The sequence below is a fragment of the Pseudomonas yangonensis genome, from assembly GCF_009932725.1.
GTDB classification, from domain to species: Bacteria; Pseudomonadota; Gammaproteobacteria; order Pseudomonadales; family Pseudomonadaceae; genus Aquipseudomonas; species Aquipseudomonas yangonensis.
On sequence record NZ_BLJU01000003.1, the window covers coordinates 509363 to 564955 of the forward strand.

Annotated in this window: 52 protein-coding genes and 1 CRISPR repeat array (2 of these 53 only partly in view); of the genes, 20 read left to right on the forward strand and 32 right to left on the reverse strand. The window is 64.7% G+C overall.

The annotated features are described in order from the left end of the window. The 4 genes in view from GYB81_RS07900 to GYB81_RS07915 are tightly spaced (at most 1 nt apart) and all read left to right on the forward strand, a layout consistent with a single transcriptional unit that may run on beyond the window. Positions 1-433, forward strand: partial view of a hypothetical protein gene (locus GYB81_RS07900; RefSeq protein ID WP_233787502.1) — the 3' portion only. The gene continues 1286 nt to the left of window position 1, outside the view; only the last 433 of its 1719 coding nucleotides appear in the window; its start codon lies off the left edge, out of view; the stop codon is at positions 431-433. A gap of 1 nt (position 434) precedes the next feature. Next, positions 435-884 (forward strand): hypothetical protein, encoded by a 450-nt coding sequence (locus GYB81_RS07905; protein WP_161864347.1) that lies wholly within the window; start codon positions 435-437, stop codon positions 882-884. Further along, on the forward strand, positions 878-2206 hold the full coding sequence (locus GYB81_RS07910) for a hypothetical protein (protein WP_233787503.1): 1329 nt from the start codon (positions 878-880) through the stop codon (positions 2204-2206). Before GYB81_RS07905 ends, GYB81_RS07910 begins: the two co-directional genes overlap by 7 nt. Beyond that, on the forward strand, positions 2206-2670 hold the full coding sequence (locus GYB81_RS07915; RefSeq protein WP_438810702.1) for a GNAT family N-acetyltransferase: 465 nt from the start codon (positions 2206-2208) through the stop codon (positions 2668-2670). Before GYB81_RS07910 ends, GYB81_RS07915 begins: the two co-directional genes overlap by 1 nt. A gap of 99 nt (positions 2671-2769) precedes the next feature. On the opposite strand, the gene GYB81_RS07920 is transcribed toward GYB81_RS07915, so the two are convergent. From GYB81_RS07920 to uvrD, 5 genes are all read right to left on the reverse strand, one after another. Further along, the gene (locus tag GYB81_RS07920; RefSeq protein WP_161864377.1) at positions 2770-3624 is read right to left on the reverse strand and encodes a Tim44 domain-containing protein; all 855 of its coding nucleotides are present in this window, start codon (positions 3622-3624) and stop codon (positions 2770-2772) included. A 175-nt stretch (positions 3625-3799) separates the two neighbouring features. Further along, on the reverse strand, positions 3800-4381 hold the full coding sequence (locus GYB81_RS07925) for a TetR/AcrR family transcriptional regulator (RefSeq protein WP_161864349.1): 582 nt from the start codon (positions 4379-4381) through the stop codon (positions 3800-3802). Between the two features lie 178 nt (positions 4382-4559). Further along, positions 4560-5642 carry a TRAP transporter substrate-binding protein gene (locus GYB81_RS07930; RefSeq protein ID WP_161864350.1) on the reverse strand — a complete coding sequence of 361 codons (1083 nt, stop codon included), beginning with the start codon at positions 5640-5642 and terminating at the stop codon, positions 4560-4562. Between the two features lie 121 nt (positions 5643-5763). Further along, positions 5764-6858, reverse strand: a complete 1095-nt coding sequence (locus tag GYB81_RS07935) for a TRAP transporter substrate-binding protein (protein WP_161864351.1) — start codon at positions 6856-6858, stop codon at positions 5764-5766. A gap of 23 nt (positions 6859-6881) precedes the next feature. Then, positions 6882-9065: a DNA helicase II gene (gene uvrD / locus GYB81_RS07940; protein ID WP_161864352.1), complete on the reverse strand. Its 2184-nt coding sequence runs from the start codon at positions 9063-9065 to the stop codon at positions 6882-6884. A 291-nt stretch (positions 9066-9356) separates the two neighbouring features. Here uvrD and GYB81_RS07945 point away from each other — a divergent pair, with 291 nt between their 5' ends. Next, positions 9357-12239 carry an EAL domain-containing protein gene (locus tag GYB81_RS07945; RefSeq protein WP_161864353.1) on the forward strand — a complete coding sequence of 961 codons (2883 nt, stop codon included), beginning with the start codon at positions 9357-9359 and terminating at the stop codon, positions 12237-12239. A gap of 24 nt (positions 12240-12263) precedes the next feature. Here GYB81_RS07945 and GYB81_RS07950 read toward each other — a convergent pair whose 3' ends face one another. The 8 genes from GYB81_RS07950 to zur form a co-directional block, all read right to left on the reverse strand. Continuing rightward, a complete protein-coding gene (locus GYB81_RS07950; RefSeq protein ID WP_161864354.1) occupies positions 12264-12689 on the reverse strand; it encodes a VOC family protein in 426 nt (141 codons plus the stop codon). A 217-nt stretch (positions 12690-12906) separates the two neighbouring features. Then, entirely contained in the window at positions 12907-13677 is a 771-nt protein-coding gene (locus GYB81_RS07955) for a MetQ/NlpA family ABC transporter substrate-binding protein (RefSeq protein WP_161864355.1), read from the reverse strand. Between the two features lie 64 nt (positions 13678-13741). Beyond that, positions 13742-14410, reverse strand: coding sequence for a methionine ABC transporter permease (locus GYB81_RS07960; protein WP_161864356.1), 669 nt, complete (start codon positions 14408-14410; stop codon positions 13742-13744). Beyond that, entirely contained in the window at positions 14410-15417 is a 1008-nt protein-coding gene (locus tag GYB81_RS07965) for a methionine ABC transporter ATP-binding protein (RefSeq protein ID WP_161864357.1), read from the reverse strand. The genes GYB81_RS07960 and GYB81_RS07965 overlap by 1 nt, the downstream gene beginning before the upstream one ends. A 182-nt stretch (positions 15418-15599) precedes the next feature. Further along, a complete protein-coding gene (locus GYB81_RS07970; protein WP_161864358.1) occupies positions 15600-16439 on the reverse strand; it encodes a PA5502 family lipoprotein in 840 nt (279 codons plus the stop codon). A 153-nt stretch (positions 16440-16592) separates the two neighbouring features. Further along, a complete protein-coding gene (gene znuB / locus GYB81_RS07975; RefSeq protein WP_161864359.1) occupies positions 16593-17381 on the reverse strand; it encodes a zinc ABC transporter permease subunit ZnuB in 789 nt (262 codons plus the stop codon). Further along, positions 17381-18169, reverse strand: coding sequence for a zinc ABC transporter ATP-binding protein ZnuC (gene znuC, locus GYB81_RS07980; RefSeq protein WP_161864360.1), 789 nt, complete (start codon positions 18167-18169; stop codon positions 17381-17383). Before znuC ends, znuB begins: the two co-directional genes overlap by 1 nt. Then, positions 18166-18651: a zinc uptake transcriptional repressor Zur gene (gene zur / locus GYB81_RS07985; protein WP_161864361.1), complete on the reverse strand. Its 486-nt coding sequence runs from the start codon at positions 18649-18651 to the stop codon at positions 18166-18168. Before zur ends, znuC begins: the two co-directional genes overlap by 4 nt. A 66-nt stretch (positions 18652-18717) precedes the next feature. On the opposite strand from zur, the gene znuA reads away from it, so the two are divergent. After that, positions 18718-19662 (forward strand): zinc ABC transporter substrate-binding protein ZnuA, encoded by a 945-nt coding sequence (gene znuA, locus GYB81_RS07990; RefSeq protein ID WP_161864362.1) that lies wholly within the window; start codon positions 18718-18720, stop codon positions 19660-19662. Between the two features lie 261 nt (positions 19663-19923). After that, positions 19924-21171, forward strand: a complete 1248-nt coding sequence (locus GYB81_RS07995; RefSeq protein ID WP_161866760.1) for an MFS transporter — start codon at positions 19924-19926, stop codon at positions 21169-21171. 68 nt (positions 21172-21239) lie between these two features. Here the strand turns inward: GYB81_RS07995 and zwf are convergent, their stop codons facing one another. Then, the gene (zwf, locus tag GYB81_RS08000; RefSeq protein WP_218573840.1) at positions 21240-22661 is read right to left on the reverse strand and encodes a glucose-6-phosphate dehydrogenase; all 1422 of its coding nucleotides are present in this window, start codon (positions 22659-22661) and stop codon (positions 21240-21242) included. A 290-nt stretch (positions 22662-22951) separates the two neighbouring features. Between zwf and hexR the strand changes: the two genes are divergently transcribed. From hexR to GYB81_RS08025, 5 genes are all read left to right on the forward strand, one after another. Further along, positions 22952-23818 (forward strand): transcriptional regulator HexR, encoded by an 867-nt coding sequence (gene hexR, locus GYB81_RS08005; protein ID WP_161866758.1) that lies wholly within the window; start codon positions 22952-22954, stop codon positions 23816-23818. A 17-nt stretch (positions 23819-23835) separates the two neighbouring features. Then, on the forward strand, positions 23836-24147 hold the full coding sequence (locus tag GYB81_RS08010; RefSeq protein WP_161866757.1) for a YceK/YidQ family lipoprotein: 312 nt from the start codon (positions 23836-23838) through the stop codon (positions 24145-24147). A 69-nt stretch (positions 24148-24216) separates the two neighbouring features. After that, positions 24217-24429 (forward strand): PA3496 family putative envelope integrity protein, encoded by a 213-nt coding sequence (locus tag GYB81_RS08015; RefSeq protein WP_024310139.1) that lies wholly within the window; start codon positions 24217-24219, stop codon positions 24427-24429. A gap of 210 nt (positions 24430-24639) precedes the next feature. Next, complete coding sequence (locus GYB81_RS08020) at positions 24640-25098, forward strand: (2Fe-2S)-binding protein (RefSeq protein WP_161866756.1); 459 nt, start codon at positions 24640-24642, stop codon at positions 25096-25098. A gap of 14 nt (positions 25099-25112) precedes the next feature. Beyond that, complete coding sequence (locus GYB81_RS08025) at positions 25113-27350, forward strand: xanthine dehydrogenase family protein molybdopterin-binding subunit (RefSeq protein ID WP_161866755.1); 2238 nt, start codon at positions 25113-25115, stop codon at positions 27348-27350. A gap of 272 nt (positions 27351-27622) precedes the next feature. Here the strand turns inward: GYB81_RS08025 and GYB81_RS08030 are convergent, their stop codons facing one another. Both GYB81_RS08030 and GYB81_RS08035 read right to left on the reverse strand, forming a co-directional pair. After that, positions 27623-28810 carry an XdhC family protein gene (locus GYB81_RS08030; RefSeq protein ID WP_161866754.1) on the reverse strand — a complete coding sequence of 396 codons (1188 nt, stop codon included), beginning with the start codon at positions 28808-28810 and terminating at the stop codon, positions 27623-27625. Between the two features lie 73 nt (positions 28811-28883). Then, positions 28884-29858, reverse strand: a complete 975-nt coding sequence (locus GYB81_RS08035; protein ID WP_161866753.1) for a LysR family transcriptional regulator — start codon at positions 29856-29858, stop codon at positions 28884-28886. 155 nt (positions 29859-30013) lie between these two features. Between GYB81_RS08035 and GYB81_RS08040 the strand changes: the two genes are divergently transcribed. The 4 genes from GYB81_RS08040 to GYB81_RS08055 all read left to right on the forward strand — a co-directional run bounded on the left by GYB81_RS08040 (position 30014) and on the right by GYB81_RS08055 (position 34834). After that, complete coding sequence (locus GYB81_RS08040) at positions 30014-31429, forward strand: acetyl-CoA carboxylase biotin carboxylase subunit (protein ID WP_017363443.1); 1416 nt, start codon at positions 30014-30016, stop codon at positions 31427-31429. An 8-nt stretch (positions 31430-31437) separates the two neighbouring features. After that, positions 31438-33249: a sodium-extruding oxaloacetate decarboxylase subunit alpha gene (oadA, locus tag GYB81_RS08045; RefSeq protein WP_161866752.1), complete on the forward strand. Its 1812-nt coding sequence runs from the start codon at positions 31438-31440 to the stop codon at positions 33247-33249. Between the two features lie 339 nt (positions 33250-33588). After that, positions 33589-34530: a sodium-dependent bicarbonate transport family permease gene (locus GYB81_RS08050; protein WP_161866751.1), complete on the forward strand. Its 942-nt coding sequence runs from the start codon at positions 33589-33591 to the stop codon at positions 34528-34530. A 1-nt stretch (position 34531) separates the two neighbouring features. Then, positions 34532-34834 carry a P-II family nitrogen regulator gene (locus GYB81_RS08055; protein WP_161866750.1) on the forward strand — a complete coding sequence of 101 codons (303 nt, stop codon included), beginning with the start codon at positions 34532-34534 and terminating at the stop codon, positions 34832-34834. Positions 34835-34941: 107 nt separating this feature from the next. Here the strand turns inward: GYB81_RS08055 and GYB81_RS08060 are convergent, their stop codons facing one another. The 11 genes from GYB81_RS08060 to GYB81_RS08110 all read right to left on the reverse strand — a co-directional run bounded on the left by GYB81_RS08060 (position 34942) and on the right by GYB81_RS08110 (position 47738). Further along, positions 34942-35670 carry a carbonic anhydrase gene (locus tag GYB81_RS08060; RefSeq protein WP_161866749.1) on the reverse strand — a complete coding sequence of 243 codons (729 nt, stop codon included), beginning with the start codon at positions 35668-35670 and terminating at the stop codon, positions 34942-34944. 179 nt (positions 35671-35849) lie between these two features. After that, positions 35850-36803: a carbohydrate kinase family protein gene (locus GYB81_RS08065; protein WP_161866748.1), complete on the reverse strand. Its 954-nt coding sequence runs from the start codon at positions 36801-36803 to the stop codon at positions 35850-35852. A gap of 187 nt (positions 36804-36990) precedes the next feature. Beyond that, entirely contained in the window at positions 36991-38490 is a 1500-nt protein-coding gene (gene xylB, locus GYB81_RS08070) for a xylulokinase (protein ID WP_161866747.1), read from the reverse strand. A gap of 3 nt (positions 38491-38493) precedes the next feature. Beyond that, positions 38494-39969 carry a mannitol dehydrogenase family protein gene (locus tag GYB81_RS08075; RefSeq protein ID WP_161866746.1) on the reverse strand — a complete coding sequence of 492 codons (1476 nt, stop codon included), beginning with the start codon at positions 39967-39969 and terminating at the stop codon, positions 38494-38496. A gap of 28 nt (positions 39970-39997) precedes the next feature. Beyond that, complete coding sequence (locus GYB81_RS08080) at positions 39998-41101, reverse strand: ABC transporter ATP-binding protein (protein WP_161866745.1); 1104 nt, start codon at positions 41099-41101, stop codon at positions 39998-40000. A 15-nt stretch (positions 41102-41116) separates the two neighbouring features. Next, the gene (locus GYB81_RS08085) at positions 41117-41950 is read right to left on the reverse strand and encodes a carbohydrate ABC transporter permease (protein WP_161866744.1); all 834 of its coding nucleotides are present in this window, start codon (positions 41948-41950) and stop codon (positions 41117-41119) included. A 9-nt stretch (positions 41951-41959) separates the two neighbouring features. Continuing rightward, positions 41960-42892 (reverse strand): carbohydrate ABC transporter permease, encoded by a 933-nt coding sequence (locus GYB81_RS08090; protein ID WP_161866743.1) that lies wholly within the window; start codon positions 42890-42892, stop codon positions 41960-41962. Between the two features lie 219 nt (positions 42893-43111). Further along, positions 43112-44422 carry an ABC transporter substrate-binding protein gene (locus tag GYB81_RS08095; protein ID WP_161866742.1) on the reverse strand — a complete coding sequence of 437 codons (1311 nt, stop codon included), beginning with the start codon at positions 44420-44422 and terminating at the stop codon, positions 43112-43114. A gap of 226 nt (positions 44423-44648) precedes the next feature. Next, a complete protein-coding gene (locus GYB81_RS08100) occupies positions 44649-45554 on the reverse strand; it encodes an AraC family transcriptional regulator (protein WP_161866741.1) in 906 nt (301 codons plus the stop codon). 59 nt (positions 45555-45613) lie between these two features. Further along, positions 45614-46675, reverse strand: a complete 1062-nt coding sequence (locus tag GYB81_RS08105; protein ID WP_161866740.1) for a PA0069 family radical SAM protein — start codon at positions 46673-46675, stop codon at positions 45614-45616. 76 nt (positions 46676-46751) lie between these two features. Then, positions 46752-47738 (reverse strand): bile acid:sodium symporter family protein, encoded by a 987-nt coding sequence (locus GYB81_RS08110; protein ID WP_161866739.1) that lies wholly within the window; start codon positions 47736-47738, stop codon positions 46752-46754. Positions 47739-47819: 81 nt separating this feature from the next. Here GYB81_RS08110 and GYB81_RS08115 point away from each other — a divergent pair, with 81 nt between their 5' ends. Then, a complete protein-coding gene (locus GYB81_RS08115) occupies positions 47820-48611 on the forward strand; it encodes an AraC family transcriptional regulator (protein WP_161866738.1) in 792 nt (263 codons plus the stop codon). 15 nt (positions 48612-48626) lie between these two features. Here the strand turns inward: GYB81_RS08115 and GYB81_RS08120 are convergent, their stop codons facing one another. Genes GYB81_RS08120 through prlC form a run of 3 tightly spaced genes read right to left on the reverse strand, consistent with a single transcriptional unit; the run spans position 48627 to position 52074 of the window. Continuing rightward, positions 48627-49715, reverse strand: coding sequence for a DUF3298 domain-containing protein (locus tag GYB81_RS08120; RefSeq protein ID WP_161866737.1), 1089 nt, complete (start codon positions 49713-49715; stop codon positions 48627-48629). Between the two features lie 26 nt (positions 49716-49741). Further along, entirely contained in the window at positions 49742-50029 is a 288-nt protein-coding gene (locus GYB81_RS08125; protein ID WP_003241128.1) for a YheV family putative zinc ribbon protein, read from the reverse strand. Further along, a complete protein-coding gene (prlC, locus tag GYB81_RS08130; RefSeq protein WP_161866736.1) occupies positions 50026-52074 on the reverse strand; it encodes an oligopeptidase A in 2049 nt (682 codons plus the stop codon). Before prlC ends, GYB81_RS08125 begins: the two co-directional genes overlap by 4 nt. Before the next feature lie 121 nt (positions 52075-52195). Here prlC and GYB81_RS08135 point away from each other — a divergent pair, with 121 nt between their 5' ends. The 3 genes from GYB81_RS08135 (at position 52196) to GYB81_RS08145 (ending at position 54734) form a co-directional block, all read left to right on the forward strand. Further along, on the forward strand, positions 52196-52738 hold the full coding sequence (locus GYB81_RS08135) for a gamma carbonic anhydrase family protein (RefSeq protein ID WP_161866735.1): 543 nt from the start codon (positions 52196-52198) through the stop codon (positions 52736-52738). After that, a complete protein-coding gene (locus GYB81_RS08140; protein WP_178101867.1) occupies positions 52735-53235 on the forward strand; it encodes a GNAT family N-acetyltransferase in 501 nt (166 codons plus the stop codon). Before GYB81_RS08135 ends, GYB81_RS08140 begins: the two co-directional genes overlap by 4 nt. A gap of 60 nt (positions 53236-53295) precedes the next feature. Then, a CRISPR array of direct repeats spans positions 53296-53684; the repeat unit is 28 nt; unit sequence TTTCTGAGCTGCCTACACGGCAGTGAAG. A gap of 402 nt (positions 53685-54086) precedes the next feature. Then, positions 54087-54734 carry an HAD family hydrolase gene (locus GYB81_RS08145; protein ID WP_161897780.1) on the forward strand — a complete coding sequence of 216 codons (648 nt, stop codon included), beginning with the start codon at positions 54087-54089 and terminating at the stop codon, positions 54732-54734. A 78-nt stretch (positions 54735-54812) separates the two neighbouring features. Here GYB81_RS08145 and GYB81_RS08150 read toward each other — a convergent pair whose 3' ends face one another. After that, on the reverse strand, positions 54813-55043 hold the full coding sequence (locus GYB81_RS08150; protein ID WP_161866733.1) for a DUF1161 domain-containing protein: 231 nt from the start codon (positions 55041-55043) through the stop codon (positions 54813-54815). Between the two features lie 63 nt (positions 55044-55106). Next, on the reverse strand, positions 55107-55593 hold the end of the coding sequence (locus GYB81_RS08155; protein WP_161897781.1) for an aminopeptidase. 572 nt of this gene lie beyond the right edge of the window; 487 of the gene's 1059 nt are visible here — the last part of the coding sequence; the start codon falls outside the window, past its right edge; the stop codon is at positions 55107-55109.

A 55593-nucleotide genomic window follows, 5' to 3' on the forward strand; every position in this document is an offset into this window, starting at 1 on the left:
AGCGGAGCAGCTCGATCAGGTGCGCTGGGAGCTGCAGAGCAGCGATGGTGAGCTGCGCTTCCTCCACGACGCTCAGGTCGAGAGCGAGCTGTCCTGCCCGGCCGGCGTGGCCTGGCAGGCATTGCCTCATCAGCCTGGCGAAACGCCCTGGCTGGTTGCGGCCGGCGCCTTGCCGAGCGCGGTGGTGCAGCCCGGGCAGCCGGCGCGCGAGTTGTTCGGCCGGCTGCGCTTTCTCGATGCCAATGGACAGGCGTTGATGCCGGTTGCCCGTTCTGCCGACCTTGATGAGCCGACAGTCGATGACTTCCTGTTCCCCGGTGATGTGTTCAAGTTTCACGGCGAGGTCAGGCGTATCGAGCAGTTGATCACCCTCGATGCCACGCCGCGCACGGTGCGCTGGACGTATCGCTTCATGCAGCTGGAGGGCGACTGATATGCGCGTGCTCACCCTGACCCTGATGCTGCTGGCTTCTTCCGCGGTCGCCTTCGAGCGGGTGCCCCAGCGCCTGCTGAACGAGCTTGCGCCACCTGAGCTGGATGGCGACGGCTGTGTGCGCAGCACGGATGAGATTCACAAGGAAATCGTAGACGGCGAGGTCGTCGCTTGCGGTGCGCAAACCAACGGCCAGCGCAGCGGTTACTGGGTCGCGCAAACCAACGGCGGATTCATCGTGCATGGCTGGTATCGCGACGCTAAGAGTGTCGGAACCTGGCTGGCCCTGAGCGCTGCCGGCAATCTGGTCGGTGTCTGGCGGTACGACGCTGCGGGCGCCGAGCATGGCGTTTCCTACGGGTTGGAAAAGGACGGCCGGCTGGCCTGGAAACAGATTCACGTACATGGCCGACGGGTATTCAACTGCGAGGGATGGGAGTGGCCATGCTAGAGATGATGGCGTCGCCCGATTGGGTCCGCTGGGTAAGCCTGGCACTGGTAGTGTCGAGCGCGGCGGTGCTGGTGCCGGGCATCATCCGAGGCTGGGCTGCGACTGCGCTGGCGTTCGGGCTGTTGTGTGCGGTCTTGGCGGTGCTCGCCAGCAGCCACTACCTGTTGTTCAACTGGGCGTCGCAATGGTCTCTGGCGCTGCCCGGATTGCTGCTGGGCTTGCCGCTGATCTACCTGGGCAGCATCGGCCTGCTGGCTCGTCGGCAACCTCGGCGGCCGCTGGGCGCCACTCTGGTTCTGGCGGGCGGTGTGTTCCTGCTGTTTGCGAGCGACAGCCAGCAGCTTTGGCCGGCAACCTTCTACCGACTGCAGGGAGCGCTTCTGGACTATCCGGAACTGGTGCTGCATAGCGGAGAAGATCTTGGCGAGTACCTGCCGCCCGCGGGAACGCGGCTGATTTTCAAACCCGCGGACCAGACGCTCTCATGTGGGTTGTCGAGCGACCCTGAACCATCATATGCCTCACTGTCCTATCGCCTTGATTGCCGGAACTACTACTGGGGACCGGCGATGATTGCACCTGAGCAAGCTGCCCTTGATGATCTGCCGGTGCTCCATGGCCTTGCGAACCTCTGGTCGGAGGCAGGGCCGGGAAATTTCTTCACCCTCACGGGGGTTAAGCTGTTCCCGGCGGCGATGGCCGAGTTCGAGCTGCTGTGCCCTGCCGATATGGATTGCCAGGCCGGAAAGCAGGCCATCATGCAGCTACTTGGCTATGAGCGCTGGGATGATTTCCGGGCCTTGCTCCAGTCTCGCCGTGAGCAACTGCTGAAGGCTTACGAGGCTTCTCCCGCAGGGGCACGAAACGAGGCGATAGCCGTGCTTGCCGAGGATGTGCGCGCCCAGCTGGAGAAGCGCGTGGCTGTCATCGTTGCGGTGTATGCCGAGGCACAGGCGCGCAGTCTTACCCTGAGCGATCTGGCGCCCAGCTATTCGAGGCCGGCGGCCTTCTCTTCACCCCGCGAGAACAGCGCTGCAGCCTGGAACGGTCTTGTCCGCTCCCTGCGCCAGCTTCCTGTGTCGGTACCGGCAAACGGCACACTAAGCAGGTTGCAGAACGCCGTGCTGCTCGCTGCCGAGCGACAGGATGGTGGTGTGCGGCTGGTCTACCACACAGAGGTGGGGCGGCATGCCGCCAGTACCCTGGTGCTTTTTCTGGTGCCCCTGCTCTGGCTGGTGCTGGTACTCGCTGTGATGTTGTGGCGCTGTCTGCGGCCAGGCGGCGGGCGTTTGGTACCCTGGCGTTTTTGGAGAGTGTCGTGATGATCAGTTGGATCAGCAAGCACCACAGCGAACTCGATGTTTCTGAGCTGTATGCCATCCTTGCCCTGCGCACCCGGGTGTTCGTGGTCGAGCAGAACTGCCCCTACCTGGAAACCGATGGCCAGGATCTGGTCGGCGATACCTGTCACCTGATGGCGCGCGACGATAATTCGCTGCTGGGCTATCTGCGCCTGCTCGACCCGCAGCGCATGGGCGGCGAGGTAGTGATCGGAAGGGTGGTGATCGCCGAGGCGGCGCGTGGCACGGGCCTGGGCCACAGACTGATGGAGCAGGCGCTGGCCGAGTGCAGCCAGCGTTGGCCGGGCGTGCCGCTATACCTGTCGGCGCAGGCGCATCTGCAGGGTTACTACGGGCGTTATGGCTTCGAGCCGGTAACCGAGGTGTATCTGGAGGACGACATCCCGCATATCGGCATGCGCCGGGCCGTTAGCGAGCAGGCGTAATGCACGGATCGTCGCAATCGTAGGAGCGGCTTTCGCCGCGATGGCCGGTGAAACGAAAAACCCCGGGCAAGCCCGGGGTTTCTCATGCGTTGCCCAGAATCAGTTCTGGCGAATGCCGGCGATCAGCCAGGGCTGGTTGTCGCCCTGGGCGCGCTCCAGACGCCAGCTTTCGCTGAACGGTTCGCCCTGGTCGAAGCGCGAGGTCTTCGACACACCGCTGAAGGTCAGGGTGGCGATGGTCTTTTCGGCGTTGTCGTCGACACCATCGAGCTGGACCTGCAGGTCGTCGATGTAGGTGGACTGGAAGCCGTCACCCAGCTCGGCGCGCTCGCGCTTGAGGAAGTCCAGCAGTTGCGGGGTGACGAACTCGGCGATCTTGTCCATCTCGTTCGCGTCCCAGTGCTGCTGCAGGTTCATGAAATGCTCGCGGCCGGCGGCCAGGAAGCTTTGTTCATTGAACCAGGCCGGGGCATTGATCACCGGAGCGGCCGAGGCCAGGCGAGCGCCGAAGATATTGCTGCCGGCTGCCGGCGCGTTGGCGGCATTCGGCATTTCGCGCTGGTAGGGCGCACCGGCAGTTGCCATTTGCGGCTGTTGGCGAGCACGACGGGCGGCGAGGAAGCGGAAGATCAGGAAGGCGATCAGGCCGAAGATCAGAAAGTCCATGATCTGCAGGCCTTCGAAGCCGTCACCCATGAACATCGAGGCCAGCAGGCCACCGGCTGCCAGACCGGCCAGTGGGCCGAGCCAGCGCGAAGCGCCGCTGGCAGCGGCGGCAGGTTGCTGGCGACCAGGGGTCGGGGCAGCCTGTTGAGCAGGCGGCGTGGCCTGGCGGGTCTGGTGGCTGGGGGCGGAGCCGAAGGATTTGCCACCGCCGAAACGTTTGGCGTGGGCTTCGAAGCTGAAGGTCAGCGCCAGGCACAGGACCATGGCGATACTGAGGAAACGCTGCATCACGGTTTTCTCTCTGGTGGAAAGCTGATCGGCATCTTGCCCGTCATGGGTTGGCATGACCAGTGACAGAATGTTTCCGGCTTTTGCCTGTAGGGCGAGCACCCTGCGATTTGACCGATTAGCCCGGAAGCAAGCCGGCGACGGCCCGCAACCATGGCCCCGGATTTCATCCGGGCTAGGTGCGTTGCAACAGCAGCGGCAGTGGTCCGGCGCGCAACTGGCCACGCAGGAAGGCGCGGAACGCTGCAGCGTCCTCCTCGGGATGGCGCAACCAGTGCACGAAGCTGCGCAGGTAGGCGTTGGTGAGCAGAGTCTCCTCGGCGATGCGGCGCAGATGCAGGCTTTGCCGGCCGGCCGCTTCGCGCCACCACTGCACGGTGCGGCTGATGCGCATCAGGCCGAGCACCTGCAGATGAACGTGCCCGGGTTCGAGCTTGTACAGCAGCATCTGCCCGGTCACCGCGCGATGGGCGGCCAGGCTGTCGAGCCAGGCCAGCAGGCAAGCTTCCAGGCGCTGTTCGGCGTTCAGGCCGGCCAGGTCGGGATTGCGGGCGTAGCCAAGCATGGCCTGGTCGGCGCGGTCGAACCAGGCTTCCACCAGATCATCCTTGTCGCGGTAATGGCGGGCGATATCGTCCAGGCCGATTTCCAGCGCCGCGGCCACCTCGAACAGATGCAGGCGCTCCCAGCCGCAGACGTCGGCCAGTCGCAGGGCGGTATCAAGGATGAGGGCAGGGTCGGTCGGCTTTTTCTTCATTCCTGAAGTATGGTCGCCAAGGCCTGAGGTGACGCCTGAAACGACAAACGGGGTCTGATAGGTGAGACCTGGTCGCGCCGAACGGGTAGGAGCGGCGCCCCGCCGCGAAGCTGGGGGTAACGAACGCTTCGCCCCGGGGCGGGGCTCCCACAAGGGTAACTGCTATACCCTGAGCGGCTCAGCGCCAGTCGTACAGCTCCTTTTCCGACAGCGCATGCATTGAGGTGGCCAGCGCTTGGAAGGCCTGCATCGAGGCCCAGATGCGACCGTTGAGTTCGCTCTGCGCAGCCAGATCGCCGAGCACCTGTTCGGTCTCGCGCTGCATGGCCTGCAGCACCTCGTCGGGGAAGCGCTTGAGCAGCGTGCCGCTCTTCTTCAGCTCGTCCAGCGCCAGGGCGTTGTGGTAGACGTAGTCGTCCATCATGTCCTGGGTCGAGGCGCGCGCCGCTTCGGTGACGATGGCCTGCAGGTCGGCCGGCAGCGCATCGAATGCCTTCTGGTTGATCAGCAGCTCGAGCACGGATTGCGGCTCCTGCCAGCCCGGGTAGTAGTAGTACTTGGCCGCCTTCTGCAGGCCGAAGGCCAGGTCGTTGTAGGGGCTGACCCAGTCGGTGGCGTCGATGGCGCCGGTCTGCAGCGCGGTGAAGATCTCGCCGCCGGGCAGCACCACGGTGGTGGCTCCGAGGCGGCTCCAGACCTCGCCGCCGAGGCCCGGCATGCGGATCTTCAGGCCCTTGATGTCAGCCAGGCTGTTGATTTCCTTGTTGAACCAGCCGCCCATCTGCATGGTGCTGTTGCCTGCAGTCAGCGGCTTGAGGCCGAACGGCGCGTAGGCTTCGTCCCACAGCGCCTGGCCGCCGCCCTTGCTCAGCCAGGCGTTCATTTCCTGGGTGGACAGGCCGAAGGGCACCGCGCCGAAGAATTGCGCGGCCGGTACCTTGCCCTTCCAGTAGTAGGGCGTGCCGTGGCCGAGTTCGGCGGTGCCGCGCGACACCGCATCGAAGACTTCCAGCGCCGGCACCAGCTCGCCGGCAGCATAGACCTTGATGGTCAGGCGCCCGGCGCTCATGGCGTTGACCCGCTCGGCCAGGCGTTCGGCGGCAGTGCCGGTGCCTGGGGCGTTCTTCGGCCAGGTGGTGACCATCTTCCAGTGGAAGGTCTGGGCGGGCGCTGCGGCCTGGTCGGCCGGAGTGGAATCGTCCTTGCAGCCGATCAGGCCGAAGGCGAACAGGGGCAGGAGAAGCAGGGTGGAAAAGCGCATGGGATGGCTTCCAGATAATTTTGCAGGAGCGAATTTATTCGCGATCGCTGGTAAGGCGCCAACCCATCGCGAATGAATTCGCTCCCACAAGGGCGAAAAGCCGTGTGGGAGCGGAGGCGGCTCAACGCCAGTTGTACAGCTCTTTCTCGGTCAGCGTCTGCATGGCGCTGGCTTCTTCGAGGAAGGCCTTCTGCGAGGCCCAGATGCGGCCGTTGAGATCGTTTTCGGCAGCCAGGGACTCGAGCACCACCTCGGATTGTTCGCGCATGGCTTGCAGCACTTCATCCGGTAGGCGCTTGAACTGCACGCCTTCGCTCTTGAGGCTCTGCAGCGCCTTGGCGTTGTTGAACACGTAGTCGTCCATCATGTCCAGGGTTGCAGCGCGCGCGGCTTCGACGACGATGGCCTGCAGGTCGGCCGGCAGCGCGTCGAAGGCTTTCTGGTTGACCATGGATTCGACCACGGCTTGCGGTTCCTGCCAGCCCGGGAAGTAGTAGTACTTGGTCGCCTTGTGCAGACCGAAGGCCAGGTCGTTGTACGGTCCGACCCAGTCGGTGGCGTCGATGGCGCCGGTCTGCAGAGAGGTGAAAATCTCGCCACCGGGCAGGTTGACGGTGATTGCGCCGAGCTTGCTCCAGACTTCGCCGCCGAGGCCCGGCATGCGGATCTTCAGGCCCTTGATGTCATCCAGGCTGTTGATTTCCTTGTTGAACCAGCCGCCCATCTGCATGGTGGTATTGCCCGCCGACAGCGGTTTCACGCCGTAGGGTGCATAGGTTTCGTCCCACAGCGCCTGACCGCCGCCCTTGCTCAGCCAGGCGTTCATTTCCAGGGTGGAGAGGCCGAACGGCACGCTGCTGAAGAACTGCGCAGCCGGCACCTTGCCCTTCCAGTAGTACGGGGTGCCGTGGCCCATCTCGGCCGTGCCGCGCGATACCGCGTCGAACACCTCCAGTGCAGGTACCAGCTCGCCGGCCGCGTACACCTTGACGGTCAGGCGACCGGCGCTCATGGCGTTGATACGCTCGGCCAGACGCTCTGCAGCGGTGCCCAGGCCGGGGAAGTTCTTCGGCCAGGAAGTGACCATCTTCCAGTGGAAGGTTTCTGCCGGTTTGGCGGCGGCTTGCTCACTGGCAGCCTTTTCTTCTTTGCAGCCAACCAGGCCGATGGCGGCGATCAGCGCCAGAGCGGCGCCGAACAGATTGCGGCGATTCATCGATTCTCTCCAGATACGGTGTGCTAACAGGCTTCCAGCTTGGCATATGCCAGCATCAGCCACTTGCTGCCTTCGTTTTCAAAATTTACCTGCACCCGTGCCTGTGCGCCGGCACCCTCGAAGTTGAGGATGGTGCCCTCGCCGAACAGGCTGTGGCGTACGCGCTGGCCCAGGTTGAAGGGCGTCTGCGGCACGGCGCTGCCGGCGAACAGGCTGCCAGCGCTCATCGAGCTGGTGCTTACCGGGCGGCTGACGCTGTTGCTGAGGCGCACTTCCTGAATCAGCGGTGCGGGGATTTCGCGGACGAAGCGCGACACCTTGTTGTAGGTCTCGCTACCGTAGAGACGCCGGGTTTCGGCGTAGCTGATCACCAGCTTCTGCATGGCACGGGTAATGCCGACATAGGCCAGGCGGCGTTCTTCTTCCAGTCGGCCCGGTTCTTCCAGGCTCATCTTGTGCGGGAACAGACCCTCCTCCATGCCAACCAGGAATACCAGCGGGAATTCCAGGCCCTTGGCGCTGTGCAGGGTCATCAGTTGAATGCTGTCCTCGTTCTCGGCGGCCTGGGTGTCCCCGGCCTCCAGCGAAGCGTGGGTGAGGAAGGCCTGCAGCGGGGTCAGCTCGTCGTCTTCGTCATTCTCGAAGGCGCGCGCGGCGCTGACCAGCTCCTCCAGGTTCTCCACCCGGGCCTGGCCCTTCTCGCCCTTTTCCGCTTCATGGTAGGCGAGCAGGCCGCTCTGCTCGATGACCACCTGGGTCATCTGGTGCAGGGGCATTGCCATGACCTTCTCGGCGAGGCCTTCGATCAGCTCGATAAAGCCGCTCAGGGCGCTCGAAGCACGGCCCGGCAGTACCTTGTTGGCGAGCATCAGGCGGATCGCCTCCCACATGTGCACGTCATGGGCGCGGGCGTACTCGCGGATGCTCTCGATGCTTTTCTCGCCGATACCGCGCGCCGGCACGTTAATGATGCGCTCCAGCGCAGCATCGTTGCCGCGCCCGTCGAGCAGGCGCAGATAGGCCATGGCGTTCTTGATCTCGGCGCGCTCGAAGAAGCGCTGACCGCCGTAGATGCGGTAGGGGATGCGCTCGCGCAGCAGCGCCTCTTCCAGTACCCGCGACTGGGCGTTGGAGCGATACAGAATGGCGATCTCGCTGCGCTTGAGGCCGTCCTTGCGCAGCGCGTCCTCGATGCTCTCGACCACGTAGCGCGCTTCGTCGTGCTCGTTGAAGGCGGCGTACAGGGCCAGCGGCTCGCCGTCGCCGCCATCGGTCCACAGCTCCTTGCCGAGGCGCCCGTTGTTGTTGGCGATCAGGGCGTTGGCCGCCTTGAGGATGCCGGCGGTGGAGCGGTAATTCTGCTCCAGGCGGATCAGCTGGGTGTCGGGGAAGTCGCTGGAGAACTGCTGGATGTTCTCGATCTTGGCGCCGCGCCAGCCGTAGATCGACTGGTCGTCGTCACCCACCACCATCAGGCTGTCGCCGCCCTTGGCAAGAAAACGCAGCCAGGCGTACTGCACGGCGTTGGTGTCCTGGAACTCGTCGACCAGGATATGGCGGAAGCGCCGCTGGTAGTGCTCGAGCAGGCCTGGTTTGTCGCGCCACAGGTCAAGCGCGCGCAGCAGCAGCTCGGCGAAATCGATCACCCCGGTGCGTGCGCAGGCCGCTTCGTAGGCCTCATAGATGCCACGCATGGTGGCCAGGAACAGGTCGCCGCCGGCCTGGATGTGCGCTGGGCGCAGGCCTTCGTCCTTTTGCCCGTTGATGAACCACTGCGCCTGCTTGGCCGGCCAGCGCTGTTCGTCCAGGCCCAGGTCACGGATCACTCGTTTGATCAGGCGTTGCTGATCGTCGGAGTCGAGAATCTGGAAGTTCTCGGCCAGGCCGGCTTCCTGCCAGTGCGCGCGCAGCAGGCGATGGGCCAGGCCGTGGAAGGTGCCAACCCACATGCCGGCCGGGTTGTGCCCGAGCATGTCCTCGATGCGGTGGCGCATCTCGGCGGCGGCCTTGTTGGTAAAGGTCACCGAAAGGATCGAATGAGGCGAAGCGCCCATTGCCTGAATCAGGAAGGCAATGCGGTGCACCAGCACGCGGGTCTTGCCCGAGCCAGCGCCGGCCAGCACCAGCTGGCGGCCGAGCGGAGCGGCCACGGCCTGGACCTGGGCGTCGTTGAGCGAAGCGAGGAGGAGTTCGGGGTCGTTTTGCATCGCGGCATTCTAGGGGGCCGGGCAGGGGAGGGCAAACCGTCGGCCAGGCGAAGCGAACCCGGGCTGATGCAACCGACGACCGGTAGGTCAGAGCGCAGATGTGTGTACGCAGGCGGCCAAAGGCCATCATGTCTGGGTGGCGCCCGCCAAAAGTTGGGCGTCAGACTGTGAAATTGCCCACATCTTTGTTGGGCACAGCGTCTGTCTCGGGTATTCTCCCGCGACGTCAGGGCTGAGGGTGCCGATACTGACCCCGCAGATCCTTAGGCAACCATTACAAGAACATCGCCTATGACCGCCACGACTTGCGCCGTAATTCAAGAGGTGACGCTGGACCCGCATCAGGCTGAACGTCAGTTCGCCACGGACATTGCCGTCGAGCGTACCCGTCTGTTGTTTCTGGGCTCGCGCCTGCCTACTTTGCTCATGCTGCTGGTCGGCCTGGCCTGCAGTCTGCTGCTCTGGGACCAGCAGAGCGCAGCGTTGCTCATGGCGTGGCTGGGCTGGGTGGTGTTGCTGGTGCTGCTGCGTCTGACCCAGGTCAATGCCTTCAACGAGGCCCTGCCCAGCCGCCAGGCAGAACCCTACTGGCGACGCATCTTCCTCGTCGGTGCCGCAGCTTCCGGCCTGACCCTCGCCTTCGCCGTGATCGAGCTGGTGCCGGCCGATGTGTTCTATCAGCAGGCGCTGGTCTATGGCCTGATCGCTGCGGCGATTCTCTCGGCCAGCGTTGCCTATGCCGTCAGCCTGTCAGCCTTTCTCAGTTTCGCCTTGCCCTGCCTGGTGCCTTCGGCGGCCTTCCTGCTGCTGGCCGACAACAGCCTGCAACGCGGCTGGGGGCTGCTCGGGGTGATTCTGTTTCTCGCCCTGCTGGTGGTGGCCTGGCAGGTCAATCGCCTGGTGCAGCGCAGCCTGCTGCAGCGTTTTCACAACCTGGCGCTGATCAGCAACCTGGAGCACGCCAAGCAGCGCGCCGAGGGGCTCAACGAAGAGCTGGCGCGCGAGGTGGAGCAGCGCCGCCGCGCCGAACGCGAGCTGCGCGGTGCCCACGGTGAACTGGAAATGCGCGTGGCCGAGCGCACCCTGGAGCTGGACGAGGCGACCCATGCCCTGGGCAAGAGTCAGGCGCGTCTGGCCCTGGCCCTGGAAGCCAGTGAGCTGGGGCTGTGGGACTGGGATCTGGAGAGCGATCAGGTGCACCATTCGCACCTGCGCGAGCTGTTCGGCCTGGAGCCAGGCCAGGTGCAGGTGATGCTGCGTGATCTGACCCCGCGGCTGCATCCGGACGACCTGCCGCGGCTGCGCCGCGCGCTGGTCCAGCACCTCAAGGGACGCAGCGAGGACTATCAGATCGAATATCGCGTGCGTCATGAAGACGGCCACTGGGTCTGGGTCGAGGACCGTGGCCGCGCAGTCGAGCGCGATGCTGCCGGCCGTGTGCGGCGCATGCTCGGGACACGGCGCGACGTCAGTGCGCGGCGTGAGCAGGAGCAGCAGCAGCGCCTGGCCGCGACGGTGTTCGAGGCGGCCAGCGAAGGTATCTTCATTCTCGACCCGCACTACCGCGTGCTGGCAGTCAACCGCGCCTTCAGCTCGGTGACCGGCTACAGCAGCGAAGAAGTGGTCGGACGCACGGTGACCAGCCTGATCGGCAGCCGCGAGATGCGCAGGCAGTACCAGATGGTCCGCCAGGAGCTGGACAGCAGCGGCACCTGGCAGGGCGAGCTGATCGAGACGCGCAAGAGCGGCGAGCTCTACCCGCAGTGGCTGCAGCTCAATCTGGTACGCGATACCAGCGGGCGGCCCAGCCATATCGTCGGCTTCTTCGCCGACCTGACCGCGCGGCGCGAGGCCGAGGAGCGTCTGCGCTACCTGTCGCACTACGACGACCTCACCGGTCTGGCCAACCGCAGCCTGTTCAAGGAGCGCCTGCACGAGGCCAGCCAGCGTGCGCGGCAGAGCGGTCGCAGTATCGCCCTGGTGCATATCGACCTGGACCGCTTCAAGCTGCTCAACGACAGCCTCGGCCATGAGGTAGCGGACCAGCTGCTGCGCCAGATGAGCCGCCGCCTGACCCAGGCCGTGCCGGAAGCCGACTGCATCGCGCGGCTGTCGGGCGACGAATTCGCCGTCATTCTCGACGCCTACGGCAGCCTTTCCAGTCTGGCACGGGTAGCCAGTCGGCTGTTGGCCAAGATGCGCGTGCCGATGGACGTCGGCGGCCACGAGCTGGTGGTCAGCGCCTCGCTGGGCATCAGCCTGCTGCCGGACTATGCGCGCGAGATCAGCGCGCTGATCAGCCAGGCCAATATGGCCGTACAACATGCCAAGCACCTGGGCGGCAACACCTTCCAGTTCTTCACCGACAACCTGCAGGCCTGCACCCTTGAGCGCCTGCAGCTGGAGAACCAGCTGCGCAAGGCCATCGACGAGGGCCAGTTGGAGGTGTTCTACCAGCCCAAGCTGAATCTCGCCGACGATCAGCTGAACGCTGCCGAAGCACTGGTGCGCTGGCGCCACCCGCAGCAGGGCATGGTGGCGCCGGGCGAGTTCATCGGCCTGGCCGAAGAGACCGGATTGATCGCGCCGATCGGCGAGTTCGTGCTGCGCCAGGCCTGTCTGCAGGCTCGCGAATGGCAGCGTCAGGGGCTGGCGCAGATACGCGTGTCGGTCAACCTGTCGGTGCATCAGCTGCGTCAGGGCAACCTCACCAGCCTGGTCCGCCAGGTCCTCGAGGAAACCGGCCTGGCGCCGCAGTACCTGGAACTGGAGCTGACCGAAAGCCAGCTGCTCGACAACGTCGAAAGCGTCATCGCCACCTTCCAGCAACTGCGCGCGCTGGGCGTGAAGCTGGCGATCGACGACTTCGGCACCGGCTACAGCTCGCTCAGCTACCTCAAGCGCTTCCCGGTGCACTACGTGAAGATCGACCAGACCTTCATACGCGACCTGTCGCCAGGCGGCGAGGACGCGGCGATCACCCGCGCGATCATCGCCATGGCCCACAGCCTGGAGCTGAAAGTGGTCGCCGAGGGCGTGGAAACCCAGGCGCAGATGGACTTTCTCAAGAGCCAGAACTGCGACGAGATTCAGGGCTATCTGATCAGCCGCCCGGTGAAGGCCAGCGCCTTCGCCGATCTGCTGCGCGCGCAGCTCGACAGTCCGCTGGATTGAGCGGCGCTTGCTCTGTGCAGATACTCACTTGGCGAACAGCTGACCGATATCCTTGAACGCCTTGAACTCCAGGGCGTTGCCGCAGGGGTCGAGGAGGAACATGGTCGCCTGCTCGCCGACCTGGCCCTTGAAGCGTACGTAGGGTTCGATGACGAACTGCGTCTTGCGGCTGCGCAGGCGCTCGGCCAGCGCCTCCCAATCGTCCCAGTCGAGCACCACGCCGAAGTGCGGCACCGGCACGTCGTGGCCATCCACCGGATTGCTCACCGCCGCTTCCTGATAGGCCATCTTCGGCGCCTCGTGAATCACCAGCTGATGACCGAAGAAATCGAAGTCGACCCAGTGATCGCTGCTGCGCCCTTCAGCGCAACCGAACACTTCGCCATAGAAATGCCGCGCTGCGGCCAGATCAAAGACGGGGATTGCCAGGTGAAAGGGAGTAAGGGCCATCAGGCAGTACCTCTGATCCGCGGGTGTCAGGTTAGCCTAGCAACTGCCGGCTCGATTGAAAGCTCTTACTAAGTGAACTGACCTTACGCCGCGCTCGGAGGGCATGTCGCCTCGGGTGCCGGGTCTCATCGGACCGGGTTTCGCGCCGATCCAATAAAAATGCCGCGCGGCTTTGCAGCGGCGCGGCATCGGGTACAGCTCAGGGGGGCGGCGGCGATCAGAACGCCGGTACGACGGCGCCTTTGTATTTCTCTTCGATGAACTGCTTCACTTCGGCGCTGTGCAGGGCCTTGATCAGCTTCTGTACGGCTTCGCTGTCCTTGTTATCGGCGCGGGTCACCAGGATGTTCACGTACGGCGAGTCGCTGCCTTCGATGGCCAGGGCGTCCTGGGTCGGGTTCAGCTTGGCTTCCAGGGCATAGTTGGTGTTGATCAGGGCAACGTCGACCTGGCTCAGTACGCGCGGCAGGGTGGCCGCTTCCAGTTCACGCACCTTGATGGCCTTGGGGTTCTCGACGATGTCCTTCGGCGTGGCGAGGATGCCGGCTTCCGGCTTGAGCTTGATCACCCCGGCCTTCTGCAGCAGCAGCAGGGCGCGGCCGCCGTTGGTGGCGTCGTTGGGGATGGCCACGGTGGCGCCTTGCGCCAGCTCGTCGAGGCTCTTGATCTTGCTCGAGTAGGCGCCGAAGGGCTCGACGTGCACGCCGCCAACGGCGACCAGCTCGGTCTTGCGGCTGGCATTGAACTCGTCCAGGTACGGCTGGTGCTGGAAGAAGTTGGCGTCGAGGTTCTTCTGCTGTACCTGCAGGTTGGGCTGCACGTAGTCGGTGAACACGCGCACCTTCAGCTCCACCCCTTCTTTGGCCAGGGCCGGTTTGACGAACTCGAGGATCTCCGCGTGCGGCACCGGGGTGGCGGCGACGTTGAGGGTTTCGGCCTGGGCCGAGAAGGCCGCGAAGGCGGCGATTGCAGTCAGCAGCTTCTTCATTTCAAGGTTCCTTTTGGGAAGGTTGGCGCGGGTCTCGCGGGTGGCGAGTCGCCGCTTTTCATCATTACTTGCGAGAAAAATGTATGACCAATAGGTCCCCGACCATCTGCAGCACCTGCACCAGGACCAGCAGCAGAATCACGGTGACGGTCATCACGTCCGGCTGATAACGCTGGTAACCGTAGCGCACGGCCAGGTCACCGAGGCCGCCGCCGCCGACCAGGCCGCTCATGGCGGTGTAGCCGACCAGGGTAATCGCAGTGACGGTAGTGGCCGCGAGCAGGCCGGGCAGTGCCTCGGGCAGCAGCGCGCGGGTGATGATCTGCCAGGTGGTGGCGCCCATCGCCTGGGTCGCCTCGATGATGCCGCGTTCCACTTCACGCAGCGCGGTCTCCACCAGGCGCGCGAAGAACGGTGTCGCGCCGACCACCAACGGCGGAATGGCCCCGGCCACGCCAAGCGAGGTGCCGACCACGATTTCGGTGAGCGGCAGCATCAGGATCAAGAGGATGACGAAGGGCACCGAGCGCAGAATATTCACCAACAGCGAGAGCTGGCCATAGAGCACCTTCTGCTCGAACATCTGGCGCGGGCCGGTGAGGAACAGCAGTACGCCGAGCGGCAGGCCGAGCAGCACGGTGAACAGCATCGAGCCGAGCAGCATGTACAGGGTGTCGAGGCTGGCCTGCCAGATTTCCGGCCAGAATACGTTGGGCAGCAGTTGTTCGAGCATCAGCGCAGTACCTCCAGATGCACCTCGGCGGCTTCGAAGCGCGCCAGCGCGGCGTCGATGTCGCCACCGGTCAGGGCCAGGGTCAGCTGGCCATAGGGGGCGTCCTTGATACGGTCGATGCGCCCGGCAAGGATGCTGTAGTCCACCCCGGTCTCGCGGGCCACGGTGCCCAGCAGCGGTGCATAGGTGGCTTCGCCCTGGAAGGTCAGACGCAGGATACGTCCCGAGACGTGGGCGAAGTCGTCGTGTTGCTCAGCCTCGTCGACATGTTCGGACTCCTGCACGAAGCGCCGCGTGGTCGGGTGCTGCGGGTGCAGGAACACCTCGGCCACCGGACCTTCCTCGACGATGACGCCGGCATCCATCACGGCCACGCGGTCGCAGACGCGACGGATCACATCCATCTCGTGGGTGATCAGCACGATGGTCAGGCCCAGTTCGCGATTGATCTCGGCCAGCAGCTGCAGCACCGCAGTGGTGGTCTGTGGATCGAGGGCGCTGGTGGCTTCGTCGCACAGCAGGATCTTCGGCCTTGTGCTCAGCGCACGGGCGATGCCGACACGCTGTTTCTGCCCGCCGGAGAGCTGCGCGGGGTATTTGTTGGCGTGATCCTGCAGGCCGACGCGGGCCAGCAGCTCGGCGACGCGGGCGTCGATCTCGGCGCGGCCCAGCTCGCCAGCCAGGTGCAGCGGCATGGCGATATTGTCGGCGACGGTCTTCGACGACAGCAGGTTGAAGTGCTGGAAGATCATCCCGACCTGTTGGCGGAAGCGGCGCAGGCCATTGGCATCGAGGGCGGTGACGTCGACGCCGTCGATCTCGATGCGGCCGCCGGAGGGTTCCTCCAGGCGGTTGATCAGGCGCAGCAGGGTACTCTTGCCGGCGCCGGAGTGGCCGATGATGCCGAACACCTGACCGCTGCCGATCTGCAGCGTGGTGGGCTGCAGTGCCGGAATCTCGCGGCCCGCGACGCGGTAGGCCTTGTGGACGGATTGAAACTGGATCACGCGAACGACCTTTTGGGTGTGTTCAAGGGCGGGCCCAAAGATGAAAGGGGCCGGCCATCGGGCGCCGGGTGGGCGCAAAAGGGCGCTAGTCTACCCGGCGGTGTTTAGGCCGAGAAAATCTTTCTTGACCTATGGTTATTACAAATCGGCATTACCGATCAGCGGCGGTGCCAGTGCCTGCTTCACTGGCGCTGCGGGCTCAACAGCAGGCGCGGTACCTGTTGCGGCACAATCTTCTGGCTCAATTGCGGACGGAAGGTCGGGTCGAGCTTCTTGATGCGGGCCGTGAGCAGCGCCGCGACCCAGGGATAGTCCTTGGCCTCGCGCACTTCGATGTGCACGGCGCAGCGAAAGGTCACGACATCCGCTGCCACGTTGTCGAGCAGGCGGCGCAGTTCCTGATTGTCCTGGCTGTCCAGCATAGGCAGCGCCACCGAACTGGTGGCCGCGCTCGGGTCGATCAATCGGGCGCCGGGCTTGCTCTGGACCACCGGATCGGCCTGACCCGCCGGGATTGCAGAGGCCGCCGCCCTGGCCTGCCGCTCACCGGCCAGGCGCTGTTGGCGCAGCTGCTCCTGGCGCTCGGCGTCAAGCCTGGCAGCGGCCTCGCGCGCCTGTTGCTCGGCTGCCGCCTGGCGCGCGGCGCGGGCACTGTCGATGGCCTGGTTGAGGTCGTGACTCAAGGCGGGTGCCTGCGGCATCAGGCTACGGGCCTGGCCCAGCGCCTGGGCGGCACGGTCCAGATCGCCCTGCTGCAGCGCTTCCTGGCCTTGTTCCATATAAGCCTCGGCCAGCTGGCGCTGGTATTGCTCCAGGCGTGTGTCGCGGCTGGCGCGTTGCTGCAGGACGCTGAGCTGGCCGCGCGCGTCGTCGAGACGCTCTTCGGCCAGACTCAGGTCGAGCTCGCGCAAAGCGATGACCAGATCATCGACCGGCGGGAGACTTTGCTGCTGGCTGCTCTGGCAGCCGACCAGCAACAGAACCAGAAAAAGCGGAAGACCACGAAAAGCGAACGACTTCATGACTACGCGTCTCGAATTGTGCAAAAAACGCGCAATCATACAGGTTTGCGGCACCGATTTCACCTGGATCGGTCGCGCCGTAGCCCGGATGCAATCCGGGGAAAGCGTGGTCGAGCATTCCCGGATTGCATCCGGGCTACGCAGGGCGCGCCATCAGGAACTGCGCCTGGGCAGGGTGAAGCTGGCCAGGAACAGGGCGGCGGCGCTGACCACGATGGATGGTCCGGCCGGCGTATCCTGATACCAGGACAGCGCCAGGCCGCAGCAAACGGCCAGCAGGCCGAGCAGGCTGGCGCCCACGGCCATCTGCTCCGGGGTGCGCGCGTGGCGCTGGGCAGCAGCGGCGGGGATGATCAGCAAGGAGGTGATCAGCAGTACGCCGACGATCTTCATCGCCACGGCGATCACCACGGCGATCAGCAGCATCAGCGCCAGGCGGATCGCCGCCACCGGCAGACCTTCGACCCGCGCCAGTTCCTCGTGCACGGTGATCGCCAGCAGCGGTCGCCACAACCAGGCCAGCAGTGTTAGCACAAGCGCGCTGCCGCCGATGATCCAGGCTAGATCGGTGGGGCTTACGGCGAGCAGGTCGCCGAACAGATAGCTCATCAGGTCGATGCGCACGTCATGCATGAAGCTCAGCGCCACCAGACCCAGCGACAGGGTGCTGTGGGCGAGGATGCCCAGCAGGGTGTCGGAGGCCAGCGGCTGGCGCTGTTGCAGGGTCACCAGCAGCACGGCGAGCAGCACGCAGCCGACGGTCACGGTGAGGGTCGGGCTGACATCGAGCAGCAGGCCCAGCGCCACGCCGAGCAGGGCAGCGTGGGACAGGGTGTCGCCGAAATAGGCCATGCGCCGCCATACCACGAAGGAGCCGAGCGGGCCGGCTACCAGAGCCAGCGCCAGGCCGGCGAGCAGGGCGTTGAGAAGAAAGTCGGGCATCAGTGCTTGCAACCTGGGCCATGAACGTGAGCCGGGCCGTGAATGGTCAGGCCGGGCTTGACCACGCCGCCATGCAGGTCATGAGCGTGATCGTGATGATGGTGATAGACGGCCAGGCTCTTGGCGTCCTGGCCGAACAGCTCGATGAATGCCGGATCACCGCTGACCTGCTCGGGGTGCCCCGAACAGCAGACATGGCGGTTGAGGCAGACCACCTGATCGGTGGCGCTCATCACCAGGTGCAGGTCGTGCGAGACCATCAGCACGCCGCAGCCATGACGCTCGCGCAGCCGCGAGATCAGCCGGTACAGCTCGGCCTGACCCGCCACGTCGACGCCCTGCACCGGTTCGTCGAGTACCAGCAGTTGCGGCTCGCGCAGTAATGCCCGGGCCAGCAGCACACGCTGCATTTCGCCGCCGGAAATGCTCTGCAGCGGGCTGTCGATCACCTGCTCGGCGCCGACTTCGGCCAGCGCTGCCAGCGCGCGTTTGCGGTCCACGCCCGGTACCAGCCGCAAAAAGCGCAGCACCGACAGCGGCAGGGTCGCATCGACATGCAGTTTTTGCGGCATGTAGCCGATGCGCAGGCGTGGCGCGCGACGCACGCTGCCGCGCTCCGGTTGCAGCAGGCCGAGCACCACGCGCACCAGGGTGGTCTTGCCGGCGCCGTTGGGGCCGATCAGCGTGACGATCTCGCCGGGCTGCACGCTGAGCTGCACGTCGTCCAGCACTGCCTGGCCGTTGAAGCTCACAGCGACGCCGTCGAGACGGATCAGCGTCTCGCTCATGACTTGTCCTTGCAGCCCGCGCACAGGCCGACGACTTCCACGGTCTGGCTTTCCACGACGAAACCGACGCCGGCCGCACCATCGACGATGGCCTGGCTGATGGCGGGCTGCTCCAGTTCGGTCGCCGCGTGGCATGCGCGGCAGATCAGGAACTGGCCCTGATGCGCGTGTTCGGGATGGCTGCAGCCAACGAAGGCATTGAGAGAGGCGATGCGGTGCACCAGGCCGTTCTCAAGCAGAAAATCCAGCGCGCGGTAGACGGTGGGCGGCGCGGCGCGGCGGCCGTCTTCATCACTCAGTACGCCGAGGATGTCATAGGCACCGAGCGGCTTGTGACTGGCCCAGACCAGCTCCAGTACGCGTTTGCGCAGGGTCGTCAGGCGCAAGCCCTGGCGCGCACAGATGGCTTCGGCTTCGGCCAGCGCATGGCTGACACAGCGGGAGTGATCGTGGGGGCGTGCAGACAGGGGCGTGTCGGTCATGGGCAAGGACGGCGCAGGTAAGAGACGTTATTATGTTACCTGTTCAATGTCGCTTGAGTATGCCCCGTGTTACGTGTTTTCTGTTTCATTGCCCTGTTTTTCGTCGCCAGCGCCCAGGCCGAGGTACGCGTCCTGACCAGTATCAAGCCGTTGCAACTGATCGCCGCGGCGGTTCAGGACGGTGTTGGCGAACCTGAAGTACTGCTGCCGCCGGGCGCCTCGCCGCACCACTATGCGCTGCGCCCGTCCGACGTACGGCGTGTACGCGAGGCCGACCTGCTGTACTGGATCGGCCCGGACATGGAGGCCTTCCTGCCCCGTGTGCTGAGCAGCCGCGACAAGCCGCAGGTGGCCGTGCAGGAGCTGCCCGGCATGACCCTGCGTCACTTCGGCGACAGTCATGATGAGCATGATCACCACGAGGAGGGTCATGATCACCAGCATGCACACGCCGCTGACGGCCTTGGCCACGATCACGACCATCGTCCGGGCAGTCTGGATGCCCATTTGTGGCTGGCTGCGGACAACGCCAAGGTGATCGCCGCGCGCATGGCGGCAGACCTGGCCAAGTTGGACGCTGCCAACGCCGCGCGTTACGCCGCCAACCTGCAAGCCTTCGAGGCGCGCCTGGATGCGCTCGATGGCCGTATCCGTCCGCAGTTGGCCGCCCTGCAAGGCAAGCCGTACTTCGTTTTCCACGAGGCCTTCGACTATTTCGAGGCCGCCTATGGCCTCAAGCACGCCGGCGTGTTCAGCGTGCTGACCGAAGTGCAGCCTGGTGCGCGCCATGTCGCTGCCATGCGTGAGCGTCTGCAGCAGACCGGTCCGAGCTGCGTCTTCAGCGAACCGCCGCTGCGCCCGCGCCTGGCCGAAACCCTGACCGCCGGCCTGCCGGTGCAACTGGCAGAGCTGGATGCGCTGGGCGGCACCCTGCCGGTCAATGCCAGCGGTTACGAGCAGCTGTTGGAAAACCTGGCCGCTGGCCTGAACGAGTGCCTCGGTAGCCTGTAGGGTGGAACACGCTTTATCGTTCCACCAGAGAAGCGCTGGCTGAGCCTTCATGGTGGATGAAAAAGCGCCATCCACCCTATGCACTGGAAAATCTGCCGGATCTCGCGCGATGGACGCCCCGGATTGCATCCGGGCTACGGGGCGGCGAGGCTGTTGTGGAAGCGGCTTCAGCCGCGACCGCCGAGCTAACTGTAACCACCTCTACATTGCCGCTGGCCGGCGCAAACCACTAGGCTTGCGCTTTTGCCGCGAGCGCCTGCCATGTCGCCAACCGCACCCCGCCCGTCCAACGCCACGCTGGTGCTGCTGGCCTCCCTCTATTGCGCGCAGGGCCTGCCGTCCGGGCTGATCGCCCACTCGTTACCGGTGCTGCTGCGTCAGCATGGCGTCGACCTGGCATTGATCGGCCTGCTCAAGCTGCTGGCGCTGCCCTGGCTGCTCAAGGTGTTCTGGGCGCCGTGGATCGACCGCCTGGCCTCGTCCCGGCTGGGCCATCACCGTGGCTGGATTCTGCCGCTGCAGAGCGGAGTCATCGTCTGTGTCGCCGCACTGGCGCTGCTGGCCCCGCAGACCCTGTTCGGTTCGGGCCTGTGGCTGCTGCTTGGCCTGTTGTTGCTGATCAATCTGCTGGCGTCGACCCAGGACATTGCCACCGATGGCCTCACCGTGCGCCTGCTGCCCGAGCGCTGGCGCGGCCTCGGCAACAGCCTGCAGGTCGGCGGCTACAAGGTCGGCATGATCGTCAGCGGCAGCGGTCTGCTGCTGGTGATTGACCCGTTGGGCTGGAACCTGGCTGTGGGGCTGGTGGCCGGCCTGATCCTGTTGATGACTGTGCCGATCTGGTTGTTCCCCGAGCGTCGAACTCTACCCTTTCAGCCCGCTCTGGCGGAGCGCGCACTTGGTCCGAGCCTTTTGCTCCATCATTACCGCGGCTTGTTGGCGCAGCCGGGCATGCTGCTGTGGCTGGCGGTGGTGCTGACCTTCAAGCTCGGTGACTCGCTCGGCTCGCCGATGATCAAGCCGATGCTGGTGGACCAGGGCTGGAGCACGGGTGCGCTTGGCCAGCTAACCCTGATCAGCAGCCTGGCCGGCATCGCTGGCGCGGTGCTTGGCGGCCTGCTCTACGCCCGTATCGGCGTGCTGCGTGCATTGATCCTGTTCGGCGCCCTGCAGGCCATCGGCATCGCCGCGCTGGCGCTGCTGGTGGGGCAGGGGGCCAATGTTGGCCTGGTCTACGCCGTGACGCTGTTCGAGCAGGTGGCCGATGGCATGTCCACTGTCGCCCTGTTCGCCGCGATGATGCGCATGTGCCGCCCGGAACACGAAGGCGCTGACTTCACTCTGCAGGCCTCGGCGCAGTTGCTGCTGTCCGGCTTAGTCGGGGCCAGCAGCGGGGCGTTGGCCGAGGCGCTGGGGTATGAGGGGTTGTTCGTCGGCGCCGGAGTGCTGGGCGTACTGGTATTGGGGGTGGTGTTGCTGCACAAAGGCAATCTCAAGCGGCAAGCCTGAAGCCAGTAGCCCGGATGAAATCCGGGGCGGCGCCGAGAAAGCCTCCCGGATTGCATCCGGGCTACGCCTTATGCCCAATGGCGCCCGTGGCGCTCCAGCAGGTGCTGCAGCTGCTCCGGGCCATCGCTGCCGGCCGGGTAGGGGCGCGGGCTCTGGTAGTGCTGGTGCCAGCCCTGGAGGATGGGGTCGACCCACTGCCAGGCAGCCTCCACCTCGTCGCGGCGCATGAACAGCGTCGAGTCGCCTTCGATCACATCCAGCAGCAGGCGTTCGTAGGCGTCCCAGCGGCGCTGCTGGTTGAAAGCGTTGGCCAGGTTGAGGTCCAGCTCGACAGGCTTCAGGCGCATGCCCTTGCCGGGATTCTTGGCCATCAGCTGCAGGCTGATGCGCTCTTCCGGTTGCAGGCGGATCAGCAGTTGATTGGCTTCGCCATCGTTGAACAGCCGATGCGGTACCGGCTTGAACTGGATGAGGATTTCCGAGGTTTTCTTCGCCAGGCGCTTGCCGGTGCGCAGATAGAACGGCACGCCGGCCCAGCGCCAGTTGTCGATCTCCACCTGCACCGCGACGAAGGTTTCGGTATCGCTGTCGTTGTCGACGTTCTTCTCGAAGTAGTAGGCCGGCACGTCGTGGCCGCCGATCTTGCCGGCGGTGTACTGGCCGCGCACGGTCTTGTCCTGTACGTCGAGGCCGCTGATGGGCTTGAGTGCTTCGAGAATCTTCACCTTCTCGTTGCGCACCGCTTCGGCGTCGAAGCGCACAGGCGCTTCCATGGCCACCAGGCAGAGCAACTGCAGCAGGTGGTTCTGGATCATGTCGCGCATGGCGCCGGCCTTGTCGTAGTAGGCGCCGCGGTTTTCCACGCCGAGGGTTTCGCACACGCTGATCTGTACGTGGTCGATATGCCCGGCGCGCCATACCGGCTCGAACAGGGCATTGGCGAAGCGCAGTGCCATGAGGTTCTGCACGGTCTCCTTGCCCAGGTAGTGATCGATGCGAAATACCCGCGCCTCGTCGAACACGGCGCCGATGGCGGCGTTGATCGCCCGCGCCGACTCCAGCGAGTGGCCGATGGGCTTTTCCAGCACGATGCGTGCGGCCGGGCCGGCCAGGCCGGCATTGGCCAGGTGCGCGGCGATGTCTTCGAACAGGTTCGGCGCGGTTGCCAGGTAGTAGACCCGCACGCGCTGCTCATCACGCCCCAGGCGCTTGGCCAGGCGGCCGAAATCGGCGCTCTGCGCGGCGTCCATGGCGAAGTAGTCGAGGCGTGCGGCGAAGCTCGCCCAGGTGTCGTTGGCGAAGTCGGCGCGCGCAACCTGGGCGCGGCAGTGACGTTCGGCCAGGGCCTGATAGGACTCGCGGCTGTGGCTGCTGCGCGCCAGAGCGAGGATGCGCACATCGGTATGCAGGCGCCCTTCGCGATGCAGGTGGTAAAGCGCCGGCAGCAGCTTGTGCAGGGCCAGGTCGCCCGTGCCGCCGAAGACCAGCATGTCGCAGGGAATACTCAAGGGAAACACTCCGACTCGTGATGGCAGACCGTTGCAAACTACCTGCGATTGCAGGAAAGAGGCAGTGAAAGCTCTTCAAGAATGCCTGTTTTTTTCCAGCGCGCCCGCTGTTTGAAACATTCGTTCAGCTATTCGGCAGCCGCTTGGCTGTGCGCAGGCCCGAGCTATGTAGTATAACTACAAGGTCACTACAACCGCCGACCGCCGATCATAACCGAGCCATGACTCGCCAAGTGTCGCGGTAGACCCTTATCCGCATAGAGCCTACCTCCGTGAATCTGTTGCAACACATCGCCCAGTCGCGCCACCTGCTGCGCAAGTCCGAGCTCAAGGTGGCCGATCACGTCCTGCTCGATCCAGCATCGGTGATGCACAGCTCCATGGCCGAGCTGGCGCACAGCGTCGGCATCAGCGAGCCGACCATCGTGCGTTTCTGCCGTGCCATCGGTTGCAGCGGTTTCCAGGATCTCAAGCTGAAGCTGGCGCAGAGCCTGGCCGCCGGCGCCAGCTTCGGCCAGTTCGCGATTCACGAGGATGACTCGGTCGCCGACTTCAGCCTGAAGATCTTCGACACCACCCTGCATACGCTGATGGAAGTGCGCGAGAAGCTCGATCCCGAGGCGCTGCAGCGCGCCATCGCCGCATGCTCCAAGGCCCAGCGCGTGGAGTTCTATGGCTTCGGGGCATCTGGTGCGGTTGCGGCTGATGCCCAGCACAAATTCTTCCGTCTGCTGCTCAACGCCGCGGCCTATTCCGACCCGCACATGCAGGCGATGAGTGCGGTGACGCTGCAGCCGGGCGATGTGGCGGTGTGCATCTCCCAGTCCGGGCGTTCCAAGGACCTGTTGATCACCGCCAACCTGGTGCGGGAGTCCGGCGCCAGCCTGATCACCCTGTGCCCGAGCCAGACACCACTGGCCGAGCTGTCGACCGTCAACCTGGCCATCGACGTGCAGGAAGACACCGAGATCTACACCCCGCTGACCTCGCGCATCGCCCACCTGGTGGTGATCGACGTGTTGGCCATGGGCGTGGCCATGGCGCGCGGGCCGAGCCTGGTCAACCACCTCAAGAGCGTCAAGCGCAGTCTGCGCAGTCTGCGCCTGTCGCCGAAGTCGCTGCGTAGCAGCGAGGATTAGCGCAGGAGTGTTCAGGGATGAAGTGTTCAGTGGGGCACGCCGGGCTGGCTGCATTGATCGTTCTGTTGGCGGGGTGCAGTACTTTTTTCTCCCGCATGGATCCCGACAAGCAGGTCAAACTGTATCCGGCGACCAAGTACGCAGTGGATGCTGCCGGCGATGGCTGGTGCTGGATGTTTCTGGCTTGTCCCGTGTTGATCGTTTCCCTGCCGGTTGACGCTGCGCTGGATACGCTGCTGTTGCCGGTCGACGCAGCTCGCGTGCACAGCCGTCGCAAGTCGAGGAAGATCGAGTCGGCTGAGCTGCGCAAAGTCACCGAGTCTTCATAGCCCTGCCGTCAAAGCGTCATCTCCCCGAGCGAAGCTGGGCGCTCCAGTCCTCGTTCCGGGAGAACCGAGATGCCTCGTATCTTCGATGACGCGCAACTGCACGACCAACCCGACGCCAAGACCCGGCGCAAACTGCAAGACCAGCGCCGCATGGCTTATCGTCGGGCCATCGAGCACTACGCCGAGCAGTGCCAGTTGCAGCGCGAGCTTGCCGATTTCCCCGAGCTGGTGCCCGCCGGCTACCTGCTCAATGCCGAGCGCACCTCGCGCCGCGCAGCCTGATTGCTTGTGCTGCCCTGCCGCGGGCAGGGCGGCGAGCTTGCCCGATTCTACGAACTTATTGCCCGGTTCTGCCTATCTCGCCGGCAGGCGGCGACAGCCGCTTTTGCGCCCACTAAAGTGACCCTCCGGCCCCTTGCGTGCGGGCCTCACCGTGATCGCCAGCGCGGCCTGGCGAAATGACCTAGACACCATCAGAAAGGTGGGCAGACCATGATTACCCTGAATCTCAACGGCCAGGACCATGAACTGGACGTGGCGGGCGATATGCCGCTGCTCTGGGCCCTGCGTGACGTGGCCAATCTCACCGGCACCAAGTACGGCTGTGGCATGGCGCTGTGCGGCGCCTGCACGGTGAACGTCGATGGCCAGCCGACCCGTTCCTGCATCACCCCGGTATCGGCCGTGGCCGGCAAGCGCATCAGCACCATCGAGGCGGTTGGCGAGGACGCCGTGGGCAAGGTGGTCCAGGAGGCCTGGCGCCAGCTCGACGTGGTGCAGTGCGGCTACTGCCAATCCGGGCAGATCATGGCCGCCACGGCGCTGCTCAGCGGCAACAAGGCGCCGAGCGACGCCGATATCGACGCGGCCATGAGCGGCAACATCTGCCGCTGCGCCACCTATGTGCGGATTCGTGCCGCCATTCACGACGCTGCCGGCAAGCTGGCCTGAGGAGGCGCATGAACATGGGCAAGATCGAAACCCCCGACAGCGCCACTCGCGGCATTCTCAACGTCAGCCGTCGCAGCCTGCTCAAAGGCGCCGGTGGCCTGGCCCTGGGCATCTTCTTCGCGCCGCTGCTGCGCGGCATGGATGCACTGGCGGCAGGCGGCCCGCTGGAGCCGAACGCCTTCGTGCGTATCGACCTCGATGGCACGGTGACCGTGCTGGCCAAACATCTGGAGATGGGTCAGGGCAGCTACACCGGCCTGGCCACGCTGCTGGCCGAAGAGCTGGATGCCGACTGGGACCAGGTACGCGTCGAAGGCGCGCCGGCCGATGTGAAACGCTACAACAACCTCGCCTTCGGCCCGATGCAGGGCACCGGCGGCAGCACCGCCATGGCCAACTCCTGGGAGCAGATGCGCAACGCCGGCGCCACTGCCAAGGCCATGCTGGTGGCGGCTGCTGCGCAGCGCTGGGGTGTGCCGGCCAGCGAGATCAGCGTCAGTCAGGGCGTGGTCAGCCACGCCGGCTCAGGCCGTAGCGCCGGCTTCGGTGAGCTGGTCGAGGCCGCCGCGCAACTGCCGGTCCCGGAGCAGGTGCAGCTCAAGGATCCCAAGGACTTCAAGCTGATCGGCAAGCGCGATCTGCGGCGCAAGGACAGCCTGGACAAGACCGACGGCAGCGCCGTGTTCACCCAGGACTTCAAGCTGCCGGGCATGCTGGTAGCCATGGTCGCCTACCCGCCGCGTTTTGGCGGCGTGCCGCGCAAGGTGGACAGCAGCAAGGCCAAGGCGGTGCGCGACGTGGTCGAGGTGGTGGAGTTCCGCGACCTGCCCCACGGCCGAGCGGGCGTCGCCGTGCTGGCGAACAACACCTGGGCCGCGCGCCAGGGGCGCGATGCGCTGGTGATCGAGTGGGACGAGAGCCAGGCCTTCACCCTCGGCAGCGAGGAGATTTTTGCCCAGTACCGCGAGAGCGCGGGCCAGCCGGGCCTGCCCGCCGCGAGCAAGGGCGATGCCGATGCGGCGTTGGCCCAGGCGGCGAAAACCGTCGAGGCCGAGTACGAATTTCCCTACCTGGCCCATGCGGCGATGGAGCCGATGAACTGCCTGGTGAAACTCTCCAGCGAGCGCTGCGAGATCTGGAACGGCGAGCAGTTCCAGACCGTCGATCAGGCCATCATCAGCAGCTACCTGGGCCTCAAGCCCGAGCAGGTTTCGCTGACCCAGCTGTACGCCGGCGGCAGCTTCGGCCGTCGCGCCAGTTCGGTTTCCGACTACCTGCTGGAGGCGGTGGCCATCACCAAGGCCGCGCGCGACAAGGGCGTCGATGCGCCGGTGAAGATGGTCTGGACGCGCGAGGACGACACCCGCGGCGGCTTCTTCCGGCCGCTGTACCTGCACCGCGTGCGTATCGGCCTGGACCAGGCCGGCAAGCTGCAGGCCTGGCACAACCGCATCGTCGGGCAGTCGATCATGAGCGGCACTTCGATGGAGCCTTTCATGATCAAGGACGGGGTCGACCATACCTCGGTGGAGGGCCTGTCCAACCTGTCCTACGCGGTGCCCAACCTGCGGGTGGAGCTGAGCACGCCGACCAATATCAGGGTGCCGGTACTGTGGTGGCGCTCGGTGGGCCATACCCACACCGGCTTTGTGGCCGAAACCATGATCGATGAGGCGGCCGTGGCCGCGGGCCAGGACCCTTACGCCTTCCGTCATGCGCTGCTTGAAAGTCATCCTCGTCATCGTGGCGTGCTGGAGCTGGCGGCCAAACAGGCCGGCTGGGACAAGCCACTGGCCGCCGGTGCCGAGGGCGAGAAGCGCGGGCGGGGCATTGCCGTGCACGAATCCTTCGGCTCCTTCGTGGCGCAGGTCGTCGAGGTCACGGTCAAGGCCGATGGCAGCTACCGTCTGGATCGCGTGGTCTGTGCGGTGGACTGCGGCATCGCCATCAATCCGGACGTGATCCGCGCGCAGATGGAAGGCGGTATCGGCTTCGGTCTGGCCGCCGCTCGGCACAGTGCGATCACCCTGAAGGAAGGGCGGGTCGAGCAATCGAACTTCCACGACTTCCAGGTGCTGCGCATGAACGAGATGCCCAAGGTGGAGGTGCATATCGTGCCGTCCGCGGCGAACCCCACCGGTGTCGGCGAGCCTGGCGTGCCGCCGCTGGCGCCGGCGCTGGCCAACGCCCTGTTCGCCGCCACCGGCGTGCGCCTGCGCAAGTTGCCGTTCCCGGCGCAGATCAAGGCCTGAAGCTGGCTGCAGCAAACAAGGCGCCCGGGCGATTGCCCGGGCGTTTTGGTTTGTGGGGGGCACTGTGGGAGGTGCTTTAGCGGCGAGATTGTTGCAAAGCTGTCGCGGCTAAAGCCCCTCCCACAGGGTGAGATCAACCGTGCCTCGGGAGGTCGTTCTAGTGTAGGAGGCGCTTTAGCGGCGAGCTTCGGCCATTGATCGCGGCTGAAGCCGCTCCTACGGGATCGTGTCGGGCGTTCAGCATGTAGGGTGGCCTCGATGCAGTCCGGGGATCAGGACGCACTTAGTCTGGTCGCCGGCTCGATATCGCTGCAGTCCAACGGTGTTGGTGTATGGATCGACGCCCGGCGGTGCATGAGCATGCCGCCATCGCGCTGGTTCATCGCCGCGGTCATTTCCGCGAGGATCGCCGTGGCCACGCTTTCCGGCGTGTCGCCGCCGATATCCAGGCCGATGGGGTAGTGCAGGCGCCCCAGGGCCGGCAACTGCGGGCTGTGCTGGCGTATCTCGTCCAGCAGTCGTTCGGTGCGGTCGCGTGGCCCCAACTGGCCGATATAGGCGGGCGAGCCCTGCAGCACGCTGCCCAGCCAGTGACGATCCTGGCTGTAGCTGTGAGTCATGATCGCCACCATGGCGCCGTTGGTGAGTGTGTGCAGGTCATAGGGTGGTCGCGCATCGACCTGCAGCACGGCGTCGGCGTTGGGAAAGCGTTCGGCGCGGGCGAAATGGGCGCGGCCGTCGACCACGGTGACGTGCCAGTCCAGCAGTCTGGCCATATGCGTCAGCGGCTGGGCGTCATGCCCGGCGCCGAAGATCACCAGGCGTCGCTGCGGTGCCAGGTATTCGCAGAACACCTCGATATCGCCGCGCTCATCACGGTAGCTGCGCAGGGAGGAGCGGCCATCGCTCAGGGTGCGCTGCAGATCGGCGCGCACCTCGGCGTCGAGTGCTGCATCCAGCAGGCGACCACTGTCACTGAGCGAGGGATGCAGGCAAAGACGATCACCCACGCGCGCGCGGGCGTTGCGATAGCTGCCGATCACCGTGGCCACCGCGCCAGCCTGGCCGCTTTCGCGCACCCGGCGCAGCAACTCGAGTACCGCCAGCGGCTTTGCCGCGCTGTGGCGTTCGAGCAGCACGTGCACGGTGCCGTTGCAGCCGAGGCCAAAGGTCAGTGCGGCGTCCTGATCGTCATCGTCGTCCTGGGTAGCCGTGCTGTAGCGGCGGATCACGGCCTCGCCGCTATCTGTCAGCCACCAGGCCTTCTTCGCCACTTCGGATTCCAGGCAACCGCCACTGATGGTACCCACGGTACCGCCGTAGAGCGGAATCAGCATGCGCGCGCCGGGACGGCGGTAGGCCGAGCCCTCCACCTTGACCACGGTGGCGAGCACGGCCTGGCCATTGTCGCGTTCCAGCCCGCGGATGGCGCCGAGCAGGGCGCTGATTCCCGACAACATTGCGTTCTCCCAGGCAGGTTTGGATGGTAGAGGGGCTCAGGCTGGCAATTTCGCGCAGATCGACCGGAAGAGGTTATGCCGATCCTGCGAGATTCTTGCCTGATCCTGCGTGGCCACCTTCGAAGCGCTCGGCCAGCTTGACGATCTGCGCGCGCTCGGTACGGATGAAGTCGACGAAGGCCTGCGCTACAGGTGACAACCTGCGGCCGCGAATATTCACTACGCACCAACTGCGCTGTAAGGGCAGTTCACTCACCGGCAGCTCACGCAGCAGGCCATGCTGCAATTCCATGCGCACCGCATGACGCGGCAACAGGGCGATGCCAAGCCCGGCCAGTACCGCTTCGCGCTGCGATTCCAGCGAGCCGATCTCCAGCGTAAGCGGAAAGTGTGCGCGTTTCTGGTGGCAGTACTCCTCGCAGGCGCGGCGCGTGCCCGAGCCGCTTTCGCGAATCAGCAGCGGATAGGCGGTGAGATCCTGCAGTTGCAGGTCGTCGGCCTCGCACAAGGGGTGATCGGGTGCCGCCACGGCAATGATCGGGTTGTTGAGGAAGGGCATGAAGTCCAGGGCCATGTCCTGTGGCACCTGGCTCATGATCATCAGGTCGTCTCGGCTGAGGGTCAGGCGGCGCACCACCAGCGCATGATTGACCACCGTAAGGTTGAGACTGACTTCCGGGTAATGGCGCCTAAAATCGGCGAAAAGGTGGGGAATGAAATACTTTGCGCTGGATTCCACGCACAAATTGAGCTGTCCCTGCAGCGAGCCCTGCAAGTCCGACAGCTGCATGTCCAGGCTTTCCAGGCGGCCGAAGATGTCGCTGCTGGCGCGCCTGAGCGCCTCGGCCGCTTCGGTGAGGTAGAGTTTCTTGCCGACGTACTCGAACAGCGGCTGGCCGACCAGCTCCTCCAGTTGGCGGATCTGCAGGCTGACCGCCGGCTGGGTCAGCGCCATTTCGTCGGCGGCACGGCTGTAGGAGCCGTGCTCGCATACGGCCCGGAACACCTGAAGTTGGCGCAGGGTCATGCGCAGCAGGGTTTTACGCACGTTTTCGTCCTCGTTCGGTCAGTACATAAGTAATTACTTATGCACGATCAAATAATTATTCATTTTGGTTAATTCGTATAGCCGGATAGGGTTTCACCACGTTTTGCAACCAACTGTTGCAGCGTCCCTTGCAGCTCTGCGCTGAGGATTGGATCGTGATAAGAAAAATACTGATCGCCAACCGTGGTGAGATTGCCGTCCGCATCGTGCGGGCCTGCGCCGAAATGGGCATCCGCTCGGTGGCCATCTATTCCGAAGCCGACCGTCATGCGTTGCACGTCAAGCGTGCCGACGAGGCGCACAGCATTGGCGAAGACCCGCTGGCCGGCTATCTGAACCCGCGCAAGCTGGTCAATCTGGCGGTGGAAACCGGCTGCGATGCGCTGCACCCCGGCTACGGTTTTCTTTCCGAGAACGCCGAACTTGCAGAGATCTGCGCTGAGCGCGGGATCAAATTCATAGGCCCGAGCGCGGAGGTCATCCGCCGCATGGGCGACAAGACCGAAGCGCGCCGCAGCATGATGGCCGCCGGTGTGCCCTGCACCCCTGGCACCGAAGGCAACGTCGCCGACCTGGCCGAAGCCCTGCGCGAAGGCGAGCGTATCGGGTACCCGGTGATGCTCAAGGCCACCTCCGGTGGTGGCGGTCGCGGCATTCGTCGCTGCAACAGCCGCGAGGAGTTGGAGCAGGCCTACCCGCGGGTAATCTCCGAGGCGACCAAGGCCTTCGGTAGCGCCGAAGTCTTCCTGGAAAAATGCATCGTCAACCCGAAGCACATCGAGGCGCAGATCCTCGCTGACAGCTTCGGCAACACCGTGCACCTTTACGAGCGCGATTGCTCGATCCAGCGCCGTAACCAGAAACTGATCGAAATCGCCCCCAGCCCGCAGCTCACCCCCGAGCAGCGCGCCTATATCGGTGACCTGGCCGTGCGTGCAGCGCAGGCCGTGGGCTACGAGAACGCCGGTACCGTGGAGTTCCTGCTCGCCGAAGGCGAGGTGTACTTCATGGAGATGAACACCCGGGTGCAGGTGGAGCACACCATCACCGAGGAAATCACCGGCATCGACATCGTTCGTGAACAGATCCGCATCGCCAGTGGCCTGCCGCTGTCGGTCAAGCAGGAAGACATCATCCATCGCGGTTATGCCCTGCAGTTCCGCATCAACGCCGAGGACCCGAAGAACAACTTCCTGCCCTCGTTCGGCAAGATCACCCGTTACTACGCGCCGGGCGGCCCCGGTGTGCGTACCGACACGGCGATCTATACCGGCTACACCATTCCGCCCTATTACGACTCGATGTGCCTGAAGCTGATCGTCTGGGCGCTGACCTGGGAAGAGGCGATGGACCGCGGCCTGCGTGCGCTGGACGACATGCGCGTGCAGGGCGTGCGTACCACCGCGCCCTATTACCAGGAAATCCTGCGTAATCCGGAATTCCGTAGCGGCCAGTTCAATACCAGCTTCGTCGAAAGCCACCCGGAACTGACTCAGTACTCGATCAAGCGCAACCCGTCGCACCTGGCCATCGCCATCGCCACCGCCATCGCTGCCCACGCGGGCCTGTAGGGGACATCATGAGCAAGAAGATCACCGTTACCGATACCGTCCTGCGCGATGCCCACCAGTCGCTGCTGGCGACCCGCATGCGCACCGAGGACATGTTGCCGATCTGCGACAAGCTCGATCGCGTCGGCTACTGGTCGCTGGAAGTCTGGGGTGGGGCCACCTTCGATTCGTGCGTGCGCTTCCTCAAGGAAGACCCGTGGGAGCGCCTGCGCCAGCTCAAGGCCGCGCTGCCCAACACCCGCCTGCAGATGCTTCTGCGCGGGCAGAACCTGCTCGGCTACCGCCACTACAGCGATGACGTGGTGCGCGCCTTCGTGGCCAAGGCCGCGGTCAACGGCATCGACGTGTTCCGCATCTTCGATGCGATGAACGACGTGCGTAACCTGCGCGTGGCCATCGAGGCGGTCAAGGCTGCCGGCAAGCACGCCCAAGGCACCATCGCCTATACCACCAGCCCGGTGCACACCAACGAGGCCTTCGTCGCCCAGGCCAAGGCCATGCAGGCGATGGGCATCGACTCCATCGCCATCAAGGACATGGCCGGCCTGCTCACGCCCTACGCCACCTTCGAGCTGGTCAAGGCGCTGAAGGCCGAGATCGATTTGCCGGTATTTATCCACAGCCACGACACCGCCGGTCTCGGCGCCATGTGTCAGCTCAAGGCCATCGAAGCCGGTGCCGACCACATCGATACCGCCATCTCCAGCCTGGCCTGGGGCACCAGCCACCCGGGCACCGAGTCGATGGTCGCCGCGCTCAAGGGCAGCGAGTTCGACACCGGCCTGGATCTGGAACTGATTCAGGAAATCGGCATGTACTTCCATGCCGTGCGCAAGAAGTACCACCAGTTCGAGAGCGAGTTCACCGGCGTGGACACCCGCGTGCAGGTCAACCAGGTGCCGGGCGGAATGATTTCCAACCTGGCCAACCAGCTCAAGGAGCAGGGCGCGCTGAATCGCATGAACGAAGTGCTGGAAGAGATTCCGCGTGTGCGTGCCGACCTCGGCTTCCCGCCGCTGGTGACCCCGACCTCGCAGATCGTCGGTACCCAGGCGTTCTTCAACGTGCTGGCCGGCGAGCGCTACAAGACCATCACCAACGAGGTGAAGCTGTACCTGCAGGGCCGCTACGGCAAGGCGCCGGGCAAGGTCGACGAGCAACTGCGCAAGCAGGCCATCGGCAGTGAGGAAGTGATCGACGTGCGCCCGGCCGACCTGCTCAAGCCCGAGCTGGCGCGCCTGCGTGAAGAGATCGGCAGCCTGGCCAAGTCCGAAGAGGACGTGCTGACTTTCGCCATGTTCCCCGACATCGGGCGCAAGTTCCTCGAAGAGCGCGCGGCCGGCACCCTCAAACCGGAAGAGCTGCTGCCCATGCCGAATGGCCAGGGCAAGGCGGCGCCGGTCGGTGGTGAAGGCGTACCGACCGAGTTCGTGGTCGACGTGCATGGCGAAAGCTACCGCGTGGACATCACCGGCGTCGGAGTCAAGGGCGACGGCAAGCGCCACTTCTACCTGTCCATCGACGGCATGCCGGAAGAGGTGGTGTTCGAGCCGCTAAACGATTTCGTCGCAGGCAGCGGTGGCAAGCGCAAGCAGGCCGGTGCACCGGGCGACGTGTCCACCACCATGCCGGGCAACATCGTCGATGTGCTGGTCAAGGAGGGTGACAAGGTCAAGGCCGGTCAGGCCGTGCTGATCACCGAAGCGATGAAGATGGAAACCGAAGTGCAGGCGCCAATTACCGGTACCGTCAAGGCCGTTCACGTGGCCAAGGGCGACCGCGTCAATCCGGGCGAAGTTCTGGTGGAAATCGAAGGTTAACCTCTATGGAGCCCGGCCTGTTGGATGGGCAAGTTTGACGGGGCGTATAACCCGGGCTCCTTTTTTATTCATTGGCGTCCCTGACCGGACGCCCAGGGTTCGAGACCCGGGAGCCGCAAGGCTCCTTTTTTTGTGTTCGTGTGACTGGCGTCTTCCAGGTTTCCGGTCATGCCCCGGCACATCGCCACCGCGGCGAGGTAAAACAGAGCGATCAGCACCGCTCTGTGCCGGGGCTTGACCCTTTCCTTTGGCCACGCGGCTGGCGGATGATGCGAGCCTCGAAGCTGAACGGCGCCGCGCGCTTTGCACTCACTGCGGTAGAACGGGGAGGTTACCCAAGTGACTCTGGATCCAGTGGTGTTGTTCTTCGTTTTCGGCCTGGTCGCCGGCCTGCTCAAAAGCGAACTCAAGCTGCCGGCGGCGCTATACGAGACCCTGTCGATCATTCTACTGCTGGCCATTGGTTTGCACGGTGGTGTGGAGCTAGCCGAGCAGGCCAGCGCTCAATTGCTTGGTCAGGCGGGGTTGGTATTGGCGCTGGGCATCCTGCTGCCGATCCTGGCTTTTGTCCTGCTGCGGGGGCTGCGTTTCGATCGCATCAATGCGGCGGCAGTGGCGGCGCACTATGGCTCGGTCAGTGCGGGTACCTTTGCCGTGGTGGTGGCCTATCTGCTGGCCAAGGGCGTCGAGTTCGAGAGCTATATGCCGCTGTTCGTGGCGATTCTGGAGATTCCCGCAATCCTGGTCGGTATCGTTCTGGCCAAAGGCATTTCGCGTGATACTCATTGGGGGGCATTGGGCCGGGAGATCTTCCTTGGCAAGAGCATCATGCTGCTGCTCGGCGGTCTGGTGATCGGTGCCATAGCCGGCAAGGAGGCGATCAAGCCGCTGGAGCCGCTGTATACCAGCATGTTCAAGCCGGTGCTGGCGTTCTTCCTGCTGGAGATGGGGCTGATCGCGTCGGGCCAGCTCGGAGCGCTGAGGCAGTTCGGCCTGCGCCTGGCGGCCTTCGCTCTGCTGATGCCGCTGCTCGGTGCGCTGATCGGCGGCCTGCTGGCGCGCTTCATGGGCCTGAGTCTGGGCGGCACGGCGATGCTCGCCACGCTGTCCGCCTCGGCCTCCTACATCGCGGTGCCGGCGGCCATGCGCCTGGCCCTGCCCGAGGCCAACCCATCGCTGTCGCTCACGGCCTCGTTGGGGATAACCTTCCCCTTCAACATCCTGATCGGCATTCCGCTGTATCTGGCGCTGGCCGAACGACTGATTGCCTGGGGGTTCTGAGATGAATGCACACAACCGCTCCCTGCTCACCGTGATCTGCGAGGCGGCGCTGGAGAAGCGTCTGCTGGCCGATCTGGAAACGCTGGGCGCACCCGGCTGGACCATTTCCGATGCACGCGGCCGCGGGCATCGTGGCGTGCGTAGCGCCGGCTGGGACACCGAGGGCAACATCCGCCTGGAGATCATCTGCAACCGCGAGCTGGCCGAGCGCATCGCCGAGCATCTGCAGGTGCGCTACTACGACCACTTCGCCATGGTCTGCTACCTGGCGCAGGTGGAAGTATTGCGTGGGGAGCGCTTCTAGGGCGCGCCAGTGGCGGAGCCGCCTGGGCTGGAGGAGCATCGCGGCTAAAGCCCCTCCCGCGTTCACGGTGCGTTTTGTGGGAGGGGCTTTAGCCGCGAGTCTTTGTATCAGTCCTGCGGATAGCGCGCGCGCGGGGTGGCCATCGGCACCTTGTCGCCATCGAGCGGCAGGAAGCTGCCCAGCTCGGCGTCATAGGCCTTGATCTGGCTGGTTTCGATGTCATAAACCCAGCCATGGATGAACAGCTGACCGCGTGCCAGTTTGGCCGCCACCGACGGGTGCGTGCACAGGTGGTTGAGCTGCGCCACCACGTTCTCTTCGGTGAGCACTTCCAGGGCTTCCTGGTTGTTGCTGCAGTTGCAGTTCTCGGCAACCACGCTGCGGGCGACCTCGGCGTGGCGCAGCCAGGCTTTGACCGTCGGCATGGATTCCAGCGACGCCGGGTTGAGCACCGCCTTCATCGCGCCGCAGTCGGAGTGACCGCAGACGATGATGTGCTGCACGCCCAGGGCCATCACCGCGTACTCGATAGCGGTGGACACACCGCCCATCATCTGCCCGTAGGCCGGCACGACGTTACCGACGTTGCGGTTGACGAACAGGTCGCCGGGCGAGCTCTGGGTGATCAGCTCCGGCACCACACGCGAGTCGGCGCAGGTGATGAACATGGCACGCGGGTTCTGGGCGGTGGCAAGCTTCTTGAACAGCTCTTCCTGCTGCGGAAACACCTCGTTGCGAAAGCGCTTGAAGCCACTCACGATGCTTTGCAGCGCCTGGTCGGCAGTTTCGCTGCCCTCGTGGACCTGAAGCGGAATCACCTGATGTTTGTAAGGCATGCCCTAACCTCTTTGTTATCTGAAAAATACGCTGCTAGAACGACAGTCGCTGCGCTGCTCGAGTCACACGCCAAGTGTCCCCTGTGCCAGGTGGTGCGACAACCGGCAGGGTCGTCAACCTGAGGCGGGTGTCGGCAATGGGCACGCAGCTGTTCGCATTCGTCAGTACACGAGCCAGGCTAGCGCGCTGTCAGGTGATGGCGGTCCAGCTCATGCAGGTAGGGCAGGTCGGGGCCGACGCGCGAACAGGTCAGGGCGGCCGCCTCGATGGCCAGGTGCAACATGGCGTCGATCTGCTCGCGGCTCAGGGTCGCCAGCGCCTCGGGGTTGTCCAGCTGGTGCCGTGCCAGGTAACTGAGCAGCGCGGCCTGGAAGGTATCGCCGGCGCCGACGGTGTCGCGGGTGGCCACGGCCAGCGCCGGCGCCGACCAGTGACCGTGACGGCTGTGGACGCTGGCGCCTGCGCTGCCATGGGTGAGGAACACCAGCTGGCAGCGCTCGTTAAGCCAGCCCGCCGCGACCTGCTGCGGATCGTGCTCCGGATAGAGCAACTGCAGATCCTCTTCGCTGACCTTGATCAGATGTGCGTAGCCGGCGAAGGCCTCGACGCGCTCGCGCCAGCGGGCGATATCCGGCGCCGGGCCGAGACGCACGTTGGGATCGAGGCTGATCAGGCGCCGGTCATGCTCGCGCTGCACCAGCATCAGCAGCGTCTCGGCCACCGGCTCCACCACCAGAGAGAAGGAGCCGACGTGCAGGCCGCGTACCCGCGCATCCAGGGTCGGCAGGTGCTCGGCAAGCAACTGGCGGTCGGCGCAGCCTTCGCCGCGGAAGCTGTAGTGCGGCGAACCGGCGGCGTCCAGGCCGACCATTGCCAGGGTGGTCGGTGCATCGCTGGCGATCAGGTAGGCATCGCTTACGCCCTCATCACTCAGCACCTGGCGCAGGCGCTGGCCGAGGCTGTCCGAGGATATGCCGGTGAACAGCGCCGCGTCGGCGCCCATACGGCGCAGGCCCAGCGCCACGTTGAACGGCGAGCCGCCAGCGATGGCCCTGAAGGCCAGCTCGTTGCCACGCCCGCCGTCGCTCTGCATGAACACGTCGAACAGCGCTTCGCCACAGACCAGGTACATATTCATCTCCGTATCGATTCAAGAGCACATCTATAAACCACCTGCCTCATTCAAGCCCCGATGCACAGAAAGGTAGGAGTGGCGCCCCGCCGCGAACCTGGGCGACGCGCACCGAAAAAGCTTCGCCCCGGGCGGGGCTCCTACGAAAAGCCGTTTTGCAAAGCGGCTTTCATCGTCAGCGAGGCTCTCACTGCGGGTTGTCCTCTGCGAGCCTGTCGACCTGCTCGCGGTAGCGTTGATAGACCGCCTCGTACTGCGTGGTGCGCGCCGGGTTCGGCTGCGTCTGCGTGCAGGCATCGAGCTGCACGCAGCGCTCGCACAGCGCGGCCAGTTGCGCCCGGCGGTCGCCGCCAGGCGTCAGGCACCAGGCGGCCTGGATGGCGGCGCCCAGCGCGGCGGCTTCGGTGTGCTGCGGGCAGACCAGTGGCGTGCCCATGATATCGGCGATCACCTGGCGCCAGACCGGGCTTTTCGCTGCGCCGCCGATCAGGCGAATGGTTTCGCTCTGCAGGCCGCTGGCGCGCAGCAGGTCGAGGCCGTAGCGCAGGCCGAAGGCAGTGCCCTCGACCACCGCGCGGCACAGATTGGCGCGGTTCAGGTTGTCGCTGTCCATGCCCAGCAGACTGGCGCGTGCGTGCGGCAGGGCCGGCACGCGCTCGCCGTTGAAGAACGGCAGCAACAGCAGGCCTTCGGCGCCGATGGGCGCCTGCTCGACCAGCTCACCGAAGCTGTGCATATCCAGCTCGAGCAACTGCTGGATCAGCCCGCTTGCACTGGTCAGGTTCATGGTGCAGATCAGTGGCAGCCAGCCGCCGGATGACGAGCAGAAGGTGGCTACCTGCGCGTGCGGGCTGATCATCGGCTGATCGCTGTAGGCGTAGAGCGTGCCGGAGGTGCCCAGGCTCATGGTGATCGCGCCGGGGCGGATATTGCCGGTGCCGATGGCGCCCATCATGTTGTCGCCACCGCCGCTGGCCACCACGGTATCCGGGTTCAGGCCCAGTTGCCGGGCGATCTGCGGGCGGATGCGACCTACCGGCTGATCCGCGTCTATCAGCTCCGGCAGCGCGCGCTGCAGGCGCCCGCTGGGGTCGATGAAGTTCAGCAGCTCGACATCCCAGCTGCGCGTGCGCACATCGAAATAGCCGGTGCCGGAAGCGTCACCGTACTCGCTGCAGGCGCGGCCGGTGAGCCAGTGGTTGAGGTAGTCGTGCGGCAGCAGGACATGCGCGATGCGGGCGAAGACATCGGGGTGCTGCTCCTTGGTCCAGAGCAGCTTGGATACCGTATAGCCCGGGGCGATGGCCACGCCCAGGCGCTGCAACGAGCCGGCTTCGCCGCCGAGATGAGCGAGCAGGCGCTGGTTTTCCGGAGTCGATTCGGTGTCGCACCAGAGCTTGGCCGGGCGCAGCACGAGGCCCTGCTCGTCGAGCAGCACCAGGCCATGCTGCTGGCCGGACACGCCGATGCCAAGAATCCGCTCGCCGCTGATACCCGCAGTCGCCAGCGCCTGTCGGGTCGCCTGCTCGAAAGCCTCCAGCCATTGCTGCGGCTGTTGCTCGCGGCGGCCATTGGCGCCGCTCTGCAGCGTGTGGCCGGCGCTGCCTGCACCGAGCACCTGGCCACTTTCTGCATCCAGCACCAGCGCCTTGGTGCCCTGGGTGCCGCAATCGATTCCAAGGTACATGCCTCAGTCGCCCAGCAGGGTCTGCAGGGTGCGGGTCACGCCGAGCTTGCGCAGGCTGTCGTAACACAGCTCGAAGGCCGCGACGAAGGCTGCCGACTGCGGAATCGCCGCACCGAAGATCGCCTCGACGCCGAGCACGCGCTCGCGCACCTGGCCTTCATCGGCTACCAGGGCCTGACAGAACTCGGCGCGTGGATCGGGGATTCGATAGCGCGCGCCGGTCTCGTCGACACCCCTGAGGTACAACGCCCAGGCCGCGACCACCAGCGCCGCGCGCTCCAGCGGACGGCCATCCTCGATCAGGCGGTTGATTGTCGGCACGATGAACTTGGGAAACTTCGATGAACCATCGGAGCAGACCCGCTCCAGCTGATCGGCGATGGCCTGGTTGGAGAAGCGCTCGATCAGGGTGTCCTTGTAGTTGTCCAGGTCGATGCCCGGCACCGGTGCCAGTTGCGGCGTCACGTCGAGGTCCATGAAGGTGCGCACGTAGCGGCGCAGCAGCGGATCGTTCAGGGTCTCGTGGACGAAACGATAGCCCTTGAGAAAGCCCAGGTAGGTCAGCGCCAGGTGGCTGCCGTTGAGCAGCTTGATCTTCATTTCCTCGTAGGGCGTGACGTCGTCGGTGAACTGCACGCCAACTTCTTCCCAGGCCGGACGGCCGCTGACGAACCTGTCCTCCAGCACCCACTGCACGAAGGGCTCGCAGACCACCGGCCAGGCGTCGTCTATGCCGTGCTGTTCGGCCAGTTGCTGACGATGGGCGGCGCTGGTCATCGGCGTGATGCGGTCGACCATGGCGTTGGGAAAGCTCACGTGGCCGTCGATCCACCTGGCCAGCTCAGGGTCTGCCAGGTGGGCGAAGGCCAGCAGTGCCTTGCGCGTGACGTCGCCGTTGTGGGGCAGGTTATCGCAGGACATCAGGGTGAAGGCCGGAATGCCGGCAGCGCGACGTTTGGCCAGGGCGGCGCAGAGAAAGCCGAAGACGCTCTGCGGCGATTCGGGGTGGCGCAGGTCGTGGGCGATGGCCGGCAGCTCGGCAAGAAATTCGCCAGTGCTGTCGTCGATGCAGTAACCGCCCTCGGTGATGGTCAGCGAGACGATACGAATGGCCGGGTCAGCCAGCTTGTCGATCAGGGCCTGTGGCGACTCCTCGGCCAGCAGCATGTCGCTGATCGCGCCGATCACCCGCACCGGCAGGTTCGGCTCGTCGCCCAGTTCGACCAGAGTGTAGAGGTAATCCTGGCCGGCCAGGGCATCACGCATGGCGCGGTCCTCACTGCGTACGCCGACGCCGCAGATGCCCCAGTCCAGCGCCAGGCCCTGGTTCATCAGGGCGTCGGTATAAACCGCCTGGTGGGCGCGGTGAAAACCGCCGACGCCGATGTGGGCGATGCCGGTGCTGATCATGTCCGGGGTGTAGCGGGGCAGCGCGATAGCGCCGCCCAGCTGGGAGAGTTGCTGGCGATTGAGCTTCATCCGAAGAATCCCGTATTGGAGCGCGGCGTCAGGCGGCCTGCTGCAGTGGTTTGGCGATGGCCTGGCCATCGGCATCGAAGAGGTGGCAGTGCGCCGCGTCGAAATCCAGCGCCAGGGCGTCGCCATAACGCGGCGCGAAGTCGCCGCGCACGCGCACCGTGAGCATCTCGCCCGAGGCGCAGCGCACATGGCAGAAGGTGTCGCTGCCCAGGCGTTCGCTGACGTCGGCGGTCACCTGCAGACGCCCTGCATCGGCGCCGACGACGTTGAGGTGCTCGGGGCGCACGCCCAGGGTCACCGAGCTGCCGGCGCCGAGGCCGGCGGCGGACAACGGCAGGTTCAGGTGCGTGCCGCACTCCAACTGCACCTCGCAACTGTCGGTACCGGCCTTGTGCAGCGTGCCGCGCAGAAACCCCATCTTCGGCGTGCCGAGAAAACCGGCGACGAACAGGTTGGCCGGGTGGTGATACAGCTCCAGCGGCGAGCCCACCTGTTCCACGCGGCCACCATTGAGCACCACCACCTTGTCGGCCAGGGTCATGGCCTCCACCTGGTCGTGGGTTACGTAGATCATGGTCGCCTGCAGCTCCTTGTGCAGCCGCGCCAGCTCCAGGCGCGTCTGCACGCGCAGGGCGGCGTCGAGATTGGACAGCGGCTCGTCGAACAGGAAGATCTTCGGATTGCGCACGATGGCGCGGCCGATGGCCACGCGCTGGCGCTGGCCCCCGGAGAGCTGCCTGGGCTTGCGTTCCAGCAGTGCTTCCAGCTGCAGGATGCGCGCCGCATTGGCGACCTTTTCCTCGATTTCCTGTTTGCCCACGCGGGCCAGGTCGAGGGCGAAGGAGAGGTTCTTGCGCACCGTCATGTGCGGGTACAGGGCGTAGGTCTGGAAGACCATGGCCAGATCGCGCCTGGCCGGGGCGACGTCGGTGATGTCCTTGCCGTCGAGTTCGATATGGCCGCTGCTGACCTCTTCGAGCCCGGCGATCAGCCGTAGCAGGGTGGATTTGCCGCAGCCCGACGGGCCGACGAACACCACGAACTCGCGGTCGCGGATGTCCAGGTCGATACCCTTGATGATCGCCGTGCCGTCGAAGCCTTTTTTCAGGTTGCGGATCTTCAGATCAGCCATGTCGGAGTTCTCCCGTTATTTCACTGCGCCGAAGGACAGGCCGCGGACAAGTTGCTTCTGGCTGATCCAGCCGAAGATCAGGATGGGCGCGCAGGCCAGGGTCGAGACCGCCGAAAGCTTGGCCCAGAACAGCCCCTCGGGGCTGGAGTAGGAGGCCACCAGCGCGGTCAGCGGGGCGGCGGCGGAGCTGGTCAGGTTGAGCGACCAGAACGCCTCGTTCCAGCACAGGATCAGCGACAGCAGCATGGTCGAGGCCAGGCCGCCGCGGGCGATCGGCAGCAGCACGCGGACGATCTCCTGCCAGGTGGTGGCGCCATCGAGGCGCGCTGCTTCGAGGATGTCCACGGGGATGTCCTTGAAGTAGGTGTAAACCATCCATACCAGGATCGGCAGGTTGATCAGGGTGTAGATGATGATCAGCGCCAGTCGCGAATCGAGCAGGCCGAACTGCTTGGCCAGCAGGTAGATCGGCACCAGTACGCCCACTGGCGGCAGCATCTTGGTCGACAGCATCCACAGCAGCGTGCCCTTGGTGCGTTTGCTCTCGAAGAAGGCCATGGAATAGGCCGCCGGCACCGCCAGGAGCATGCCCAGCAGCGTCGCCGAGGCCGAGATCAGCACCGAGTTCCAGGCGAAGGCGAAGTAGTCGCTGCGCTCGTTGATATGCAGGTAGTTCTCCAGCGTCGGCATGAAGATGAACTGCGGCGGCGTGGCGAAGGCGTCGATCTCGGTCTTCAGGCTGGTCAGTACCATCCAGAAAATCGGAAAGAAGATCACCGCGGCGATAGCCCAGGCCAGCGTGCCGATGACCAGGCTGTGCAGGCGACGGGATTGTTTCAGCGTCAACATGATGCGCTCCTACTGCCGCTCGGTCAGGTTCCTGCCGATCATGCGGATCAGCACGATGGCGGCGATATTGGCGATGACCACGGCGATCAGCCCGCCGGCCGAGGCCATGCCGACGTCGAACTGCAACAGCGCCTGGGTGTAGATCAGGTAGGCCAGGTTGGTCGATTCGTAACCCGGGCCGCCGCTGGTGGTGGTGTAGATCTCGGCGAATACCGAGAGCAGGAAGATGGTCTCGATCATCACCACCACCGCAATCGGCCGCGCCAGGTGCGGCAGGGTCAGGTGCCAGAAGATGGCGATGGGCCCGGCGCCGTCGAGGCGCGCGGCTTCCTTCTGCTCCTGATCCAGCGACTGCATGGCGGTCATCAGGATCAGGATGGCGAACGGCAGCCACTGCCAGGACACGATCATGATGATCGACAACAGCGGGTGGTGCGCCAGCCAGTCCACCGGCTGCGCGCCGAAGAACTGCCAGATGGCGGCGAGAATGCCCGACACCGGATGGAAGATCAGGTTCTTCCACAAAAGCGCGCTGACCGTGGGCATGATGAAGAACGGCGAGATCAGCAGTACCCGCACGATGCCGCGGCCGAAGAACTCGCTGGCCTCCAGCAGCGCGGAGATCAGCACGCCGAGCACCACGCTGATCAGCAGCACGCTGCCCACCAGCAGCACGGTATTGCCGGCGCCGGAGAGGAAGGCGGCATCGGTGACGAAGTATTCGAAGTTCTCCAGGCCGACGAAGTCGTTCTCGCCCGGGTAGAGCAGGTTGTAGCGGATCAGCGAGAAATAGATCGTCATGCCCAGCGGCACGATCATCCAGATCAGCAGCAGAAGCACCGACGGGCTGACCAGAAACCAGCCCGGTGCCAGGCGCCGGGGCTTGCGCCCGCCAGGCGTGCTGACCTGTGCAGCAGGGGTGTCGATGGCCGAGGTGTTCATGGTGCCTCCGAAAGGCAGTGTCGTGGTGACAGACGCGGTCCGTAGGGTGGGTTAGGCGCCTAGTCGGGATACTCTGGCGCCTCTCGCTCAAGCTGGCGCCGTAACCCACCATTGGTGCAACGCCGGCTATCGCCTGGTGGGTTACGCGCCGCGCTGTCATCGCGGCGTCTGGGCTGCCATTGGACGCGGCGCTAACCCACCTTACCGGCTACGGCTTCTCTACTTGGGATACCCGGCGCGCTTCATTTCCCGCTCGGTGCTCTGCTGCGCGGCTTGCAGTGCCTGATCTGGTTTCATCTGGCCGGTGAGCGCCGCAGCGAACAGCTTGCCGACGCTGGTGCCGATGGCCTGGAACTCGGGAATGGTCACCAGCTGGATGCCCACGTAGGGCACCGGCTTGGCGCTGGGGCTGGCCGGGTCGGCCTTCTGCAGCGAATCCAGGGTGACCTTGGCGAACGGCGCGGCCTGCATGTAGGCATCGCTGTAGGTCGAGGCGCGGGTGCCTGGCGGCACGTTGGCCACGCCATCGCGCTCGGCCACGAGCTCGGCATAGGCCTTGGAGGTCGCCCAGGCGCTGAAGGTCTTGGCCGCTTCCTTGGATTTGGAACTGGTCGGAATCGCCAGCGCCCAGGAGTACAGCCACGACGCACCCTTGTCGGTGACCTGAGTCGGCGCGAAGGTGAAGCCGACCGAATCGGCGACCTTGCTCTGCGATTCATCGGTGACGAACGAGCCGGCCACGCTGGCATCGACCCACTGCGCGCACTTGCCGCTGTTGAACAGCGCCAGGTTCTCGTTGAAGCCATTGCTGGAGGCGCCGGGCGGGCCGTACTTCTTCATGTTGTCGACATAGAAGTTCAGCGCGTTCTGCCATTCGCTGCCGGTGAATTCCGGCTGCCATTGCTCGTTGAACCAGCGCGCGCCGTGCGCGTTGGCCAGGGTGGTGATCAGGGCCATGTTCTCGCCCCAGCCGGCTTTGCCACGCAGGCACAGGCCATAGACGCCCTTGTCCGGCTGGTGCAGCTTGCCGGCGAAGTCGGCGAGCTGATCCCAGGTCGGCCGCTCGGGCATGCTCAGGCCGGCCTGCTCGAACAGGTCGGTGCGGTAGTAGGTGATCGAGGCTTCGGCGTAGAAGGGCAGCGCATACAGCGTGCCCTTGGCCGACAGCCCTTCGCGCACCGAGGGGAAAACGTCATCGAGATCATAGTCGGCCGGCAGGTCGGTCATCGGCTCCAGCCAGCCTTTCTCGCCCCACAGTGCCGCTTCGTACATGCCGATGGTGAGCACGTCGAACTGGCCGCCCTGAGTGGCGATGTCGGTGGTCAGGCGCTGGCGCAGCACGTTCTCCTCGAGCACCACCCACTTGAGCGTGATGTCCGGGTTCTGCTGTTCGAAGGTTTTCGCCAGACGCTGCATGCGAATCATGTCGCTGTTGTTGACCGTGGCGATGGTGACGGTCTCGGCGCTCTGGGCGACCGCGGTGAGAGACAGGCAGGAGGCTGCAACGAGGGCTTTGATCGAGTGGTTCATGCTTGTGAACTCCTCTCCCGCGCCGGTGCGGCTACGGAAGAACGTTATTGTTTTTGTTTCGCTCGGGCCGGATTACACCCCCGCAGACTCGCGCGAACAAATCCTTGAGCGCACAGCTATCGATACTTTTTTGCACTTCAATATCGGCCGGAAGATAGCGCGAACGCAGATGAATCCGCTTGGCAGAGCGGTCGCTGCGATGCGTGGAGCGTAAGTCGCCGCCGATTCAGTACAGGTTTTGCTCGGTCAGGCGCTGTACTACCAGCTTGCGGTAACCCGTAGGCGTCATGCCCTTGAGCTGCTGGAAGCGGCGATTGAAGTTGGAAATGTTGCTGAAGCCGGATTCGAAGCACACTTCGGTTATCGGCTTGTCGCTTTTGCTTAGCAGTTCGCAGGACTTGCTCACGCGCAGGCGATTGACGAACTCGACGAAGCCGCGGCCGGTCGCCTGTTTGAAGAAGCGCGAGAAATAGGTGGGCGTCATGCCCAGGTGCTCTGCGACTTCTTCCTGGCTGATGCCCTGGGCGTAGTGCTGAAAGATATAGTCCACCGCGCGGTTGATGCGCTCGACATGCTGTTCATCGCCGAACTCGGAGGAGGTCACGGTCGAGAGCAACTGGTAATCCTCACTACCGGCCAGCAGCTCCATGAGAATGAAGAAGTGGCCCAGGCGGCTGATGCCTCGGCTGTCTGCAATCTTGCCCAGCAACACGGCGGCCTGGCGAATCACCTGCGGATCGCGAAACTCGATGCCGAACTGCGCGCGGGCCAGCATTGGCTGTAGCCCCTTCAGTTCGGCGAATACTGCGGTGCCGCTTTCCAGCACTTCGTCGGTGAAGTTGACCAGCATGTCGCGGGTCTCGACCACTTCGCCGTCCTCGACCTGGCTGATCCAGTTATGCGGCAGGCCGGGGCCGGTGAGGAACAGGGTGTAGGGCGAGAAATTGCCAATGTAGTCGCCGATGAACACCTTGCCCGAGCTGGCGACGATCAGGTGCAGCTCGTATTCCTTGTGGAAGTGCCAGCGTACCAGCGGCGAGGGAAAGCCGTGCTGACGGTAGATCAGCGAATGGCCTTCGTGGTCGTCCATCAGTTCGTAGGACGGGTCGGCTACGCGAGATGTACGGGTCATGGGCTTGTTTGGCGAATGCGGGAGTCCCCTGTTTTAACATATCGAGCGGCGCGGCCAAGTCAGAGCAGGCTCAATTGCGCACCCGGCGGGCAGAACTGCGAACAGTCCAGCGTAAAACTGTCACGACGGTCCAGGCCAAGCTTGCGCCGCGCCAGGCGGAAACGCTGCTGCAGCAGATCGGCGAACTGGCCCTCGCCGCGCATGCGGCTACCGAAGCGGCTGTCGTAGTTCTTGCCGCCACGACTCTGACGAATCAGGCTCATCACGTGCTCGGCGCGCTCGGGAAAATGCACCCGCAGCCACTCTTCGAACAGATCGGCGATCTCCAGCGGTAAACGCAACAGCACGTAACCGGCCGAACGTGCGCCGGCATCGCGCGCGGCTTCGAGCAGTTGCTCGAGTTCCATGTCGTTGATCATCGGAATCATCGGCGCACACATCACGCTCACCGGCACGCCGGCCTCATGCAGCGTGCGCATGGCGCGCAGACGGGCGGCCGGCGCCGCGGTTCGAGGCTCCATGATGCGTTTCAGCTCGTCGTCCAGGGTGGTCAGGCTGAAGGCCACGCTGACCAGGTTATGGCTGGCCAGTTCGCTGAGCAGGTCGAGGTCGCGCAGAATCAGCGAACCCTTGGTGATGATGTGCAGCGGATGCTTGTAACGCAGCAGTATCTCCAGCGCCTGGCGCGTCAGGCGCTGTTCGCGTTCGATGGGCTGGTAGGCGTCGGTGTTGATACCCAGGGCGATGGGCTGCGGTACGTAGCCGGGCTTCTGCAGTTGCTCTTCGAGGCGCTCGGCCAGGTTGGTCTTGGCGATCAGGCGTGTTTCAAAATCGATGCCCGGCGACAGGTCCCAGTAGGCATGACTCGGTCTGGCGAAGCAGTAGATGCAACCGTGTTCGCAGCCGCGATAGGGGTTCACCGAACGGTCGAAGCCGACGTCCGGGGAGTTGTTGTGGGTTATCGCGGTCTTGGCCTTTTCCTTGCGCACTTCGGTGGCGCGGCTCAGGGGCGTCTCTTCCTGGTACCAACCGTCGTCTTCATGCTCCGAGCGTGTCGGCGCGAAGCGGTTGTGCGGATTGCTGGCGGTGCCACGGCCTCGTGGCGGTAGGCTGGCGGACATGCTCGGACTCCATAAGAATACTGTATAAAAATACAGTTATCTGGAGTCCGAGCAAGTCCCTTCCGTCGCGTGAAGATCAAGCCGCCGCGGTCTGCGGTGCCTCTTCGCGCTTGGCGTAACGCTGCGCCAGCACCGCGCAGACCATCAGCTGGATCTGGTGGAACAGCATCAGCGGCAGAATCAGCACGCCGATGGCGCCGCCAGCGAATAGCACCTGCGCCATGGGCACCCCGGTGGCCAGGCTCTTTTTCGAACCGCAGAAAAGAATGGTGATGCGGTCCTCCAGGCTGAAGCCCAGCCATTTGCCCAGCAAATGAGTCAGCACCAGGGCCAGGGCCAGCAATACGCAGCAGGCGAAGGTCACGGCCAGCAGGGTGAGCAGCGGTACCTCCTGCCACAGGCCGCCGATCACAGCGGCGCTGAAGGCGGTGTAAACCACCAGCAGGATCGAGCTCTGGTCCACGTATTTCAGCCAGCTCTTGTTCTTCGTCACCCAGGCGCCGATCCAGCGCTGGGCGATCTGGCCGAGGACGAACGGCAGCAGCAGTTGCAGGCTGATCTTGCCGATGGCGTCGAGGGTCGAGCCGCTGTCACCCTGCACGCCCATCAGCAGCGCCACCAACAACGGGGTGACGAAGATGCCGAGCAGGCTGGACGCCGCCGCGCTGCAGATGGCTGCCGGGATATTGCCGCGCGCCAGCGAGGTGAAGGCGATGGCCGACTGCACGGTGGCCGGCAGGGCACATAGGTAGAGCATGCCCAGATACAGCTCATTGCCCAGCAACGGCTCCAGCGCCGGCTTGAGCGCAAGGCCGAGCAGCGGGAAGAGTATGAAGGTGCAGGAGAACACCAGCAGGTGCAGGCGCCAGTGTCCGGCGCCTGCGACGATCGCCTGGCGCGACAGCTTGGCGCCATGCAGGAAGAACAGCAGAGCGATGGCCAGGTTGGTGATCCACTCGAAGATCGTTGCGATCTGGCCGCTGGCAGGCAGCAGCGTGGCAGCGAGCACCACGGCAAGCAGAGTCAGGGTGAAGGCATCGGGTAACAGGCGGCGCAGGAACATGGCGAATCTCGGGCTTGCGATACGGAAGGTCGCCACATTATCGTCATCGAGAACTTCCGACTAACGCCAAAGAGCCAGCAAGTGTCGCCAAACAGACATCCAGCAGCCTTCTATCGTAACCTTCCCGAGCTGCCGAGCCTGCCACGGCCGCTGTATGGCCGGGTCGAGTCGCTGACCAACCGGGCGCTGACCTTTCGCCATACGCACCCCTGGGTACAGCTGTCCTATGCCATCGCCGGCGTGCTCGAGGTGCAGACCGCCGGCGCGCGCTTCGTCGCTCCACCGCAGCGCGCGGTGTGGGTGCCGGCCGGCGTCGAGCACCGCGTGTTCAGCTCGCCGCGCACCGAAATGCGTAGCCTGTACATCGATGGCGAAGCGGTACCCTGGGGGCCGGGCGCGTGTCGGGTGCTGGCGGTCAGCCCGCTGCTGCGCGAGCTGATCCGTCGCTTCAGCGCTCTGCCGGCCGAATACGACGAACAGGGCGCGCCGGGCCGGCTGGCCGCGGTGTTGCTGGATGAGCTGCAGGCCGCACCGGAAGTCGCGCTGATGTTGCCGCTGCCACAGGATGCGCGGCTGCGCGAGGTGTGCCAGGGGCTGGAAGATGCCAACCTGCGTCAGCTTGGCCTGGGGGAATGGGCTGCGCGCCTGGGCGTATCGGAAAAGACCCTGAGCCGGCTGTTCCTGCGCGAAACCGGTCTGAGTTTCCGCGCCTGGCGCCAGCGTCAGCGCCTGCTCGATGCGCTGGCGCCGCTGGAGCAGGGCGAACGCGTCACCGACGTGGCGCTGGCCTGTGGTTACGACTCGCTGTCGGCCTTTATCGCTGCCTTTCGCCAGCAGTTCGGCGTAACTCCGGGGGAGTTCTTTCGCGAGTAGCTGTGCCTTGGCGCTTTACTGCAGCTCCACGGCGAGCGCCTTGCCACCGACCTGTTGCCAGGTGCCGCGCAACGTGCCGTCCGCTCGTAGCTGCAGATCGAAGCGGGCCGGCGTGTCGCCGCCTTCCTGCAGGCGCAGGCAGCCGTCGCGCAAATCTCGACCATCCAGCTCGATACGCGTGGCGTACTTGTCGTAGAAGTAGGCGCTGGACTGCGGGCGGCTGTTCTCGCTGGTGCCTACGATCAGGGTGATGGGGTAGCGGCCGTCGATCTTGCCCCAGTACACGCCGCCAGCCTTCAGATCGCCTGGATGCTGGCAGTCACTGCGTCGCTCCAGCAGCAGGCAGCGCCCGTAGGTGCTGAGGTCAGCGTCAAGCTCGGCGTAGGGCACGCGGTTGACGAAGTCGCCGAGGTCATCCAGAGCGCGAGCTGCGTGGGGAGCGCAACCGCCGGCGGTCAGCGTCAGTCGTTGTTTGCCGAGTTGCAGGCGGTCGTAGCGAAGGTCGGCAGCGCTGCGACTGGGCAGGCAATGTCGATACATGCCGCGCTGTTCGTCGCTGTATTCGTCGTGGTCGTCAGGGGAGAGCGATACCTGCTCGTCGCCATATCCGCTAGGGACGGGGATGCCGGCCAGATAGTCTTCGATGCGCTTGCTTCGTTCCCGGCCGATGCGTTCGCCCAGGCGCTGCAGACCGGCCGATGTGAAGAGCTGGCTCAGGCCTATGGGGTGGCCGCTGGCCAGATCGAACAGGTAAGTGACATGGCCCATGCTGGTATAGGCCCCGGTGTATTCGCCGCTGATGGTCAGGGACAGGAAACCTGGTTGTTCGGCATCGATCCGGTAATCCAGGCTATTGGTGCCCCAGATTTCACCTTCCTTCGGCCAGATGCGCTCGAAAGGTGAACGCTCGAAGCGCCCAGGCAGCCCTTCCAGTTCCATGGCGTGCAGGAAAGTGTTGATGCGCCGCACCGCCAGGCTGTCGCCTTGCAGCACGGGGAAGCGATAGGTCGCCCAGTCGCTGCGCTTGGCTTCAAGGTCTTCGAAGCGCAGCTCGGCTGCCACCGGCAAGGCGGCGCTAAGCAGTAAAAGAGAAAGAAAACGCATAAGGCCCTCCATGGCCAGAAGTCGAGTTACTCGCTCGGCTTTTTCAGCTTGGGATTGGGGAAGAACTGCACGGCCTGCACATTGGGATCGGCCGCCTTGGGCTTGAGACCGCTGACGTTGACCCGGGTCGGCAGCTCCTTGGGCACCGAGTTGCCGCGCGCATCGAGGGTGTCGGCGTAGCCGCACTTCACGCATTCGCGGTGCGGTACGCCGTCGACGTTCCACATCTTGATGCTGTCGGTCTCGCTGCACGCCGGGCACACGGCGCCGGCGATAAAGCGTTTCGGGGTGCTGTTCACAGGCGCATCGCTCATGCGGCCTCCTGGCTCAGGCCGAGGTGACGCAACAGGGCATCGATGCTCGGCTCGCGGCCGCGGAAGTCGACGAACAGCACCATGGGTTCCTGCGAACCGCCACGGGCCAGGATGGCTTCGCGGAAGGCGCGGCCGGTATCGGCGTTGAACACGCCTTCTTCCTCGAATTTCGAGAAGGCATCGGCGCTGAGCACTTCGGCCCACTTGTAGCTGTAGTAACCGGCCGCATAGCCGCCGGCGAAAATGTGCGCAAAGCCGTTGGCGAAGCGGTTGTAGGCCGGCGGGCGCAGTACCGAGACTTCGGCGCGCACGCCTTCGAGCACGTCCAGCACGCTGCGACCGTCGCCGTGGCTGGCGTGCAGCTCGAAGTCGAACAGCGAGAACTCCAGCTGACGCACCATCATCAGCCCGGACTGGAAGTTCTTCGCCGCCAGCATCTTGTCCAGCATGGCCTGCGGCAGCGCCTCGCCGGTCTCATGGTGGCCGGAAATCAGCGCCAGGCCTTCGGGCTCCCAGCACCAGTTCTCCATGAACTGGCTGGGCAGCTCGACTGCATCCCAGGCCACGCCGTTGATGCCCGAGGCGCCGGCGTGCTCGACGCGGGTCAGCAGGTGATGCAGGCCATGGCCGAACTCGTGGAACAGGGTGGTGACCTCGTCGTGGGTCAGCAGCGCCGGCTTGCCGCCGACCGGCGGGGTGAAGTTGCACACCAGGTTGGCCACCGGGGCGATCAGCTTGCCCTGGGTGTCGCGGCGCTTGTCGCGGGCGCCGTCCATCCAGGCACCGCCACGCTTGTTGGCGCGGGCGTAGAGGTCGAAGAAGAAGCGGCCGACGTGCTGGCCGTTCTCGCTGATCTCGAACAGGCGCACGTCCGGGTGCCAGGTGTCGAAGTCTTTCAGCTCGCGAATCTCGATGCCGTAGAGCTTCTGCACGATGGCGAACAGGCCGTTGAGCACCTTGTCCACCGGGAACCAGGCGCGTACTTCTTCCTGGGAGATGCTGTAGCGCTGCTGGCGCAGCTTCTCGCTGTAGTAGCCGACGTCCCAGCTTTGCAGGTCATTCAGGCCCTGTTCGGCGGCGAAGGCTTTCAGTTCGGCCAGGTCCTGCTCGGCGAAGGGCTTGCTGCGCACCGCCAGGTCGCGCAGGAAGCTCAGCACCTGATCGGTGGACTCGGCCATCTTGCTGGCCAGGCTCAGCTCGCTGTAGTTGGTGAAGCCGAGCAGGCGTGCCATTTCCTGGCGCAGGTCGAGAATCTCGGCCATCAGCGGGCCGTTGTCGTTCTGCCCGGCGTTCGGCCCCTGGTCGGAGGCGCGGGTGCAGTAGGCGGCATACACCTCTTCGCGCAGGGCGCGGTCGTCGGCGTAGGTCATCACCGCGTAGTAGCTGGGGAACTCCAGGGTGATCAGCCAGCCGTCCAGGCCCTTGGCCTCGGCAGCCTGCTTCATCTGCGCCTTGGCCGAATCGGTCAGGCCGCTCAGGCGCGCTTCGTCGGTGACGTGCTTGGTCCAGGCCTGGGTGGCGTCGAGCAGCTGGTTGGAGAACTTGCTGGTCAGCTCGGACAGGCGCATCTGGATTTCGCCGTAGCGCTTCTGCTGCTCGGCCGGCAGGTCGATACCGGAGAGGCGGAAATCGCGCAGGGCGTGTTCGAGGATGGTCTTCTGCGCCACGTCGAAATCGGCGGCCGCCGGGCTCTGCGCCAGCGCCTCGTAGGCCTGGAACAGCGGCTTGTTCTGGCCCATTTCGGTCCAGTACTCGGACAGCTTGGGCAGGCAGGCCTCATAGGCGGCGCGCAGCTCAGGACTGTTGCACACCGAGTTGAGATGGCTCACCGGGCTCCAGGCGCGGCCCAGGCGTGCGCCCAGTTCGTCCAGTGCCAGCACCAGGCCCTCCCAGCTCGGATTGGTCTGCTGCTGTTCAAGCAGCTTGGCGATGGCCGCGCGGCTGTCGGCCAGGATCTGGTCGACGGCGGGCTCGACGTGCTCGGGTTTGATCTGCGAGTAGGGCGGCAGGTCGAAGTCTTGCAGCAGGGGATTGTTCGCGGTCACGACGAGGCACCTGTGGCGAAGGAAGAGAGGCTGCGCCGGGGAAAATCCCAGGGCGATTGCAGTCGATATGGGGGCCATCTTAATTACAATCAAGCTTTCCCGCAGCCCAGGAGCCTCTATCGTGGCGATTCGCAAATACCAGCAACACCTCCCGCAACTGGGCGCGCGCGTCTTCGTCGATGCCTCTGCCGTGGTGATCGGCGACGTGGAGCTGGGGGAGGACAGCTCGGTGTGGCCGCTGACCGTGATTCGCGGCGATATGCACCGCATCCGCATCGGCGCGCGCACCAGCGTGCAGGACGGCAGCGTGCTGCACATTACCCACGCCGGCCCGTTCAACCCTGATGGCTATCCGCTGATCATCGGCGACGAAGTGACCGTCGGGCACAAGGTCACCCTGCATGGCTGCACCCTGGGCAACCGCATCCTGGTCGGCATGGGCAGCATCGTCATGGACGGCGCGGTGGTCGAGGACGAAGTGATCATCGGCGCGGGTTCTCTGGTGCCGCCGGGCAAGCGCCTGGAAAGCGGCTACCTGTACGTCGGCAGCCCGGTGAAACAGGCACGTGCGCTGACCGACAAGGAGCGCAACTTTTTCAGCTACACAGCGGGCAACTACGTGAAGCTCAAGGACCAGCATCTGGCCGAAGGTTACGACCAGTGAGTGGCGAACTGATCATCCGCCCCATCGAGGTGGCCGATTTCGACCAGGTCTGGCCGATCATCCGTGACGTGGTGCAGGCGCAGGAAACCTACGCCTTCGACCCCGACATGGATCGCGACACGGCCTGGAAACTCTGGGTCGAACTGCCGCGCGCCACCTTCGTCGCCGAACAGGATGGGCAGATTCTCGGCACCTACTACATCAAGGCCAATGCCGCAGGTCCCGGCGACCATGTGTGCAACTGCGGCTATATGACCGCTCCGGCTGCACGCGGTCGCGGCATCGCCGGCCGGCTCTGCGCCCATTCGCTGGAAGTGGCGCGCGAACTGGATTTCAGCGCCATGCAGTTCAACAGCGTGGTGGCCACCAACACGGTGGCCGTGGCGCTATGGCAGAAGCACGGTTTCGAGATAGTCGGCACCTTACCCAAGGTCTACCGTCACGCCAGGCATGGGTTGGTGGATTGCTATGTGATGTTTCGCGCGCTGGGTGTGTGAGGCCCGGGCTGCCTGCACGGCAGTGAAGTTCACCGTCAACGTCGGGCGCCGCTGGGTGCATTTCTGAGCTGCCTACACGGCAGTGAAGGGCCAGGCCCAGGCCGGGACCAGCTTGAGCCATTTCTGAGCTGCCTACACGGCAGTGAAGTTTCTGGCGATAGATCAACGATTGACGGTGACTTTCTGAGCTGCCTACACGGCAGTGAAGGCCTGCGATACGCCAGCGAGCAGCCGCTCGGCTTTCTGAGCTGCCTACACGGCAGTGAAGGCGCAACGGCGCGTACGGCGCGGCCAGCAACTTTTCTGAGCTGCCTACACGGCAGTGAAGGGCGGGCACTTCGCCGTTGTCGCTCCGGTGCTTTTCTGAGCTGCCTACACGGCAGTGAAGCAAGGTCACGGCCGCACGGTCCATCGGGTGCAGTTTCTGAGCTGCCTACACGGCAGTGAAGTGCGGCATCCCAGGAATCGAAATGGGGATAGATTTCTGAGCTGCCGAATAGGCAGCTCAGAAATAGAGATATTCCCGGTGTACAGCGCGACTCTGCTTCACTGCCGAATAGGCAGCTCAGAAAGGCTCGCGAGCGCGGCTCATAACACCGCTGAACTTCACTGCCGAATAGGCAGCTCAGAAATAAAACTCCAGGTAGTACTGCAAGGGCTTAACCTCCACTGCCGAATAGGCAGCTCAGCAATTTCGTCGCGGTGTTTTTGCCGGCGTGCCCGCTTGTGAATCGGGTGACAGCGACATGCCCGGCTTTGGCACGGTCCGCGCTCGGGATGGCGCGGCGTTGGGTGGCGCCGGCAATTGCCTTATGCTGTGTGCCCCCCGAACTGCCGAAGCCTGAAGCCTCATGCATCACTCCACCATCCTATTCGACCTCGACGGCACCCTCACCGACCCGCGCGAGGGCATCACCCGTTCGGTGCAGTACGCCCTGGCCAAGTTGGGGATCGATGAGCCGGATCTGACCGCGCTGGAGCACTTCATCGGCCCGCCCTTGCTGCAGTGCTTCATGGCGACCTATGCGCTGGACGAGGCCACCGGCTGGCAGGCGGTGAATCATTACCGCGAGCGCTTCCGGGTCACCGGTCTCTACGAGAATCGCGTGTTCGAGGGTGTCGAGGCGCTGCTCGAAGCATTGGTGGCGCAGGGGCGTACGCTGTATATCGCCACCAGCAAACCGACGGTATTCGCCGAGGAAATCGCCCGGCATTTCGGTTTCGATCGCTACTTCAAGCGCATCTATGGCAGTGAGCTGGATGGCACGCGCACCAACAAGGTGGAGCTGCTGGCACATCTTCTGGAGTCGGAACAGGTGGCGCCTGACTCGGCGCTAATGATCGGTGATCGCAAGCACGACCTGATCGGCGCGCGCAGCAATGGTTTGCAGGCTGTGGCGGTGGGCTATGGCTTCGGCAGCCGTGAGGAGCTCGTCGGCGAGGCGCCGGCCTTTCATTTCGAGACGCTGGAAGAGATGCACCGGGCGTTCGGCTGCTGAGAACTGTAGGAGCGAGCTCTGCTCGCGAATGAATGAAAGCGAAAGCTTCGCTAGCAAGCTCGCTCCTACCGGGGTGTATCAGCCGTTACGCTGATAAATGATCTTCTTGGTGCCGCCGTCGCAGCTGCCGACAACCATGCTCTGATCCTGAACTTCGTCGTTGGGCACGATTTCCAGGGTGTAACTGGGCACATTGTTGGCCTGAATCTTCGTTTCGATTTCCTGCTTGAGTTCTTCGCAGGGCTTGGGCGCGGCCAGCGCGCCGCCAGCCAGAAGCATCAGGGCCAGGGCGGGAATCAGTCGTTGCATCGCTTGTACCTCCAGTGTTGGGCGAAACCTGAGTAGGTTGGACTGGCAATTTGCCCAGCAGTTCTAGTCGTTTTGCAGCAGGCTTTCCAACCTGGCCCGACGATCCGCTTCGGGCTGGCGACCGAGCGCAGCGACTGCTGCGTAGAACGCGCGCCAATCTCGTCCTTGCTCCTCGAACAGCGCAGCGAAAGCCGGCACCCACTGGTCATAGAGGCCGAAGGGCAGCAGCTTGGCGTTGTTCAGCGGGCCTTCGATCCAGGCGTCATAGCGGCCCTGACCCCCCCATTGTTGGCGCATGGCGCGGTAGTCGTGGCGCAGGCGCTCGAACTCGGCCTGCTTGGCGGCGCGCATGGCTTGCTCCGGCAGCTCGCTGGCATAGAGCTGCTTGAGGCGCTCGCGACTGGCCAGCACCAGTTCGATGAACTGCTGGCGCTGACGGTCATCGCTGGCTGGCGGCGTTTCACCACGGGCCGCGTGCCACTGGCGCAGCCCCTCGCGCTCGACGAAGGTGGCGAAGGACTCGTTGAAGGCGGTATCCCCCGGCAGGTAA

What these genes read in the sequence shown, in the direction of transcription:
- GYB81_RS07905 (WP_161864347.1), top strand. Translation starts at nt 435, where the DNA reads ATGCGCGTGCTCACCCTGACCCTGATGCTGCTGGCTTCTTCCGCGGTC.
- GYB81_RS07910 (WP_233787503.1), top strand. Translation starts at nt 878, where the DNA reads ATGCTAGAGATGATGGCGTCGCCCGATTGGGTCCGCTGGGTAAGCCTG.
- GYB81_RS07915 (WP_438810702.1), top strand. Translation starts at nt 2,206, where the DNA reads ATGATCAGTTGGATCAGCAAGCACCACAGCGAACTCGATGTTTCTGAG.
- GYB81_RS07920 (WP_161864377.1), bottom strand. Translation starts at nt 3,624, where the DNA reads ATGCAGCGTTTCCTCAGTATCGCCATGGTCCTGTGCCTGGCGCTGACC.
- GYB81_RS07925 (WP_161864349.1), bottom strand. Translation starts at nt 4,381, where the DNA reads ATGAAGAAAAAGCCGACCGACCCTGCCCTCATCCTTGATACCGCCCTG.
- GYB81_RS07930 (WP_161864350.1), bottom strand. Translation starts at nt 5,642, where the DNA reads ATGCGCTTTTCCACCCTGCTTCTCCTGCCCCTGTTCGCCTTCGGCCTG.
- GYB81_RS07935 (WP_161864351.1), bottom strand. Translation starts at nt 6,858, where the DNA reads ATGAATCGCCGCAATCTGTTCGGCGCCGCTCTGGCGCTGATCGCCGCC.
- uvrD (WP_161864352.1), bottom strand. Translation starts at nt 9,065, where the DNA reads ATGCAAAACGACCCCGAACTCCTCCTCGCTTCGCTCAACGACGCCCAG.
- GYB81_RS07945 (WP_161864353.1), top strand. Translation starts at nt 9,357, where the DNA reads ATGACCGCCACGACTTGCGCCGTAATTCAAGAGGTGACGCTGGACCCG.
- GYB81_RS07950 (WP_161864354.1), bottom strand. Translation starts at nt 12,689, where the DNA reads ATGGCCCTTACTCCCTTTCACCTGGCAATCCCCGTCTTTGATCTGGCC.
- GYB81_RS07955 (WP_161864355.1), bottom strand. Translation starts at nt 13,677, where the DNA reads ATGAAGAAGCTGCTGACTGCAATCGCCGCCTTCGCGGCCTTCTCGGCC.
- GYB81_RS07960 (WP_161864356.1), bottom strand. Translation starts at nt 14,410, where the DNA reads ATGCTCGAACAACTGCTGCCCAACGTATTCTGGCCGGAAATCTGGCAG.
- GYB81_RS07970 (WP_161864358.1), bottom strand. Translation starts at nt 16,439, where the DNA reads ATGAAGTCGTTCGCTTTTCGTGGTCTTCCGCTTTTTCTGGTTCTGTTG.
- znuB (WP_161864359.1), bottom strand. Translation starts at nt 17,381, where the DNA reads ATGCCCGACTTTCTTCTCAACGCCCTGCTCGCCGGCCTGGCGCTGGCT.
- znuC (WP_161864360.1), bottom strand. Translation starts at nt 18,169, where the DNA reads ATGAGCGAGACGCTGATCCGTCTCGACGGCGTCGCTGTGAGCTTCAAC.
- zur (WP_161864361.1), bottom strand. Translation starts at nt 18,651, where the DNA reads ATGACCGACACGCCCCTGTCTGCACGCCCCCACGATCACTCCCGCTGT.
- GYB81_RS07995 (WP_161866760.1), top strand. Translation starts at nt 19,924, where the DNA reads ATGTCGCCAACCGCACCCCGCCCGTCCAACGCCACGCTGGTGCTGCTG.
- zwf (WP_218573840.1), bottom strand. Translation starts at nt 22,661, where the DNA reads ATGCTGGTCTTCGGCGGCACGGGCGACCTGGCCCTGCACAAGCTGCTG.
- GYB81_RS08010 (WP_161866757.1), top strand. Translation starts at nt 23,836, where the DNA reads ATGAAGTGTTCAGTGGGGCACGCCGGGCTGGCTGCATTGATCGTTCTG.
- GYB81_RS08015 (WP_024310139.1), top strand. Translation starts at nt 24,217, where the DNA reads ATGCCTCGTATCTTCGATGACGCGCAACTGCACGACCAACCCGACGCC.
- GYB81_RS08020 (WP_161866756.1), top strand. Translation starts at nt 24,640, where the DNA reads ATGATTACCCTGAATCTCAACGGCCAGGACCATGAACTGGACGTGGCG.
- GYB81_RS08025 (WP_161866755.1), top strand. Translation starts at nt 25,113, where the DNA reads ATGGGCAAGATCGAAACCCCCGACAGCGCCACTCGCGGCATTCTCAAC.
- GYB81_RS08030 (WP_161866754.1), bottom strand. Translation starts at nt 28,810, where the DNA reads ATGTTGTCGGGAATCAGCGCCCTGCTCGGCGCCATCCGCGGGCTGGAA.
- oadA (WP_161866752.1), top strand. Translation starts at nt 31,438, where the DNA reads ATGAGCAAGAAGATCACCGTTACCGATACCGTCCTGCGCGATGCCCAC.
- GYB81_RS08055 (WP_161866750.1), top strand. Translation starts at nt 34,532, where the DNA reads ATGAATGCACACAACCGCTCCCTGCTCACCGTGATCTGCGAGGCGGCG.
- GYB81_RS08060 (WP_161866749.1), bottom strand. Translation starts at nt 35,670, where the DNA reads ATGCCTTACAAACATCAGGTGATTCCGCTTCAGGTCCACGAGGGCAGC.
- GYB81_RS08065 (WP_161866748.1), bottom strand. Translation starts at nt 36,803, where the DNA reads ATGTACCTGGTCTGTGGCGAAGCGCTGTTCGACGTGTTCATGCAGAGC.
- xylB (WP_161866747.1), bottom strand. Translation starts at nt 38,490, where the DNA reads ATGTACCTTGGAATCGATTGCGGCACCCAGGGCACCAAGGCGCTGGTG.
- GYB81_RS08075 (WP_161866746.1), bottom strand. Translation starts at nt 39,969, where the DNA reads ATGAAGCTCAATCGCCAGCAACTCTCCCAGCTGGGCGGCGCTATCGCG.
- GYB81_RS08080 (WP_161866745.1), bottom strand. Translation starts at nt 41,101, where the DNA reads ATGGCTGATCTGAAGATCCGCAACCTGAAAAAAGGCTTCGACGGCACG.
- GYB81_RS08085 (WP_161866744.1), bottom strand. Translation starts at nt 41,950, where the DNA reads ATGTTGACGCTGAAACAATCCCGTCGCCTGCACAGCCTGGTCATCGGC.
- GYB81_RS08090 (WP_161866743.1), bottom strand. Translation starts at nt 42,892, where the DNA reads ATGAACACCTCGGCCATCGACACCCCTGCTGCACAGGTCAGCACGCCT.
- GYB81_RS08095 (WP_161866742.1), bottom strand. Translation starts at nt 44,422, where the DNA reads ATGAACCACTCGATCAAAGCCCTCGTTGCAGCCTCCTGCCTGTCTCTC.
- GYB81_RS08100 (WP_161866741.1), bottom strand. Translation starts at nt 45,554, where the DNA reads ATGACCCGTACATCTCGCGTAGCCGACCCGTCCTACGAACTGATGGAC.
- GYB81_RS08105 (WP_161866740.1), bottom strand. Translation starts at nt 46,675, where the DNA reads ATGTCCGCCAGCCTACCGCCACGAGGCCGTGGCACCGCCAGCAATCCG.
- GYB81_RS08110 (WP_161866739.1), bottom strand. Translation starts at nt 47,738, where the DNA reads ATGTTCCTGCGCCGCCTGTTACCCGATGCCTTCACCCTGACTCTGCTT.
- GYB81_RS08120 (WP_161866737.1), bottom strand. Translation starts at nt 49,715, where the DNA reads ATGCGTTTTCTTTCTCTTTTACTGCTTAGCGCCGCCTTGCCGGTGGCA.
- GYB81_RS08125 (WP_003241128.1), bottom strand. Translation starts at nt 50,029, where the DNA reads ATGAGCGATGCGCCTGTGAACAGCACCCCGAAACGCTTTATCGCCGGC.
- GYB81_RS08145 (WP_161897780.1), top strand. Translation starts at nt 54,087, where the DNA reads ATGCATCACTCCACCATCCTATTCGACCTCGACGGCACCCTCACCGAC.
- GYB81_RS08150 (WP_161866733.1), bottom strand. Translation starts at nt 55,043, where the DNA reads ATGCAACGACTGATTCCCGCCCTGGCCCTGATGCTTCTGGCTGGCGGC.